Raw genomic sequence first — 47980 nt, 5'->3', positions numbered from 1 at the left:
CATCAACCTCAATCGGGGTCGTTATGGTCAAGGCATTCGGTGCTGCGTTATCTAAAATCACTGAGGTGCTGGCTGCACTTGAAGTATTGCCCGCTGTATCCGATTGTGTGGCGCTGACGGTGAGCGTGCCATCGTTAAAGCTGCTGACATCAAACTCACTACCACTGATAGTCCATGCCCCAGAGCCATCAGCCGTCACAGTACGCGATTGGTTATTCGAACCATCGCTGATAGTCACACTGACGCTGGCAGTGGCTTCCGCCCCAGAGCCGGTGATCAATACACTGTCATCTTCTACGGCATTGATCCGGCCATCAACCTCAATCGGGGTGGCGATCGTCAAGGCACTTGGTGCTGCGTTATCTAAAATCACCGCGGTGCTGGCTGCGCTTGAAGTATTACCCGCCGAATCACTTTGTGTGGCGCTGACGGTGAGCGTGCCATCATTAAAGCTGCTGACATCAAACTCACTACCACTGATAGTCCATGCCCCAGAGCCATCGGCCGTCACAGTCCGTGATAAGTTATTCGAACCATCGCTAATGGTCACATTAACCGTAGCGCCAGAGTCAGCGCCGCTACCTTGTATAAGCACATGCGCATCTTCCACAGCATTGATCCGACCATCTACTTCAATCGGGGTGGTAATACTCGGTGCACTCACGTTAGTATCAATGGTTATTGTAGTACTCGTTCCATTGGTAATATTACCAGCAGAGTCCGTCGCGCGTGCCACAATAGTATGCGAGCCACTCGTCATTGCTGAGCCCACGGTGATACTCCACACCCCACCACTAACAACAGTACTGCCTATTGAGCCATCAATACTTGAAATAAGAGTAATAGTGTCGCCTGTGGTGCCTGTACCTGTAAAAGTGGGTGTTGTATTATTGGTTATATTATCTGTACTCGAAGAACCACTATCACTGGCTGCTGTTAGATCGGCTGCGCTCGGTGCGCTCGGCGCGGTTGTGTCAATTGTCACTGTAAGTGCGCTTGAGCTACTACTTACATTACTTGCTGAGTCTGTTGCTTTTGCTGAAATAGCATGGTCTAAACCGGCAGTTAAAGTGCTAGTGGTAATTTGCCAATTGCCATCGGTCGCTATGCCAGACCCGATTACAGTTGCTCCAGCACCAACTTGGTCGCTGTAAAGACTAACTGTTGAACCACTCTCAGCAGTGCCACTAAATGTTGGCGTGGTATCGTTGGTAATATTATCCGTAGTAGATAACCCTGAATCAGCAGCCGCATTTAAATCAGGGGTAGATGGCGCACTTGGCGCAACATTATCATTTACCGTTATAGTAAACGTTTTTTGAAAAGTTGTTGTTGCATCGTTACTTTGTACGCACACAATGTAACTTCCTGCACTAAGTGCAGCTTGCGTCTGAATTAAGGTGCCACTAATCTGAAAACTGCTATTGTTTGTGTCAGCGCTACATGTACCGTTTACACTTGCGCCTGAGCTTACAAACGTATAACTATGACTGTCGGTGGTATCTACATCTGAGGTAGTAAGCGCCCCTATATTAGCACCAGGTCCAGTTGATGATTGATTTATACTTGCCGATGAAAGTGAAATATCCGTTGGGGCATCATTTTGCCCAGTAATATTCACTATCGCTTGATTTGTACCCGCGCTGTTTGCTATCCCATCATTAAAGACATAATCCAAAGTCACTGATGATGATGGAGATTCGGAACTATTTTGATAGGTAATGCTTTGTAAAACTGAGTCAACAATTGCAGATGTAGCATTAGCATTAAAGGTCAGTACCAAGGTACCTGAGGAGTTAGTCGTTACCGTTCCGACTGTGGTCGAATTATAAGTAAACGTATTACCCTCAATTAGCGCGCCCAATAAGTTATTGTTCGCAAAAACATCTTCAGTACTTGCCCCACCGTTTCGACTAATAGTTAAACTGGCATTATTATAATTACCAATTGCGCCATTAAGGGCATCGAGCTCAGTATCAGCGATAGTCACATCAGAGTCGATAACAATTGCAGAGCCATTTTCAATGAAGGTTGCACCGCCATTCAAACTACTAAATACGGGGGCGCTATTTGGCTCAACAAAAGTTATTATGGTATCGCTACCACTTTCAGCAACGCTAAAAGCTAAACTTGAGCCTGGTGAATTACTTAATGAGAGCGTAAGCTCAGAAATATTAAAATCGGTGGCATCTGTATCAACTTCTAATGTACTCGTGCCATTAAATCGCACATTTGCACTTGAAAGCCCTGTCACGCCAGTAATCGTTAAGGTATCACCTACGGCTAGATCGGTGATGGTATCCCCTGATAATTGTGATGCACTGCCGACAAAATTATCGTTACCTGCATTGCCCGTCATCGAATCAGTACCACCGCCAGGGCGGATGGTATCTGCGCCGCTACCGCCAACAATAGTATCATCACCATTAAAATTGCTGGCTGTAATTGTCAATATGTCACTGGTAAAGGCTGAAGCATTTATTGATAGGGCAGCTGTAATTTCACCGCCACTGACATTTGACACTGATACTGCTTGACCATTGGCATTAAAGTTGTCAGTCAAGGTTATCGTGGCATTATTGTCAGTTCCTATTGCCACGCCTTCAACAGCAGACACTGAGGTACTGGTAAAATCAAACGCCCCACCATCCATCAGTTTCAGTGTTTCAGTCCCCGCACTACCCGTTATAGCAGTATTAAAATTACCAATATTAGCCGCATCAATAGCCACTGTTGCGCCACTAGCTAACGAAAGAGTGCCTATATTTAAAAATCCACCGCCGCTAATGTCTGCACCATCAGTTACTTGTACTTGGTCGGCAACACTATTTTCGCCAATTAACGTGCCCGTGTATGCACTATTACCAATTGCAAAAATTATGGCGTCGGTTGACGAACCAGCCGTAACATTAGTGGTCCCTGTTGATACGGTGATCGTTCTGGTATTTGTACTGTCATCAGCTACATCGTAGCTTTCAATGCCAGTTAAAGTTGTGAAATCACCATCACCGGTGATAGTAATAGTTTCTGAACCTGGCGCTGTTATGGTGCCCGTAAAACTACTATGCTGGCTGGCCGTCATCGACACTGACGCGCCCGAAGCGAGAGTTAAATTAGTCACATTACTAATCGTGGCATTACTAATGTTTGCGCCGCTACTCATAGACAATGTATCAGCAACACTATTTTCGCCGGTAATTGTTCCCGTATAAGCTAGTGTGCCAATATCAAACGTAATGGCATCAGTTACGGAGCTAGCTGTTACTGAGTGCCCCGCGGCACTAATAGATACTGTACGCGCGTTCGTGCTATCGTCATTTAATGTGTAGCTTTCAATTGCTGATACTGTAGCGAAATTACCATCACCTAAAATATCTAGCGTCTCATTACCACTGCCTGAGACAGTGCCTGAGAACAATGCTAGCTGTGATGCAGCAATACTTGCTGAACCGCCACTTGCTACCGTCAAGTTTTCAAAGCCGCTAACCGTGGCGCCAGAAATACTGCCACCACTACTAATAGATAACGTATCAGTGCCGGTGTTGCCCGCTAAAATACCGGTAGCGCTAAGCGAGCCAACATTGAGAGTATCGTCGCCGGTGCTACCCGTAAAATTTTGCCCCGCAGCGCCAAGGGTGAATGTATTTGGTGCAGATAAAACATACGTTTCAATCGCACTGTTGCCTGTTAGTCCATCCGTTGCTGAGCTAATAGTTATCGTTTCTGCGCCTGGAGCTGTAAACGTTGTAAAACCATCGTGCTGTGCTTCAGTCATGGTCACACTAGCACCACTGGCAAGTGTTAATGACTCAAAGGCAGATATTGTTGCACCACTAAGATCAGCACCAGTGCCAGCCTGCAATATATCGGTACCCGCAGCGCCATTCAATGTACCTGTTACCGTGAAGGCATTAATATTAACGGTATCATCTGCGCTGCTGCCAGTTACATTTTGCGCTGCGCTACCAAGCGTAAAGGTCATTGCAGCGCCAAGCACATAGGTTTCAATATCAGTGTCGCCAGTGAGCGTTTGATCGCCATTGGCACTAGCGATAGTAAATTGATTTGTACCTGTACCATTTATAGTAGTGAAACTGTCATGCTGCGTTTCACTTAATGTCAATGAACCATTGTTATAAGGCGTTAAGGTTTCAAAACCCGTTAAGCTTGTGAGCCCAGTTAAGTCTACACCCGACACTACAGACAGTGTATCAGTGCCGCCACCGCCATCGGCTGTTGACCCAGTTACGTGGCTAGTATTAGCAATTGTGAGTGTTTCATTCTCGCTAGTAAAAGTAATGCCTGGAGATAAATTTGTGCCGTTTAAGGTACTAAATCCAGCTGCGGTAGAACTCGCAGAAGTAATATTAGCAACCGAAATAGTCGCTGTACGACTTACACTATTTACAGTGCCATCATTAATAACCACCGTCACCGTTCTAGCAGTTTCATCGGGCATATTTGAAGTATTATCGTAAGTGATATTCTGCAAAAAGGTGGCCACTTCAGCGGCTGATGCTGTTGCACCGGTGATTGAGATGGTATCTTGCAGAGTAATGTCTGAGGCACCGGATATACCACCAAGTGCATTTTGTACAGTCGCTGAAACATTAAGCCCTTCTGAGGCGCCATTTTGATCGTTGGTTAATGCAACGGTTATTGTTGTTATTGTATCGCCATCACTATCCTCTGCACTAGCATCGGGCGCAATATTTACAGCACCACTACCTTCGGTAAATGACACTGAACTCCCTGTACCTGGAATCCCACCATTTAAATCAACAACAGGCGCTGAATTTGTAGAAGTACCTGTGGCACTCAAAGACACATTATACATACTCTCATTTGCATCAGTGTTGCTAATTCTTAAATTACCTGATATCCCACCAACTGTTGTCGTTTGTACAGTTACAAGTATCGTACATTGCATACCTGAGCTTAATGTTTGACCATTCGTAGCACATGTACCGCCTGTAATTGAAAAGTCGCTACTTCCACTTGTTATAGAAACAGCCGTAGTCGTTAAATTACCAGTGCCTTCATTTTTTACCGTAAAGGTTTTTGTTGTAGTTGCTACACCATCCGCTGCAACACTGCCAAAGTCTTCGCTTACAGTTGTCGATCCACTTTCTTCAACATCTATTTCTGGCGATGACCCACAAGCGCCAACACTACCACCTCTCAAAGTACAGCTAGAAGAGCTTACAGTGGTGCACGCCCCGCCTGGTAGGGTGCAGTTTGCACTTGCAAACACCTTTCTTATTAGTAAATCACTTTTTACTTGTGTATTATCGCCCTTAACAATACTTACTTTTTGTTCATTCGTTTCAAGTAATCCCTGCTCTTTTAAAAAGCTTAATGTATTATTTATATCTGGGTTTACTAAGTGTGATTGGGCTTTTTGCCCTCGACTAAATGTCGAAAATGGGCTTTTTGACTCTATACCAACTATTTCATCTTCAGTTTCTAGCGCTAACTTTTTTGAAAATTGTTTTAAATCTACAGCTTCATTTACTGTTTCTGCGTAAGCCCCGCTAGCTATTACTGCAGAAATCGCAACCCCTAAAAAAGTTTTATTTAAGCTTAAACGTTCCATGATACTCATCCTCGACAAAATTCAAAAATATGGCTAGACAACGCGTCTGAGCTTTGAAATAGCTCTGGTTTCCTGCAGTTCGGTACAACAGCAATATCGTAAATCTGTTTTACATCACCCGTAAAAGTCAAATTACCTACCACCTCACCTGTATTTACATTCACTAACCATATTGCGCACACACTTTTCCCATCTAATAATCTTGGGTTTGCTTTAAAGCGAATATGCTCTTCTGATTTACGTAATGTACTCGTACCGACAAGCATCAAGTCACCAAAGAACGTCATTCCCCTTGTAAAACCTTGCAACTCACATAAAACTCTATTAGTACCTGACTTTGGATCGTATACATGAATATCGCCATCTCCAGATGCACAATAATACACCTTGCCTGCGTGGCATCTTGGCGAATGTGGCATTGAAATACCTGATTTGATGACCTTATTTTCAACGACATCAATAAGCACCCCTTTATTCCCTAGCTCTTCACGCCAACCTTGTGCTGTATCTGATTCACTAAAGGCTGTAGCATAACGAGGCACACCATCTAACAACGCCATGCCATTTAAATGGCATCTATTTTCCGGCTTCAGTTCTGAAATAAACGACGGCACCCAAGCAGCGACAAAACTATGGTCAGGACTTAACTTACTTAAACAAGAGAACATCGAGTTAACTACCCACAAACCATCATTACCCCAACAAATATCATGGATGTTGATCATACCTGTTGATAAAGTCGCTCTTTCTATAAACAAACTGTCGGCTGCCTTTACACTTTTGACTTGTTCATCCCACTCTTCACGAAATTTGGGGCTATCTCTGAGTTCATTATCTTGTAATTTTTTTGGCAACTCTTCATAACGATCAAGGTTCCCATTAATAACATCAGCATAACCACTTGGTGTTTTTTGAAAGTCGATTACTTGATTTAGTGTTCCAAGCGTGACCCTATTTTCGTCGGCATAAAGTCCCATTGGTCTTGGAAATGCCTTTAATTTTGTTTCTAGCTTGCCATTATTGGAACGCACTAAAATAACACGTTGTGATTGATAACTTGTCGCAATCAACGATACGCCCAACTGAGCCAATATTTTTGGGAAGTTGTCACTGTGGGTGCTACTAAAATCTAACGGTTCCATTTCAGTGCTCATTAATTTCACTACCTTTTGATCTAATCAAAGTTACACTCTTTATATTATTTTTATTAACTACATGTGCAGGCAAAATATTTTCAACCATCGTTAATTTTGTTAACGGGTATTCAACTCCGCATGCTTTTAGCTGTGCCACAACGCCTGAAACAATAGCGGCTGATGATGAGGTGCCACCAAAATTTACATACCCATTAAGTGACGTTGATGCAATTGAAGAAGGGGCGTAATAATCAACACATTGCCCATAATTAGAAAACTCAGCAACATTCCCATTTTTATTTATTGCCCCTATAACAACCACTGAACTTAATGCCGATAGATGATTGACTTCACAAGCTTTCTTACCCGAATTTCCTGCTGAAACAACGATAATAGGTGCATTTGATGCAGATGCAACATTCTCAATTACCAGTGACGTAATACCCGATAATAACGGTAAAACCCAACTACAGTTGATAACATCCGCTTTCATCAACTTAGCGACCTGAAATGCCAATATTATAGAAGATGACCATGTTGAAACTTGCCTGATAGCTATTATTTCACTAGTCGGTGCGAAACCCTCAACCCCTATATTATCTTGCTTTGCAGCAATAACTCCAACAACACGTGTACCATGGTAATCAGTTGGGTTTTTAGCACTGGTTGCCAGTGTTTTTTCATCAGGATCATATTCAAACAATACTGTTAAATCATCAAACTCTGGGTGAGTAAAATCAAAGCCGTCATCAATAATTGCAACCCGCACAGTATTCTCTGGTTTATCGCATAAAGGAGCATTTTGTGACACAAGCACGCTGCTAGTCTGCCTGCTTGTTCCTGACGTAACTAACTTTGTGACAGGTGCAATATCTGGTTCGATCTCTAGCACATCTTGATGTTTGCTTAACGCTAAATAAACATCAAAAAAATATTCGGGTCTAGGTGTTACCCAGTAAACCAATTCACTTTCTATATTAGCGATTACTTGAACTTGTTTTATTTCATCATGTAGCTGTGAGATCTCATCGACTGATAGCAAAGAGAGTATTATTATTTTTTTGTTAAAAGCGTACATCTTCCCTGCATCATCAATCAAAAAATTACTGTCATGCTTGGCAAATACAACACTACCTTTAGAGCTTTTAAATTGCAGCTTGTCTAAACTCGCCTGAGCAGATACATCTCTTGCAAATAAGCACACAACTATAATTAAACAGCTGAAAACAATATGCCAATTAAGGTATTTCAACATAAGTAAATAACAACCAACAGAGCTCTTTCAAACAACATATAACTTACTTCCTGCACAAACATAATGGTTTTTCATCATATGTAGAATACAGATTTCAAACTAAAATCTGTATTCTCACACATCAATTTCTTGGTGGATAAATTCCATCTAGTGCAATGCAAAAGTTTAACGCTAAGCTAGGTTGCATATTTTCATGCCGCTGACTCTTACCTGACGATGCTAAACTGCTGCTACTCATAGCACTTGTATTACTATCCAGTGGCGCAGTATATCGCAGTGCACCACCTGAGGAGGCAACGTCTATTGCAAGTTGATTATCACTTGGTTGGTCAGTATTACCAGCTTGAAATACACCTGAAATAACATGGTCATGCTTAGGTAGCTGTATGGGGGCCAACGCTACTTGGCTAACACCACCAAAGGTAGAAAATGGCCGAGTCGTTAGTCCTATCCCTGATCCCGCATGCATTGGTGCTCTGCCTTGTAAATCAGGGACTCCAAATGTTGTTCGTCCATCACCACCGAAATTAGTTCCCAGCAAACTAAATAGCGCTGTAGATTGTGAAATACTGAGTATTTGCCCTGCGCATTTAGCCCAAGCTCTAGGACTATACGTAAGACCAAATATTCTAATTTCAGCCATAAATGGTTCAGCCATAATATTTCTCCTTTAATTTCTTGATGGGAAGAGGCCGTTGAGGCAAATAATAAAATGTATAGCCAAATAAGGCATCATATTAGTATGCGGCTCATTAGCACCCACAGTTTCAACTGCAGCGTCATTTAGTTGCTGACTTTCTCCCGTGACAGCGCCTGATATATAAGTTGACTCAGTTGCAGGGCTTCTCGCCAAAACATTACCAATGGCTGTAGATGTAGTTGCACGATTATTATTTGCCTGCAAGCTATGGGTGTGTGCTGGCATCTGCTGTGGTAGAAGCGTCACTTTTTCTACGCCAGCCTGACGCGCTATAGGGTAAGGTTGTAATCCTGGGCCTTGCCCAAAATGTACGGGTACACGCCCTCTTAAATCAGGCAGCATAAATGACGAGCGCCCATCACCGCCATATTGTGCGCCAATCAATGCAAATAACACTTGGTTTTGACTTATTGAAAAAGTAGACCCGCTACAAAATGCCCACTGCCTAGGTGAGAATGTAGTAGCAATCATTTTTATTTCACCGACAAATGACTCAGACATGCTAGTTTCCTTTTTTAATTTCTAGCTGGAAAGGTACCTTCCAGTGCAATACAAAAATTAAGTACGAGTAAAGGTTGAAGATTAGTATGTGGCGACCCACTCCCGCTACTACTAACAACATCCTGAGCAAGTTCTGTCAAATCTAACGATGAACCGTATACGAAAGGTTCAGCTGAGGTACCCTTATTATCCTTTGATTCAGAAAATATACGATCTGTAAACGCGGGGCTATTAGCGGCTATGCTAGCCGTAGCTTTTACTGCATGCGTATGCGCTGGCATTTCATCTAACGTTAACCTAACCGTTTCCTCCCCTGAACTATCTCCAGCATAAAAGGGACGGTTTTCAGTGCTCAAAAACCCACTACCGATAGGCGTGCGCCCCCGTAAGTCCGGTAACTTAAAATCACTTGTTCCGTTACCACCAAACTGAGTCCCTAATAGAGCATACAGTGCCCCATTCTGTGTAATTGCGATCACTCCACCATTACAGAATGCCCAATTTTTTGGGGCAAAATCAAACGCAAATGGTCGTATTTCAGATATAAACGGATCAGCCATATAAATCTCCCTACTCACTTTTATTAAACGAATAATTTAGTCTATTAAACACGAAGTACTATTTTTGTGTCGTGATGTATATCTCATACTCAGTTTCGCTATTTGGTGATAGAAACAGCTCTGCATCATTAAATGCATCGTGTGTGAGTCTATATGTGCCTTGTTCTAAAGGTTCATTTGCAGAGCCTTTAAGCAAAACACGAAATGCATCCCATTGTTCCCCATTCAGTTTTGTTCTATCAACTGATGATACCTTTAACTCTACTTCACCATCTTGACCAGCAACCTTAACAATTGACCCTTGTGCTCTTTCAACATTTTCAAACGTAAACTTTTCCATATTCAACTCCTGTGTTTAACTTCGCTTAGTCACACACCACTCATTAATTTCACTGGGTGTGGGTACCACGCCATAAATTCATATGGCGGGCTAATTGATTCAACTTGAAACCCTAAACGCGCATACAACTGCTTAGCAGCAAAATTATATTGCTCAACGGTCAGTGTTAAAGGTGCACCAGATTGTAATGCAGCACTTTGAAACGATTGGATTATCGCTGAGCCAAAACCATGCCCTCTCGCACTTGGTAAAAAGCCAATATCGACGATGCGAATTTCATTTGGGCCAAAATCAATGGTTGCCTTACCGATTGCTTCATGATGTTTTTCAATAATAAAGTACATTGCATTGGGGAACTTATCTCCATACCCTTGGGTTTGAGCTTTAAACTGCATTTCCACAATTGACTCTACAAAATCTTTTTCGCCATCAATTAACTGTAAGTCTTGTCGCATTAAACTATGCAGCTTTTCTAAAAAAGGCTTATCGTTTGCATTTGACGGTCTTATATTTAAGCCCTTAGGAATATTAAGTTTCATTACCTCTTTAGCTCCTTAGCTTACTTTTTTTACTACAATATGTTTTATCTTTAGAGTTCATAATTAAATCCAACAACCACTCATTAACATTACAGTCTATGACAAGGTTGATTCTTGGTGTATCACCAGTATTTATTACAGAATGTTCCGCATCGGCATTTATATACCAACAGCTGCTCTGACTTATTGGAACTTTTAAATCATCCACTAAAAATTCAACATGTTCAGATGTCTCTAAAGAAATATGAATACGTGCCTGGGCTGATAGCTCAATACTCAATCCAAGGTCACGGTGGGGTTTAATCAAAGAGTTGGGGGAAAGGCGCATAAGCCGTGCAGATAAAATATTACATTTAAATTCTGACAATAACTCACTAATAGAAGGTAAATATTGAAGGTGATCGCCATCAATAAAACTTGAGCTAGACTCAATTGCGAAAGATTGCAGAATCACATGCTTATCAGCATGTTCAACAGGCACTCTTAAAGGCAATACATCCCAACCGCCCTGATAACACTGGGTATTAACATGTCTAACCCATTCTAATTTTTTTGCTACAAGCAAATCGGCAGACATCTTTTTTACATTATAAAAAATTTCAAGTTTGGCAAACGAAATGACTGGAGAGACTATATTCTCACCAGCATTAACAACTTCAGGAATAAGTATGTCATCATTCATTATTTGTTCTCAAACGAAGAGAATGAATGAGCAAGTATTTAATCTTAAAACAAAGTGTATACAGGATGGGGGTGAAATCGATTTCTGTATGTATATTGTTGCGGTATGTTGAGCTACTTTCACTCACTATAACGGCTTTAGCACATGACTCTAATTGCATTTTAAGTAAAGACTTTAAATAACAAATTATTGGTTTTGCGCGCCGTAAACGCTTTGTAAGCTGTGAACTTTGTGCTTCCATACTGAAGTATTCCTTTGATATCCAATTATCGCGCTAAATTCTATTAGGGAATTAATACTACATTCAGTTAAGAGCTTAGTTTAAAAGCTATAGGGTACAACTTTAATTTTCATTTATTTTATATAGCTTTAATTTATTTGACTTATATCAAACATCATAAAAAACCATAAAAAAAATAAAAGGCTTAGTAAATGCAGCTTAATTTAAATTATCTTGAGCATGGCACAGGAGTGTTATAAAAAACATTACACGTTATTACATGGCATCATTTTTATTCTTATAAATAACTGCAGGCTTGATTTGCTTAGCTTTATAATGAGCTCATATTTATATATTGCACAATTCGAGGACTATTCGTCCTATTTGGACAACTACCATGCGGCAGTGTATGTTGCCAAACAATTAAACTGCCCGCTTTTGCAGGCAAAGGCGTACTGTGCCATTGTTGGCAATTAAAATGATGTGGATTGGTGTTTTTAGGTAAGCTAGCAAGCCAGCCGTCTATTTTTTTATGAAAACCAGGAACACAACTAAACGCACCTTGATCAGCGGTAACGTCAGTAAGGTACAGTAACCCTTGCGTTGCAAAGGTGAGCGGTTTATTAAAATTAATATCCCAGTGCAGATTTGGCCCGGGAAACTGCCAACTCAATGTCTCTGGCGGGTTAAAACCAACCCTATCAGTACTTACAGTTAAATTACTTTTACCCCACAGTTGCTCAAAAACATCCCGCACCTGAGGCTGCTTCCGAATAGCTTGCATTGTTATATCATTAAAAATTTGTACCATAACTCCTTGTTTAAGATCATGATTTCGGTACCATGAAGCAGGATTGTGTTTATCCATATTCAAACGTTCATAAATCATATTACAAACGTTTTCACATAGCGTTTTTTCCACCAACTCAGGAATAATAACGTAACCATTATCATCCCAGCTTTGCCACTGCTGTGACGTTAAAACATAATGACGAGGCTGATTTAGTAATATTTTTTGTTGTTTTGGGTCTTTTTGCTGAAAAAATGCTGCTACCTTTTCATTTAACTTACTTTTAACTGTATTTGAAATAGCTATGCCATAACGCTGTTCTACCCAGTTTTCGAACGTTAAAAAACTATCCGATGAAAAAATGAATTCTATCGTCGGTGTGAGCCCTAAGCCTAAAGTATCCATGATCATGACATCAAGCGACCATTCGCCTTCTATTATTTTTTTATCCGCACAGCCTTGTTTTTGTAATTGCGCTTTGTGCCACATTCGTTTTAATTGAAATAGACCTAAGCGCCCAGTTTCTTTATAACAAGGTAGTATGCTCTGCGCTGTTGTGTGCAGAGATGGCACTTTTGCTATCAATTCATTTTGCATAATAACTCCTTTTTCTTGCCTGATTTTAGACAAGCAAAACACCTTAAATTGATTTATTAACGCTAACTAAACTTAGTTAGAATAGAGTGCTATATTACTGTAAGCAACAATTGTAATTGCTAAATACAGGGAGTGGTATGAACACTGAGATTGAAAAAATTCTCGCCTTTGTTACTCATATTGGAATAAAGCACAGGTATCAAACGTTAAACGAAAAGGCTTTTTTGCCGGGAATTAAAGTAGCCCAGGGAACTTTACTACTTGATTTAGAAAAATGCCTCTACCCTGGTGACATCCTTCATGAAGCAGGGCATATTGCAGTAACCTCAGAGACAAACAGAACCTGTTTAACCGGCGATATGAAAAACCATGATCACCAAGCCGCTGAAGAAATGACCGCGATTGCATGGTCATGGGCCGCAGCCTGTTACTTAAATATTGCACCCGATGTTTTATTTCATAAACACGGTTATAGAGGCAGTTCAGCTAGCTTAATAACCGCTTTTAGCAATAATACTGGCTTTGGCTATCCGCTGTTGTATTCATGGTTTATGTGCGAACAACCTGATCACCCCAACGGTTATCCAAACATGTTAAGGTGGCTTAGAGATGACGCCTACACACAAGCTCAACTAAAAAAATTACAATAAATACGATAAGGAATATACGTGCTTGATAATAACTTTTCCTCAGAGCAGCTTACTTTACTATGTGCTGACTTAGCTCAACTAAGATTAATAGCCGATTTAACACTTGCACCTACGATGCCTTACTTTGCTGAAAAACCTTATCCAATTGGCCGCTGTAGAGAAATAAGAGACGAGGTATTTACATTACTACAAGCACAACTGCCGCACACAAACAAACCAGGGCTTAGCTTATTAAAAGGTCTTATTGCACAGGGCAATCCTTTACAAAAAGCATGGGGTTCACTGCGGGATGAGTATTTTCAAAACGCATTTATTATTGGCCCTTGGTATATTGATGTTTCTAACGACACCGTGAATGCCAATAAACCCAGAGTAGAGATTTTGCCTTTAGCGACATCAAACTTTACCCCAATTAAAGATTTTACTCAGTTTGTAAAAATAGCCCGTAACTATTGGAAAGTTGAGGTGTATAGAAATGATGTATGCCCAGCTCTTGCGCCTTATATGCCACTTTTATGTGTTGGCGATAACGGTACTAGCTGGCTAGGAGCTGCAAACGACGACATGCTAAACATCGCAATAAACAGCCAATTTACCCAATCAAAAGCAATATTAAAAGTTCTGCCAAGCCCACCAAAAGAAATAATACAGCGCTGGCAATCGCTGTTATTAAACTTCACTCACGACCCTTTATTGATAACAAAAGGAGATGCAATCATCTTTTGTGATGAATACAGTAAAAAGTTACAGCACCCCGATCTAGCACACAGGGATGCCGCTGTGATTGCCTATTCATCGTTACCAAAGTCAGTGTGATTTAGAATATCAGTGCAACACTCATTGTAATGATGTGTAATAGAAAAGCCTGCCCTTGTCCCTGTACTCCTTAGAATTTATAAAGCGCTATGACACCTAGACTTATAGCGCTTTAACAAATTGTTAGCTAGAACGCTTGTAACCCCTGCCATGCCAATTGCAGCGCAAGTAAGGTTAAAACAACCCGAAAAATACGTTTAAACTTAGCCGCAGAAATCCGCTGTAATAACTGTAAACCAAGCCACGTGCCAAGCGCACCACTGATGATCATTGCCGCAACTAAAGGCAACCACTGCCAAAACGAAAAACCTACAAAGCCATACAAAATAGCTTTAAAAGTATGTTGCACACTCATACAAGCGGAAAAAGTAGCGGTATATCTTAGCTTTTCATAATTATTAACATACAAACAACTGCCCACTAACGGGCCACTTGCGCCAACAAACATCGATAAAAATGTTGTCACAGCACCAGCTGTACTGCGCCATAAAGCTGAGGTTTCACGCAACTTTGGCGTCACTCCCCATAATAAATAAAGTACAAACCCTGCCACGACAATTTTCATCAGTTCAAGTGGAATACGGGTCACAATAGACGACGCAGCAAACGCACCAATAAGCCCACCGAGTGAAAAGTACGCAAACATACTTTTATCAAGGTGTTTAAAAGTCAGCATAAACCTATTGGCATTTGAGCCCAGCTGCACTAACCCATGCACCGGAATAACAATACTCATAGGCAATAACGATGCCATCACCACCAACAACATCAACCCGCCACCAGCACCAAAAGCCGCCGAAATCATCGACGTTACAGCCGACAAAATAATAAGCCCAATCACGCTGAGCGGCGTTAATAAATCGCCAGCTAAAAATTCCATGTAAGATCACTTGGCAAGTAAAACAGAATAATGACGTTAACATGAGTAAAAATAAGATGCGAGTACCTAAAGCACCAGCAAAATGAAGCGCTTATTTCAATAAAATAAAAATAAGCGATGAGCTATTAAAACAATAAAACACCTCGCCTTAAACATAAAAAAACCCACCAACCTGATTGCTCAAATTGGTGGGTTTTTTAGGGTTTTTAAATCAACGAATTTAAAAACCGATATTGGTGGAGCTGGGGGGATTTGAACCCCCGTCCGAAAAGCCTCAATTGTTACTTACCACCAATAAAAACAACAACTTACATAAAAATCAATCCGTTAAGGTCTTATTCAGTCTTGAAGTATCTTGTGTAATCTAGTGTATTTGGGCACAATGTGGACAAAGAATAATACTAAGATAGGGACTTCAATGATTTCTGAACTACACAATGTAATAATATCTTCAATAAAACGGAATGATAGAAATGGCAATGCAGAAGCAATAACAAAAAATGAAACCGATATTGCAACTTTATCAGACAACGTTGAGGAAAAGCTAACATCTATATTTAAAGGTTCAGGTATTTTGGTCGGTGATTTTTCTGTTGACGATGAAAATGGAAAGCCTTTAAGCTTTGAAAAGAATTTGAATAAATTTATACACTTAGACGGAGATTTCTCCATCAAAACACCAAATTTATTTGCGGAAAAAGTTTCAAAGTTACTTGCAGCTAAATTAAATTCTAAACAGGGTAAAATTGCAAATGATGGCTTTTTAGTAACCTATCTTTATTCAGAGACAGATATTGATGAAGATGAAGATGAAGATGAAGATAATTTAGAGCAGAAGTTCTACTTATGTCTGATTTTTCTACATCGGATATCTGGAACCGATATAGATGAAGATGAGTTAATATTTGAAGAAATCGAAAGGGTTAATTTAGATTCTCTTAATTTAGGTGCGAAAATTTCTTTAAATGACTGGGCTGAAGACGAAGACAGGGTTCTATCATTTAAACTAGGTAAAGGTACAGGTGCTGTTAGAGAGTATTTTAAAGAGTTTTTGGGTTGTTCAGAAACTAAAGACCATGTCGAGGATACGAATGCTTTAAAAGCAGCAATTGAAGAAATTTGTAAAGAGAAAGGAATTACCACAGAGCAGTCTAATGAAATGCTTCATCAGGTTCGTTTATACTGCTTAGATAGAATAAATAATCATTCTGATCAAAAAGTTAGTTTAGACGTAATTTCTAAAATGCTTTTCCCTAAAGCCGAGAACGCAGATACTGCAGACCGTTTTATGCAAATAGCACTAGACAACTATAGATTGGGAGATGAAATTACTCTTGATAAAACCACTCTAAGATCATTTGCTAAATTCTACGGTGAAACAAAAGATTACCGAGTTAGCTTCAAAAGAGAGGCATTAACTAATGGTAATGTAGAGTTTAATAAAAAAAGTAAAACTTTAACGTTTAAAAATCTTCCTGATGATCTGATTCAAGAGCTTAATAAAAGATGACAGCTCACTCAATTGAAAGCTCTATTTTAAATATTTTCCAAAAATACACCTTCGAATGGTGTGCAGAAAATGAGCGCTTCAATTTTACATTTTTTTATGACAATCAAGACTTCGACTCTTTTGATTTACTTCAAAAAAGTGGCCTTATGGAAAGTTCATTTAGCCAGCTTAGTTCCAAAACAAGAAAGAGGCCAACAACTTTAGACCAATTAAAACATGGAAATAAATATTCAGTCATTGTAAGTAGCTCAGAGGATATTCGATTATATCCATCATTTAAAGAGTTAATATTATCTAATCCAGTTGAATCTCCTGATCACTTTTTTATATTTGAGAACCCAAAAAAACCAATCATTTATAAGAATGGAGATGAAGTAATCATTTCATCTCCTTTAAAGCATTACTTAGAGATTTGTAAAATATGGAAATTATTAAGTAATAAAGCTGATGATTCCGATAACAACTCCATGCTTTTCTTGTATAGAAAAAAGCTGACAATAACATCACGTTACAATGAAGAAATGCTAGAAAGAGAGTTTGATGGGTTAACTAACTTCTGCGACACAATGGAAAATGACGACACAGATAAAACTGAAAAAAATCATATACTACAAAATGTTTTATTTAAATTTTTGTTTTGTGAAAAAGAAGAAGATCGGTTTTCATATCTACTAAGTAACTTTAGTAAGTTCGAAAATAGATTTGACGATGATTACCAAGCCTATATAGTTGGCTTTTCATTTAAAGAGCTTAGAGTTGAATATGAAGAAAAGTATAGGGAGTACATACAGTCAATTAATGAATCTATAAGTTCAGGTATTACAAAAACCTTTGCAATTCCAGCTTCTATTTACTTAACTTCAACAAGAGTACAATCTATCCAAACAGCAAGTGAAAAGAAAGCTGATGAGATATTTGCCGCCAACATAGGTATAGGCTTTATTTCTTTAGCAGTAACTGTATTTATTTTTTTGATGGTAATTAATGAATTGCATTCATTGAAGGCTTTACAATTTGAGTATAAAAGTTTGATGGAACGGTTAGAGGAAAAAAGTACACCAGCTTATAAAAAAGTAGAGCAATTATCTATCGCAATCAAAAACAGAATTACATTTGCAAGAAATGTGTTTCTTTTTATCGGTTCAATAACTGTGCTTCACAGCATAATTTCGATTGCTTGGGTATACAGCCGTAGTACCATTCACTATTCACCCAACTTACATTCCAACCCCATTCAGTGTATTACTAATTTTCTGACAGCTATAATTAAAGCTATTAGTTGGGCTATAAATTAAATTTAGACTTTGAACCAGTAAGTTAATTAAACTACTTAATTAACCTATTCTTGGCCCTAATCTAATTGCATCTTCTAAATGGCTTGGTGCAAAGTGTGCGTAAACCATCGTTTGCTCAATCTTTGCATGACCAAGTATCTGCTGTAGTACCAAAATATTACCTCCGTTCATCATAAAATGACTTGCGAAAGTATGCCTTAAAACATGGCTACACTGCCCTTTGGGTAAATTAATATCGGTTTTATTTACCGCCCTTTCAAAAGCTTTCCGACAATCAGCAAACAGTGGCCCTGACTTTTTAGGAATCTCATTAAACAGCTTTTCACTAATTGGCACAGTTCGGTTCTTTTTACCTTTGGTATTAATAAAGGTGATGCGGTAGCTATCGCCACGCTTAACATCTACTTTAGAGAATCATGAACTTGCCAATACCCCGTTTTTTTAGCGCCAATTCGTCTAATCAACCCTGCTTCTTTTAGAATTTTAATGCGCCTTTCAATTGTTCTTACTGATTTACTAAGCTCATCTGACAATTGCATATGTGTAATATGCGTATTGTTAGTTATTAGCTTAATAATTTTCTTGTCTAGAGCTGTGAGTTTTAAACCGTCATTTAAACCGTCATTTAAACCGTCATTTAATGGAGTGTTATTCGCTTCTAAGATTGCGTCATAAATCATCTGCAGCATAAACTCTATAAAAGGAGCACTATCGGTTTGGTGAGTACTTTGGCGAATCGCTAAATAGTAATTATCTTGATGTTGATACACCATGCTTTCTACAGGAATATTCACAAACACCTCATGCCACTTAGACAAAATTAGTGTTTGCCATAAACGCCCCATTCGCCCGTTACCATCAGAGAACGGGTGAATAAACTCAAATTCATAATGAAATACACAACTAGCAATGAGTGGGTGCACATCACTGTGTTTTAGCCATTGCAGTAAATCTGCCATTAGTTTTGGTACGCGCTCAGCTTGCGGTGCCATGTGTACAACTTGCTCACCGGACATCCCCCCTACGCCTTCTTGACGATACATACCCGCATCTTTAACTAAACCTTTCATCATCAACTGATGTGCTGCTAGTAGGTGTTTACTATTTGCTGGTTGCCATTTTGCAAGTGCATCGTAGGTACTGATTGCATTATGTGCTTCTTGTACTTCTTTAGGTGGTGCAATTATCCGTTTGCCATCAAGTATCGCGGTAATTTGCTGTTGTGTTAAGGTGCTGCCTTCAATTGCCAGTGACCCCTGTACAGTGCGCATACGATTAACTTTACGCAACCGCAGCAGTTTCTCTTGCTTTTGTTGTATGGTTAACCTTCCTATTTGCTCACTGATTTGCGCAACTAGGGTCAGTATTTTGTTGCTGAGGGTAAAAGGCGGTGTGTATTTAGGCATTATTTATATTCATTACTTAGGTAGTTAAATTGACTTGCGGTTATTAAAATAGCACTTTAAAACTTTATTTGTACAGAAAACCCGCTGTTTTATATAAATGAAATCCATAAAAAAACCCACCAACCTGATTGCTCAAATTGGTGGGTTTTTTAGGGTTTTTAAATCAACGAATTTAAAAACCGATATTGGTGGAGCTGGGGGGATTTGAACCCCCGTCCGAAAAGCCTCGACCGTCGGTACTACATGTTTAGTATTGTCATTTAATTAACCTTTAAGTCCCGGACAAACACGGTAAGTAAAGGCGAGGCCGCTTAGTTTTAGCGCTTCAACCCCGGCCAGGGTTTCCGTCGCGATCAGGTGTTAGGGTGACACTCCAAAATCCAGTCCACAAGAATACATGGAAGGAGCGCTAGCCAGCCTAAGCTGCTAGAGAGTAGTTATCGTCGTTTGCGATTACTTTAAATTGCGGCTTTTTAACGAGGCAAACCGCACCTCGACATGCACCTTGGGCTTCTTGAATTCCGTCGAATCCTAATCAGCCCCTGAATTAGTAAACTCATTCAGAGCGTGCAGCCAGTATAACCGAGTAACGCGCTGATACTCAAGGCCCTTTTATGCTTTATTTTATATTGCTATGGCGTTGCTGATTAAATATGCAAATATATGTTAATCCTCTTCATTGCACCAAACAATAAAATAACATTTACTTAACATTGCTTAGGGGTTATGCTCAGCAGCGTGTTAGTTTGAAAATACCCAAAAACGGTTTAGTCGAGCAGCATGTAAATTAAAGCATCTAAATAAAAATAATAAAAACAGGCATATTACATAGGAAATCGATAAATGTCGTTGTTTATACATAACCCTGTAACGGGTTTTGTGTCACTGCTTGAGCACCCTAAAAATAGTGGTTTCCCAGTGACTAGCGCGCAACTTATTGAGTTAATCGAACAGTCCCCGTTCGCTGATTTCGATATAGTCAGTGCAAATATTGGTAAGTTATTCTCACCGAGCAAAAACTATCAGGATGATTCTTTAATTGTTGCTCGTGCACTCGATGCGTCGATATTCATTCAGGTTGATGAAAAAAATATGGTCGCTGAAGCCACATTAACCACTGCTAAAGGTGGGGCCTTAATGTCGATTGACAAGGCTCGCGAAGTACTCGTTGATGCTGGCGTATTACATGGCATTAGCACTCGTGCACTGGACAATTTTTTAGGTCAGCAATTTGACAAGCCTGCGGGTGTTTCCTATAGAGCGATTGTTGCTCATGGTCGTAGACCAAAAGAAGGCAGCGACGCTAAATTTGTACGTTTGTGCGCTACAGCACAAGATCGTGTATTGAGTCCACAAGCAAAAGAAGGTGGTAAGGTCGATATGCGCAATTTAGGCGCGATCATCACTGTAAAACCGGGCACTCCTCTAATGCAGCGTGTTGCTGCAACTCCTGGGGAAGATGGTTATACGGTATTTGGTGATGTGCTGCCCGCCATACCAGGTAAAGATCTACCATTACAACCATTTGAAGGCACTAAACTCGATCCAACTAATCCCAATGTACTGATTGCAGATTGTAAAGGTGTGCCTGTCGCCCTCCCTCGTGGCATGCGCGTTGATGACGTGTTGTGTTTTGATAATGTTGATATTGGCACCGGTCATGTTGATTTTGACGGCAGCGTAATTATCAGTGGCGATATAAAAGATGGTATGCACGTGCGTGCCAGTGGTGATATCACGGTATTGGGATTTGTTGAATCAGGCCAGATCGAAAGTGCCAGTGCGGTCACAATTATGCTCGGTGCAATTGGTCGTAAGCGTGAAAATGACGAAGCGTTTACTTGCAAAATTAAAGCCGCTCGGACTATTTCAATTGGCTATGCCCAGTATTGCCATATTCATAGCGAACAAGATCTCTTTATTGAACGACAAGCATTACATTGTGACTTGAGTGCTCGGCGGTTGATCCGCGTTGGTAAAGCAAATAATCCGCGCGGTAAAATTATTGGCGGCAATATTTTAGATGCCATGCGAATTGAAACCGGAGAGCTAGGTGCCCCATCGGGCACAAAAACCCGAGTTTTCATCGCGCAGTATTGGCATGACTTGAGACAAAAACAATTGCAAATTGCCGATTTTGAAAAACTGTTAGCCACTAAATCCGCAGCATTAAAGCAAGCACGTAAAAAAGCAGTTAAAATTCCAGCACCAGCAAAACGACAATTATTTTTAGACAAAATTAGTGCCAGCGAGCAACAAATTAATATTCGTATTGCCAACACCAAACGTAAAAAACATCTAGTAAAACAAAAAATAGCACAGCTTTTAGCTACTAGCCGTTTAAAAATTAATGAGTTAATGCATCCCGGTGTGGAGCTAAAAATCGCAAAAGATTCAAAACACTTTTCGCGTATTTATCCGCCCCACTTAGTTAAAATGAGCGAAGGTAAAATTACTCAGTCGTTTTAACGGCTGAGTCTTCGTTGTCACCAGCTTGCTCTGCATCTTCCGGCACTTCTGCAGCTAAAGGCCAGCCACCCAGCTGTTGCCAACGATTAACTATCAAACAATATAGCTCTGCCGTACGTTCGGTGTCATATAATGCTGAATGAGCCTGTTTGTTGTCAAATTCAATGCCAGCTGCACGACATGCTTTAGCAAGTACCGTTTGACCAAGTGCCAAACCCGCTAATGAGGTTGTGTCAAAACTAACAAACGGATGAAATGGCGTACGCTTAATATTATTACGTTCTATTGCTGCATTTAAAAAACCATGGTCGAACGCCGCATTATGAGCCACTATGACTGAACGTTGACAACCCGCAGCTTTTTGAGCTTTACGTACCACTTTACAAATTTCTTTGATCGCTTCCTCTTCAGATACTGCGCCACGTAATGGCGAGAAAGGATCAATACCATTAAAATCAATAGCGGCTTGTTCAATGTTTGCGCCTTCAAATGGCTCAACATGAAAATGCACAGTATGATCAATACTGAGTAGGCCTTCATCATCCATTTTTAATACTGACACCGCAATTTCTAACAGTGCATCGGTTACTTTATTAAAGCCTGCAGTTTCAACATCAATAACCACCGGGAAAAAGCCACGAAAGCGTTTTGCGAAAAGAGTTTGTTCAGTATTTGCCATAGTATTCTTGGTTTGCCAGAGTAAGCTGGCTATTATGTCAAAAATCATAGTGGCTAGGCTAGCGCTTTACAGATTAAATTAACACTTACATTTAGGCATATAACTTGCTTTACTTAACTAGAACTAGAGCTAGCTAACGACACCTTGATGACTGTTAGCCTCTGTAAATGCAGCTTTTGCCAAGATATTGGCGTAATAAATTGTTGGAGATCCCGTAATGAAGCTTTCAATGCTGTTTATCAGTCTAAGCATTGCAACTGCATGCCTTTCAGATACGGCCAGCGCTGCAATGCGCCAGTACACAGCCACGGCAGATAACTCACAATGGGAAGTTGTAAAAACAACTCGCTTACAATGCCAATTAAATCATGAAGTTCCATATTATGGCGAAGCTATTTTCAGCGCTACCGCGAGCAAAAATAAAGACCTGCTATTTAACTTGGATATGGTTGTCCGTCCTGACAATTACAGTATTGCTGGTTTAAAAGCAGTCCCGCCAATCTGGCGAGCAGGTTTACCAGCACGTGATATTGCTGACATGAAATTACTACGAAAATTTGACGGCGAACTGGGTAACAAAACGGCATGGGAAATGTTGACCGAGCTTGAAAAAGGCTACCAACCTACTTTTTATTACCAAGACTGGCAAAATAGTGCCGATAAAATTGCCGTTGGCTTATCGAACATTAATTTTAAACAAGCCTATTGGGCATTTTTACAATGCCGCGATGAATTACTGCCATACAGCTTTGAAGATATTTCCTTCACGATTATGAATTATCAACCAAATACCAGTAAACTTACTAAATCATCAAAACAACGTTTAGATAAAATTGCTGAGTATTTAAAGTACGATACGACGATTGCGGCTATTTCGATTGACTCATACACAGATAGCTACGGTGGTCGTTGGAACAACTTAGAGCTGTCTAAAAAACGAGCTCAAGCGATCAAAGAATATATGGTGAGCCTAGGAATTGATGAAACTAAAGTTGAAACGCAAGGCTTTGGTGAAAAACGTCACGTAGCGACTAACGATAATATTTTGGGCCGCGATAAAAACCGCCGCTTAGTGATACAAATTGAGAAAATGTAGCTAAAAGAAGTAATGCCTTTTAGCTACATGACGACTGTTGTTAAGGGTTAAGCTTTTTAAACGTGGCTCTTTTTTTCAACCAACCATCACCAAACTGAAACACCGCTAAGCTCAGTAATATGATGGCAGCGCCAATAAGTAATTGTTGATCAATTGCTTCATTATTTAACCAGCCCCCTAAGCCAATCGCAAAGCTTGGTGTGATCAAGGTGGTTAGCGCCACGGTACTAGCTGGTAATTTTTGTAACACATGAAAATAAGCAAGCGAACCAACCAATGAGCCAAACACGCCCAAATACACAATTGACCACAGTGATTTTACTGTCCACGTACTCGTATTGAGCTCACCATCGAACAACCACCAAGTAATAAAAAATAAGGGCGTAACAAATACTAATGCACCAAATGTGGTCGCCATTGGATGAATAGCAATTTTTATTCGCTTGATCATCACCCCACTTAAACTAAAAAAGCACACAGCCATAAATACGTAAGCTAAACCCTGCATTTGCATCAATGAGCCTTGCATGTGTTTTTCACTTACCAAAAATAACCCCAATAGCGCAAATGCTAACGCAATTAGTTTAACAACGCTGAATTTTGGCTCGTTGAGTAATCGCTGTGCTAATAAACCAGATAAAATTGGTGCCAGACCAAACATTAATGATATCAGCCCTGATGGAACTGTTTTAGCTGCCATATAACTCAACAGCATGCCACCATATATGCCGATACTCGAATAACCATACAAAAAACACGCACGACGGTGCCAAGGGACACGAATATTAGCAATCGCCACAACTAATGCAGCCAGCACTAATCCTATCGACATCCGTAACAATACCGCGAGCGTTGGTGTAACAGACTCACTGCTCCAAACAATTCCCAAAGGCGTTGTTGACCAAATTAAGACCATTAAAAAATATGATGCTTTAACGCTCACAAGCGGATCCTTTTAGCAAAGTGGCGATAACAAAGAGGAAGGAGATACAGCACTAACCGCTTTGAAATCGCGGTTAGTAAAAAACAACTTAACCGCAGCGCAGCAATGGGCGCACAACTGATAGATTCAGCCATGGGCGCATGGTTAGGGCTCGGTTAACTTGTTGCATGTAAATAGTATTCTAAATAATAAATTGAATTTATAGAAATAGCAGAACTGGTTAATAAGTCAACTGCTAGAGTGGTTTTTATACCAAAAACTGACTTCACAATGATGGCTTGTAAATCATAAGTTACATTTAATTTCTTTGATTTGTAACAAAACTATTTAAGTTTGTGCCAACTAGTTATATCTTGCCTGCCTCTCACGATGTTTTAGGGGCAAAAAGTGCTTAAAAATAAAACAATAGGCAGCATGTTAATTGTTGCAGGTACCACTATCGGCGCAGGGATGTTGGCGCTACCAATCGCTTCTGCGGGACTTGGCTTTACAACCGCATTAGCATTAATTATTTCAATATGGGCGTTAATGACTTATACCGCATTATTAATGCTCGAATTACATCAACATGCTGATCGCGATGCCACGCTAAATACGTTAGCAAAATCATGGTTAGGTAAACGCGGCCAATATCTGGCTAATTTTTCGGTGATGTTTTTATTCTATGCGCTTTGCTCAGCTTACATTGCAGGTGGTGGTGCGCAACTACAAGAAAAAATAAATAACGGCTTTAGCCTCGATATTGCTCCGCAAGTAGGTTCAATCATTCTAGCGATTGTAATAGGCACAGTTGTTACCTTAGGCACCAGTAAGGTCGATAAGCTAAACCGAGTGTTATTTAGCATCAAAATTGTGGTACTGGCGAGCTTATTTTATATGTTAACCCCGTATGTTCATGGCCAACATTTACTCGAAATGCCCATTGAACAAGGCCTTATTTTATCAGCTATTCCTGTGGTATTTACCTCTTTTGGTTTTCATGGTTCGATCCCATCGATCGTTAAATATGTTGGTTTAGATATTAAAACCTTACGCCGTGTCATGATTGCCGGAGCAGCTTTACCGCTGGTTATTTACATTTTTTGGCAGTTGATCAGCCAAGGTATGATGAGTCAAGCTGAATTACTAAAAAGCTCTGGCTTACCAGGCTTTGTGGCAAGTATTGCCAGTATCGCTAATAACGCAGCTGTTGCCACTGCAGTTAACCTATTTGCAGACTTAGCACTGGCAACATCATTTTTAGGGGTGAGCCTAGGATTATTTGATTTCTTTGCTGATGCCTTTAAAAAAGGAGATGGTAATAAAGATCGGATAAAAACAGCCCTCATTACTTTTATCCCGCCATTAGGATTTGCATTGTTTTACCCACAAGGTTTTATTATGGCGCTTGGCTATGCAGCTATCGCTTTAGTCGTACTAGCAGTGTTTTTACCCGTAGCAATGGTTTATAAGCAGCGTAGCAGCGATAAAGGCGGCTATACAGTGCGTGGTGGTAATTTTGGTCTGGCAGTAGCGGCGCTTTGCGGCGTGCTTATTATCAGCGCCCAAGGGCTGCAGATGGCAGGTTTAATCCCCGCGATAGGTTAATGCAAAAAGGCACCTAAATGGTGCCTTTTGGTATTTTAACTAACTTGAGTTAGATTAAACATGTGTTTAACTCAATCATCAAGCTTTGCAAATAGCTTTGGCAAATCTTGCTCTGCTATAGGCGGGCTGTAGTAATAACCTTGCACTATAAAGCAGTTATTGTTTTGTAAAAACTCCACTTGCTCTATAGTCTCAACGCCTTCGGCTACCACATTCAATTTTAGCTTTTGTGCCATCGCTATAATTGCCGCAGTGATCTCCATGTCATTTGGATCATCCGGTATATCTTTAACAAACGAGCGATCAACTTTTAAAATATCAACCGGAAAACGTTTTAAGTAGCTCAATGACGAATAACCCGTGCCAAAGTCATCTATCGATATTGACACCCCAAGCGCTTTTAACTGATGTAATTGCGAAATTGCCGCTTCCACATTCCCCATTAGCATGCTTTCGGTTAATTCCAGGTGTAACTGCTTAGCCGGCACCTTGGTTTTCTTAATAATCGATGCCAACAACGGCACTAACTTAGCATCTTTAAACTGACGAGCAGAGAGGTTAATCGAAATATTATTTTCTCGCCCTTGCGCTGCTAATCTTGCTGCAAATTCACACGCTTCTTGTAGCACCCAAGCACCTAACTCAACTATTAAACCTGTTGCCTCAGCTATTGGGATAAACTTGGTAGGCGGGATCATCCCTTCAGTTGGGTGGAACCAGCGGATCAAGGCTTCATAACCGACCACATGCTGCGTGCGACTATCAACTTGTGGTTGATAAAAAATCACAAATTGCCGAGCTTTGATTGCTAAGCGCAGTTCATTTTCAATAAACAGCCGCTCATTCGCAGCGGCATCAAGTTCTTGACTATAAAAGTGATAAGTATTGCGCCCTTTAGCTTTGGCCTCATACATAGCTAAATCAGCGTGTTTTAATAACTGGTCTTCTTCTTGGCTATCATATGGTGCCATTGTGATGCCAATACTAGCACTAATAATGACCTCGTTATTGCCAAGCATAATTGGCACATTCAATGTTTTTTGAATAGTGTTAGCGACATCCATTGCATGCTCTTGACGCTCAATACCACTAAGTAAAACTGCAAACTCATCGCCACCTAAACGGGCAATTGTATCTTCCGCACGCAGTCGTTTTTTCAAACGGTTAGCAACTTCAACTAATAGCTGATCACCGGCATCATGACCAAGTGTGTCGTTAATACGCTTAAACTCATCTAAATCAAAATAGAATAAAGCAAACGCATAATGGCCACGCTCTGCAAGCGCCATTGACTTACGTAATTGCATTCTAAAGAAAGTACGGTTAGCCAGCCCTGTTAAGGTGTCGAAATAAGCCAATTGCTCCATTTTTCGCTGGCTTTCTTTAACAAACGAAATATCCTGTGCTGAGGCAACATAACTGGTGATGCTGCCACCGTCTTCGCGAATTGGTGAGATACTGAGCGATACCCAGATTGGCTTTTTATCTAAACCTTGGATCAAAGTATCGCCACGCCAATAATTTCGGCTGCGTAAATCGATATCAATGTCATCAACCAAAATAGCCATTTCTTTGGCGATAATGCTTAATAACGGTGACTGCATAAAATGGTTTTCTTCAAACCCAGTCATTTCTAACATTTTTGGATTGACGTATTCAATCACGAAGTTTTGATCGGTGATCACTACGCCTGTGCCTGAGAAAGCAACTGCTTTAGATAATCGGTTAGCGGCTTTTTCGGCAATTTCTTTTTCTGTAATACGCTGATTCAGACCATCAATAAGCTTACGAATTTCAATCGCCATATCGCGAAAAGAACCATTTAAAGTACCAATTTCATCTTTGTTTTCTTTTGGAAATTCAATTTGTAAGTGCCCTTTGCCAAAACTGGTTACCGCATAAACTAAAGAATGAATACGGCGTAAAACGAGTTGGTAAAGTGCTTGATGTAATAACAGTGCGACTAAAATGGCATATAAAATAAACAATCCAAAAAACTTCACCTTTAGCTCTTCAAGCGCTGAAAGTGCTGATGAACGTTTTTTGTAAATACCAATATACCAGTCTAAATTATCAACTTTACGAATATTAATGATGTGCGTTTCACCATCTTGTACAAAAGAGTCTGCGTATTCTGGTAAATGCATTTTGATAGTCTGATTGATCAGCTCTTGTAGATCGCCATTAACAAAATCATGAGTACGTAATGGTTTGCCTGCTTTACCGTAGGTTTCGTAAAGGTTTTTATTCAGATCAGGATGAGCAAGTAATTGCCCTTGGCTATCAAAAACAAATAAGTGCTGCTCCTTGTCACCGATCGGTAATTGCGAAATAAGCGTATCGAGTGCTAAATCGCTGCCAGTAACACCTAAAAATTCATTTTCAAGATAAACTGGCACCAGTAAACTCACCACCCATTTATGCCAAATTTTATCGTAGTAAACTTTAGACCACACAGCCGAACGGGTTGGATTAAGCGCTTCTTTAGCGTAATTAAAACTTTGATTATCAATAAACTGATGAGAGCCTGGAACATTCAGAGCCCAATTAGGTGGCGCAATACGGATAAAATTATCTTTGGTGATTAAATAAAAGTTAAAGAAATCTTGGATCAAGGTAGGCGCTACGATTTTCCATAACGATTCAGAATCATTAATGAGTTTTTTATAAAAAGGTGAGTACTTATCTTGTGGCATAAAAGCCGCAGATAAACCATCATCAGAGGCGCTGCGAATACTGCCATCGGGGTCAAAGCTGAGCTGCGCACTTTGGCTACTGAGCAATTGCGAGGAATTATAGAATAATTGGCTAGAGACGACGTTATTCGCTTGCTCCGCAATATTAATTTTGGTTTTCACCAGAGTATTAAATTGACGGATCAGACGTTCGCTGGAATGCTTGAGAACTTCATGTTCTTCAAATACCAATTGTTTTTCTTCTGATTTTAGCATCAACACCGCCGCACAGATCCCAGCAATTAAACAAATTGCCGAAATTAACAGCGAAAGCTTCATACTCAACGAATTTACACCAAAGCGTGATGGTGGGCGTCTATACACCACAGGACAACCTTATTTTTAATAATTATTTTTATTTAAATTCACCTAAATAAATATACCAGATCCCTATTTAGATTTATAAATTTTTCGTTGAAATTACTGAAAAAATCCCATATCAAAAATAAACTATCCTTTGGCGGCGATAAAACCCGCTAGAGTGTTGACTTTATAGCCCACTCTCCATACATTAAGAGTATGAATATAATATTTTCGCAATTACATTTTTCGTTTTTTAGCTTCTTTAGATAGAAGAGGCTTACCTGTTTGCGAGATTAAATCAACCGAATAGCAAAGCCTCCCAATTGGGAGGCTTTTTTGTTTTTATTACCCAAAAGGTAATTTTTTGGAATGAGGAACCCAAAAATGACTAATGATGTACTTAATTCACTTAGACACGATATCAATGAAATTGATTCTGACCTATTAGTGCTATTAGCAAAACGTCGCCGTATTAGCCACGGCGTTGTAGAATATAAGATTGCTAATAATAAACCGATACGTGATGAGGCCCGTGAACTTGCCTTGTTAGAGAAACTCATCGGTTATGGTAAGTCTCTTGGTTTGGACGCTTATTATGTGAATAACGTTTTCCAAACAATTTTAGAAGATTCAGTACTTAATCAACAAGCCATGTTACAGAAGAACTTAAACCCAGATGCTATGAGTGAAACACACCGTGTTGCTTATTTAGGTGGTCAGGGTTCATACAGCCAACTTGCTTGTCATAAATATTTTAGCCGTCGCCCAGGTAAACTTGTTGAAATGGGCTGCTCTAGCTTTGAGCAGATCACTGGTAAAGTTGAAAATGGTCAAGCAGATTTTGGCTTATTACCCATTGAAAACACCAGCTCAGGCAGTATTAACGAAGTGTTTGATTTACTGCAACACGCACAAGTCTCCATCGTTGGTGAAGTAACCCACAGTGTTGAACATTGTTTACTGGTCACACCGGGTACTGAGCTTAGTCAGATCAGTAAGATTTTTGCTCACCCGCAACCATTCGCTCAATGTAGTCGCTTTTTACAAGGCTTAGGTGATATTCAACATGAAACCTGCGATTCAACCTCAAGCGCTCTGCAATTAGCATTAGATACCCCTAATAGCGCAGCAATTGGTTCAGCTCAAGCGGGTAAAAATGTGGGTTTAGAAGTAATTAAATCAGGCCTTGCGAATCAACGTGAAAATCATAGCCGTTTTATTGTGGTTGCCCGTAAGCCTCTTTATGTATCAAAACAGATCCCGACTAAAACCAGTTTAATTATGGCAACCAAGCAACAAGCAGGTTCTTTGGCTGATGCATTGATGATTTTCAAAGAACACAATATCAACTTAGTAAAACTAGAATCACGCCCAGTCCCAGGCAACCCGTGGGAAGAAGTATTTTATGTGGATTTAGAAGCAAACCTGGTTGATAACCATGTTAAACAAGCCTTAGAAGAGCTAAAAGAGCACACCCAATATGTACGCGTACTGGGCTGTTACCAAAGTGAATCGCTGCAAGCTGTGAATATAGAAAGTTAAGCGCTAAGTAAAATATAAAAAAGGGCTAAAATTAGCCCTTTTTCATTATCTACTTTTCACACAGCGGTTATCAATCAAGTACTTTCGCATCGTTAGCTTTGTTTAACAGGCTGCGACTTTGCGTTAAGAAATGCGCAGTAGCATCTGAAAAATATGCTTTTGCATCCGCAAATGAATCAATTAAAGCGGCCTTATCACCCGCTTTTAATTTGGCCAAGGTACTTGCAAACGTGTCTTGGTATTGTGCAAGTAATGGCTCTACGTTATCAAATTGCGCTAGCATGATGTCAGAATAAAGCTCTGGTGATTGTGCGAATAAGCGCCCTACCATCATCAACTCTAATTGGTAAATCGGTGACGAACAACTGCGGAGCTCTTCGAGGGTATGACCTTGTTTTGCTAAAAACTGGCCGTATACAAAAGTGGTTAAATGGCGCATAACCTGAATAATTTGCATAGCTTCATCGTGCTTTTGCGCATCGAGTTCAACAAGTTGACAGCCCCACACTTGCAGTTGCGATAATAAACCTTGGGCAATCTCATGGTTACGGCCTTCGCAAACCACCACTGTTTGCTTTACCCAATGAGAAATATCAGGACCAAACATTGGATGTAAACCGACTACAGGACCGCTATGCACTGCTTTTAATACTTTTAACGGTGCTTGCTTAACTGAAGTAATATCAACTAATAAACAATCATCATCGAGCTTAGGTAAGGCAGTGACCACTGTTTCTAAGGCATTAATTGGCACACTGATCATCACCAGTTTTGCACCTGCTAATATTTCTTGCGCGTTACTTTGCTGTTCTTTGTCGAGTATTCTAACTTCATACCCTGAGCGGATAAATTGCTGAGCAAACAATTGCCCCATAGCGCCTTGACCACCAACAATCACAATAGGTGATAACTGTGGCGCGCTACATGCTAATTTAGCCTGTTGATTTTGGTAAGCTTCGCGCATCATACGGCGTAGGATATCTTCCACCAATTCAGGATTAACACCTTGGTTAATCGCTTCTTGGCGACGGGCAGCTAATAAAGTAGCTTCACGGTCAGGCGCATGCAGTGGCGCACCCGTTTGTTGTTTGATTGCGCCGATCTGCTCGGTAATACTATTACGTCTAGCCAGCAGTGCAACCAACTGGGCATCACATTCATCGATCCCCTCTCTTAACTTATCTAACTCTTTTATATCCGCCACGCGACTACCACCTTAGAAACTGCAATTTCGTACATTTAAATTTACATAAAAGTAAACTAATCAATACGATAAATACTAACAGGATCGCTTAGTTGTTAAAAGGCTAAATAAGCAAAAGAATGGGATTTGGGATTTGGGATTTGAGTTTTAAGTACTAAGCCATAAGTTATAAGTTGGCCGAGTTGTATTTGATTTATGAGTAATTCTTGGATGGGTATTTTTTTACTGGACTTCTCTGTGCTCTAATCAAGTTATGGTGATCACTTTAACGTTGAGCAATCTTAATCTTTTAACTTTACCCTTTAACCTCACTAGCCTTCTAATTCGATAACTTTACCCTAACTAACTTACTATCTCTAAAAACCAAAACGGGTTGCAGCCCGAAGGTTGCAACCCGTTTTTTTGCGTTGATAAACAGCGCGTATTAGTTAAGTTTTTCTCTAATACGTGCAGATTTACCAGAACGCTCACGTAGATAGTAAAGTTTCGCACGGCGAACTGCACCGCGACGCTTAACTGCTACGCTATCGATAAGAGGGCTGTGCGTTTGGAATACACGCTCAACACCTTCACCGTTCGAAATTTTACGAACTGTGAATGCTGAGTGAAGACCACGGTTACGCTTAGCGATTACAACACCTTCAAAGGCCTGTAGACGCTCTTTAGCACCTTCTTTTACTTTTACCTGTACAACCACTGTATCACCAGGGCCAAATGCAGGTACGTCTGTTTTAAGCTGCTCATCTTCAAGCGCTTTAATAATATTTTGGTTTACTTTTGCCATTATGTTTCTCACTTTCCTAGGTGTAACTGTCTTCTAGCCACAAGCTTTTTGGTACTCTTGCTGAAATTTCGCGAGTAATACCGCTTGCTCCTCAGTCAGAGCTAGGTTATGCAACAAGTCAGGACGGCGTAACCAAGTTCTGCCTAATGACTGCATCAGCCGCCATTTTGCTATCTCTTGGTGGTTTCCGCTGAGTAATACAGCAGGCACCTGTTTGTCGTCCAATGTTTCTGGCCGTGTATAGTGAGGACAATCCAGCAAGCCATCCGAAAATGAGTCTTGCTCTGCTGACTGGTTGTGTCCTAATACGCCCGGCACTAATCGCGCTACTGCGTCAATTAATGTCATGGCTGGTAGTTCACCACCACTCAAAATAAAATCACCAATTGACCATTCTTCGTCAACGTATGATTCTATTATTCTCTCGTCTATACCTTCATAGCGACCGGCAATTAAAATCAGTTTTTTAGAGCTTGCGAGTTCGCTTGCCCCTTGCTGATCTAATTTGCGCCCTTGCGGGGACATATAAATTACTTTTGCACCATCGCCTGCCGCCTGTTTGGCGTCAAGAATGGCTTGCTTTAGTGGTTCAACCATCATTAACATACCTGGACCGCCCCCGTAAGGACGATCATCCACGGTCCTATGCTTATCAATAGCATAATCTCGTGGGTTCCAGCAGTTAAAGTCGATCAGACCATTTTTTACTGCTCGACCAGTTACACCTTGCGTTGTAATGGCATCAAACATGTCCGGGAAAAGGCTGATAACCCCTACCCACAACGAACTCGTTTGACTCATTAAAAGCCAGGATCCCAGTCTACTGTAATTTCTTTTACATCGTGCTTAATCTCTTTGATAACTGAATCAGTTAAAAACGGAATTAAACGCTCTGCTTGGCCAAATGCATCTTTATTGTTTGCTTTCACAACCAATACGTCATTTGAGCCTGTCTCCATCAGGTCATCAACTATGCCTAAGTCATAACCTTTATCGGTTACAACAGACATGCCAATGAGATCTCGCCAATAGAACTCACCTTGCGGGAGTTCTGGTAATTGCGCTGCATCCATTGAGATTTCTGCATGGGTATAAGCCATTGCTTCGTCTCGATCGTTTACTTGCGCAAATTTAGCGATAAAGCCTTTGTTGTGGCGACGCCAGTCGACCACTTCTAAGGTCTGCCATTTACCTTGCTGCCCTATCAACCACGGGCTGAAATCGAAGATCCCTATGGGATCATCAGTAAATGAATGTACCTTAAGCCAGCCCTTTATACCATATGGGGCACCGAGCTTTCCTACGACAATTATTGATGAGGTGTTCTCTTGACTCATGGTTACACTTACGCCTATTAAGCCGCTTTACGAGCGTCTTTAACTAACTTATTTACGCGATCTGAAAGAGATGCGCCCTGACCTACCCAGTGTTCTACACGAGATAAATCTAAACGTACTTTTTCTTCTTGACCACTAGCAATTGGGTTAAAAAAGCCTACTTTCTCGATGAAGCGACCGTCACGCGAGAAACGGCTATCCGCAACCACAATTTGATAGAAAGGGCGTTTTTTAGCGCCACCACGTTGCAAACGAATAGTTACCATACCGTCCTCTAAATAGATTGACTGTTTTCATTAATAAGATTTACTCCCCAGTATGGGGAGCTGGGGAATTGTACGAGTTTTTAGCAACAATGCAAGTAAGAAGTGACTCGAAATGACTGTTAAGTTGATTAAACTATGATCTACGCGTTAAATCAGGCTATATAGAACTTTCAACGCATAATTTATCTACAAAAAAAGAGGCTATTTGCCTCTCTTTTTAGTTAACTGACTCGCTACATCAGCATGGCGTCAGTTAAAACATTAAAATTTAGGGCCACCGCCACCCATCATTCCTGGTGGTAACATGCCTTTCATGCCGCGCATCATTTTCATCATGCCGCCTTTACCTTTCATTTTTTTCATCATTTTTTGCATCTGCGTAAACTGTTTTAACAGCTTATTGATCTCTTGTACTTGCGTACCAGAGCCCGCTGCAATACGCTTTTTACGAGAGCCTTTAATGATCTCTGGACGTGCACGCTCTTTTTTCGTCATTGAGCTGATGATCGCTTCCATCTGAATAAAGGTTTTATCACCCATCTGACCTTTCACTGCATCAGGCAGGTTTTGCATACCAGGTAATTTATCAAGCATTGACATCATGCCGCCCATGCTTTTCATTTGCTTTAATTGATCAGCAAAATCATCAAGAGTAAATCCATCACCTTTAAATACTTTTTCAGCAACTTTTGCAGCTTGCTCTTTATCGACTTTCATTTCGACTTCTTCGATCAATGAAAGTACATCCCCCATACCAAGTATACGCGATGCGATACGATCTGGATGGAAAGGCTCAAGCGCATCAGTGCGCTCACCAACACCCATAAACTTAATAGGTTTGCCGGTAATATGACGGATTGATAGTGCAGCACCACCGCGCGCATCACCATCAGTCTTGGTTAGTATCACACCGGTCAGAGGTAATGCTTCATCAAACGCTTTGGCAGTATTGGCAGCATCTTGACCTGTCATGGCATCAACCACAAACAAGGTTTCGATTGGGTTAATAGCATGATGAAGATTTTTAATCTCGTCCATCATGTCATTATCAACATGCAAACGACCTGCGGTATCAACTAATACAACATCGATAAATTTCTTTTTCGCATGAGAAATAGCAGCCTTTGCAATATCAACCGGCTGTTGTGAAATATCACTTGGGAAAAACTCAACACCTACTTCATCGGCCAGTGTTTCCAACTGTTTAATAGCCGCAGGACGATAAACGTCGGCACTGACTACTAATACTGATTTCTTTTTACGTTCTTTTAAAAATTTGGCAAGCTTAGCAACACTGGTCGTTTTACCCGCACCTTGCAGACCCGCCATCATTACAACGGCTGGCGGTTGTGCGTTTAGGCTCAACTCTTCGTTTGCTTCACCCATGGCTTTTTCAAGCTCTTCGCGAACGATTTTAATGAACACTTGCCCAGGACTTAGGCTCTTAGTTACTTCAATACCTACCGCGCGCTCTTTAACTTGTTTAACAAACTCACGAACAACGGGTAAAGCGACGTCGGCTTCTAAAAAAGCCATACGCACTTCGCGTAGTGTATCTTTTATATTGTCTTCAGTAAGGCGTCCACGGCCGCTGATATTCTTTAAGGTTTTACCTAATCGTTCTTGGAGGTTCTCAAACATGTAAAGGTTCCGATCAAACGTGATATACCAATTTCCCAAACAACGTTATTGCCGCAAGTTTAGCACTTACTATTAATAGCGCTGATTTCATATAATCAGTATTAATAAAATTTTAATTAAAAACAGTATACCGTAAATGGTGGCGCACAATACAGTGTTCAAGTGAGCTGTTTGAGTTTCTTTTTACAAACTCTATGCATTTGCCTCACTATAAAATACAATGCCCTTACTCTAACAAGGAATATTTGACTCAAATTGAGTGGCCCAAGCACTATGCTGATTATTAGTTTAACTATTATTGCCAGTTTATTTTATATCTTCGCGACGTCTCACGTGCTGTCTCGGTTATTTCACCAACAAGGTCCGAGCCAAAAGCTGACGGTTATCCTCAGCACGGTGGCAATTTTAGCGCACATGTTATTACTGGTGAATTCAGTGTTTCGCGCCGATGGCCAAGATTTAAGTATTGTTAATGTATCACTATTAACCTGCTGGGTGATTGTGGTCTCTGTCACTACGGTGTCATTAAAATTCCCTGCCACATTATTACTGCCTGTTGTCTATGGCTTTGCTGCTTTGCTAACAATTGCCAGCTTATTTATCCCGCATCATATTTTATTGCAAAGTATTGATGTTGAAATAGGTTTAGTCACTCATATTTCGCTTTCCCTGCTTGCATACTGTGTGTTAATTATTGCCACTTTATATGGCGTACAGTTTTACTTTATTGATAAACGTTTAAAACGAAAAGACTTAGCGATTGTGCATAGCCATTTACCGCCATTAATGGTGGTTGAACGCCAACTCTATCACTTATTAACGCTAGGCACGGTTTTGTTAACCTTAGCGTTATTATCTGGTTTTATTTTTCTTGATGGCATGTTTGCTAGTGAATTTATTCATAAAACTGTTTTATCATTAATTGCTTGGGCTATGTTTGCAACGGTGACAATTGGTCACTTAAAGCAAGGCTGGCGTGGGAAACCGGTCGTACTAGCTATCATGGCTGCTGCTTTTGTTTTAACGCTGGCTTATTTTGGCAGTCGTTTTGTGCAAGAGGTGATCCTGAATAAGTTTTAACTTGACTCAGGCAGCTCACTCCCGCTTAATACGCATTGGTTAAATAAAAAAGGATCCTTCTTTGGACGACATCTCTACAAGTGTTTTGTTTATAATACTTGGAATACTCATACTTTGTTCTGCATATTTTTCTGGTTCTGAAACGGGCATTATGTCAATTAACAGAATCCGCTTACGCCACCTTGCTAAAGAAAATCACCGCGCAGCAAAGCGTGTCAACAAACTTTTGAGCCGTCCTGATAGACTTATTGGCCTTATCCTCATCGGTAATAACTTGGTGAATATTGCTGCCGCGCAGGTTGCAACCATTATCGGTATTCGTTTATATGGTGATTTAGGTATCGCTATTGCCACTGGCGCACTAACTTTAGTAGTGCTTATATTTGCAGAAGTAACGCCTAAAACGCTAGCTGCGCTTTACCCTGAAAAAGTTGCCTTTCCTAGTTCGGTGATACTCAAAGGGTTACTAAAAATTCTCTTTCCATTTGTCGTCGTCGTTAACTGGATGACCAATGGCATATTACGCCTATTTGGTATTAGTGCTGCACAAATAGATGAGCACAGCATGAGTAAAGAAGAATTAAAAACGGTGCTGAATGAATCGGGTGCGCTGATCCCCGCGCGTCACCAAAGTATGTTGACCTCCATTTTAGATTTAGAGCAAGTCACTGTCGAAGATATTATGATCCCGCGCAACGAAATTGTTGCCATTGATATCAATGATGACTGGAAACTAATTAGTAAACAGCTTACCCATGCACAACACACGCGAGTACTTTTATATCGTGACCAAATTGATGATGCGGTAGGCTTTATTCACTCACGGGATGCACTGCGGTTATTAACGAAAGAGCAATTTGATAAACCATCATTGCTTCGCGCAGTTCGTGAGATTTATTTTATTCCTGAAGGTACGTCGCTCAATACTCAGCTATTTAAATTTCAGCAATCAAAAGAGCGTATCGGTTTAGTAGTTGATGAATATGGTGATATTCAAGGATTAGTTACCCTCGAAGATATTCTTGAAGAAGTGGTCGGTGACTTTACCACTACGCAAACACGTACTCCAAGTGAAGAAGTTGTGTCACAAGATGATGGCTCATTTTTAGTTGATGGCGGTGCTAACGTACGCGATCTAAACAAAGAAATGGATTGGGAGTTCCCTCTTGATGGCCCGAAAACATTAAGTGGCTTAATTGTCGAATACTTAGAAGACATTCCTGATGCCAACTTGAGTTTGCGTATTGCAGGCTATCCGATTGAAGTTGTTGAAGTAAAAGAGAACATGATCAAACTGGTGCGCATTCAAGCGAACAAGCGCAAAATATAAGCAATATCTGTAGAGTAACCTATGGTTACTCTACTCCCTCAGCTCATCCCCGCAACAAATTTTTTGTTCATTATTCTCTATAAAGTGTTAATTATTAGGCTATTATATTTGTAACTTTATAGATGTGGAAAATGCAATGGAAGATATCTCTATCGAGACCCTGTACACCAAAGCGATTGAAATGCTAATGACCTATGGCCCTCGATTTTTATTGGCAATCTTTGTTTTAATTGTTGGTTGGTGGTTTGTTGGCCGTATTGCCAGTATGGCTGAAAAATCAATGGCAAAGGTAAAATTTGAAGCCGGATTAAGTCATTTTTTGGTCTCCTTCTTATCGGTTATTTTAAAGTTGCTATTACTGATCTCAGTCGCATCAATGATTGGTATAGAAACAACCTCGTTCATTGCTATGCTCGGTGCTGCAGGCTTAGCGGTCGGTATGGCATTACAAGGCAGCCTAGCGAATTTCGCCGGTGGTGTGCTGATCTTATTTTTTAAACCATTTAAAATTGGTGATGTCATTGAAGCCCAAGGCTATATGGGTAAAGTGGTTGAAATTCAAATATTTGTTACCGTACTACTCACTTATGATAATGAAAAAATTATTATCCCAAATGGTGCACTTTCTAATGGCTGTGTAAAAAACAAGTTTGCAGAACCAACTCGCCGCGTCGATATTGAGTTTGGTATTAGCTACAGTGATGATGTGCTTAAAGCGCGAGAAGTACTAATGGGCGTGTTAAATAGCTACGAGTTAGTACTCAAAGATGAAGCAAAACAACCGGTTGTGCATGTAAGTCAGCATGGCGATAGCCATATCGGCATGTTAGTCTGGGCATGGGTTGATTCTGAAAATTACTGGCCAGTGTATTTTGGTTTATACGAACGCGTTAAAATTGCCTTCGATAAAGAAAATATTACCATTCCATTCCCACAGCGCGATGTACATATTCATCAATTCCCAGGGAAATAAACTAATACTAAAAAGCCCGCTGTGCGGGCTTTTTAAAATCATGAATCTTGTCAGATCAGCTAAATAACCTTTCTAACCACCCTTTATCTAAATCGTCTTCACAACGTTTAAGCTGAGCCGCATAGCGACTTGCACGATTTTTTACTTTATTAGCCACTGCCATTAACCACTTTTTATTTTTATAGGTGCCGCGTTTATAACCGCCCCAGCCTTCGTGGTAATTTAGGTATTGCGCGTAGGCATCCCATTTCGAGATGCCATTAACTTTATGAGTCTTATAAACAAACCAGCCCATAAAGTCGATAGCGTCATCAAAATCATCGCGATCGGCGCCGCTATTACCCGTTTCACGAATATAATCAGACCAGGTGGGAGTTTTTGCTTGTGAGTAGCCGTAAGCTGAACTTGCTCGCCCTGTGGGAATGACCCACAAAAAGTATTCCATTGGCGGTGCAGCATCGTGTTTAAAGGAGCTTTCTTGATACATCATGCTCATTAGTACATGCTTAGGTGAGCCCCATTTTTCTTGGGCATCTTTTGCGTCATAGTACCAATCGCTTTTTTCTTCAAAAATTTTACATATATCATTAGGTTGCTTTGGAGGGGCTGTTGCGCAACCAGTTAACAGAGCCCCCAGCGATAAAATAATTAAACTATTTTTCATTTTTTTTGTTGCTCGCTGAACTTTTTATAAAAATATAAGTCATATTTTATGAATGCGCAGTTTAGCATTGTTTATCCCTGAAGAATCTTTACGCAGCCAACTTGGGCTGCGTTTTTTTGCCTGCTTACTTAGCTACAAACTTACTTAGTGGCAAAATAATCATCTAAAAATGCATTAAATGTTTGATTATCAGCGGCTTTCAACTCGCGTTCAGCAATAACTGACTGATCTGCTTGTTGTTTTAAATAGCTGTCTGAATACACTTTATATGGCGTATCTTGATGTTGTTGCTGGTAACTTTTTGCCAACGATAAGGCAAAATAACCATTATCAATACCAGACCCTTTCAGTTGACTAACGTAGCGCCCTGAGTATGTTAATTCAGGATCTGCTATCCATTGGCTTAATCGAGTAATCGTTTCGCTGTAATAGCTAACGCCGTAAGCATTATCCATATAGGCTGCAACTTGTTGTAACTGTGCGAAGATCTCTGCTCCCCACGTTGCTAGACTGCATGAATTACCAGAGCGGTTTAACATCACTTCTAAAGCGCGACCTTGGCTTACAACCGTATCTAAATTTTCGGTGCTACGCTGTTGCGAATCCCAATCCATTGTTGGAGAATCTTTCAATAAGCAATAAGTCAGAAAAACATCTAGGAAATGAATTTGCTCAATATCAATTCCCGTTGCTGCAAATGGATTTACATCTAGAGCTCGGATTTCAATATACTCAATACCGCCACGTAACAGTGCGTCGGTCGGTGTTTCGCCACTTTTAGCATTGCGCTTAGGACGAATTGGCGAATAAAATTCGTTTTCAATCTGCAATACATTTTTATTCAATTGTTTAGGCTGGGCATCTTTATAATCAGCAAGCTGACCATAAATATCTGACGGTGAATGAATCGCACTTTTTAATCCTGCTACATATTCATCTAGTGAGTTATACAGTACTTTTAGTGATGACTGAGCACTGTTGGTATAACCCAAATTACCTAAGCGCAAAGCTGTACCCACTTCAAGATAAAGCGTACCTTTACCTAATTTTTTAAAAGGAAGATCCGTACTGCGCCCTTGTAAAAATGAATTACACAGCGCTGGCGATGCTCCAAATAAATAACTGATCAGCCATAGTTCTCGCTTGAAGTTACGGATCAGTCCTAAATAACCGGCCGAAATAAACTCTTGTAATGAGCCAGTATCGCCTTTAATCGTTTGTAAGCTCAGCCAAAATGACTCTGGAAACGATATATTAAAGTGAACACCGGCAATCGCTTGCATCATGCTGCCATAACGATTTTTAAGACCTTCGCGGTACAAGGTTTTCATGCGTCCAATATTAGAATCACCAAATTGAGCTAATACAATGTCATCTTGGTGTTCTATAAAACACGGCATACTGATAGGCCATAATAATTCATCGCCCATCTGCGATAGGGTAAACTTTTGTAAGTCTTGTAGCTGATTTAACGTTTCTTCAGCAGATTCACTAACGGGTGTTATAAACTCCAGTAAAGACTCAGAAAAATCAGTGGTGATATGCCCGTTAGTTAACGCACAACCAACCCCTTTTGGATGACCTTGATGTGAAATTACACCATTTGGCTTGATCCGCAACGCTTCTCTTTCAATACCGCGTTGAATGCCTTTAATTGCGTATTTATGCTGTTCTGGGGCTAGCGCTGCTAACGCTTTAGTTAAATCATGTGTAGTCAAAAATGCTTCCTCGAGCCACGTGGCCTAATCCTAAGTCAATGGGGGCAAATTGATAATACTCAAGGTTTAATAATGGCATAACTCTAATTTCCACTATTTACCAAGAAGGTCACCGTATGTTTGTAAAGCAAACTTGCTGCGGGCCGTTAAGCTAACACCCAAATTTTTACTAATCTTGCCATTGTAAGAGCTAATATACAATTGCTTTAATGACACCACTGTTATGCGAGATGCTGACTAATTAATTGTTTACTATCTGCAATCCATCTCTGAGACTTACCGACTTATCAAACTAGAACCATAATATCTATGTATATATTCAGCAATTACACGATTACGAATACAGCTTTTACAAGTTTCTTTGTTCTAGATCACTAAAAAGTTATTTAAGATCAATTTTGCACCTGTGAACACTGAACCTGCTATCATTACGTTTGTATGAACTTTATAATCATCACTAATAATAAAGCATGTTTAAGGACTACCTATGCGTCGGGGTCAGCAGTTAATAAACGAAGAAGTCACCTTTTCAGATCACCAGCAGCTCGTCTCTACTACAGATGTACGTGGAGTGATAACCTATGCGAATAAAGAATTTTGCAATATCGCTGGCTTCAACCTTGAAGAACTCATTGGCAAAAATCATAATATTGTTCGCCACCCAGATATGCCCAAAGCGGCATTTAAAGAAATGTGGGAAAAACTTAAACAAGGCCATTCATGGCGCGGGATGGTAAAGAATCGCTGCAAGGATGGCCGCTATTATTGGGTTGATGCATTTGTTACTCCTATTTTTGAACATGGTCAACTCGTTGGCTATCAATCAGTACGAACAAAACCGAGCGAACAACTAAAACGACGAGCACAAAGCCTATACACTAAAATAAATGCCGGTAAATCGTTGTCTTCTTGGCGTGAATGGGTCGGTGTTCGCCAAAGTGCAGCCCTACTTATTGGCTTAATTGGTTTAGTACTATTAGCAGCTTTTGTATCTATTTCTGTTGCACTGATAACCGCGCTATTTAGTTTACTAATTATGCTATTAAATTATGATGAATTAGTTTTCACACCAGCAGCACTGAAACGGCTCAAGGTAGATAATGATTCTGTATCCCGCTATGTCTATGTCGGCCATTATCCATTTAGTATTAGTGAATATAACCAGCAAATGCTTAATGCTAAATTACGTACCGTATTAGGACGAGTAAAAGATACGACTGTCACGTTTACCGGTATTGCGGCTAATCTAGACCAACAATCAGCATTAACTGAAAAAGGCATTGCCGCACAAGGACAACGCCTTGGCCAAATGGCCACCGCAATGTCACAAATGAGCGCAACCATAGGTGAAATATCGGGCAACACTCATCATACCGCTGAAAAAGTAAATATTACTTACCAAAGCTGCACTGATATAAAACTACACATTGCAGACAATAGTGCCATGGTGTCTGATCTTGCTTTACAAGTTGAACAAGCGGCAAGTACCGCAAATTCCCTTGCAACCGAGGCGGATAAAATAGGTCAAGTAATGACTGAAATCGAAGGCATTGCAGAGCAAACCAATTTGCTGGCATTAAATGCTGCAATTGAAGCCGCGCGTGCTGGTGAACATGGCCGAGGCTTTGCGGTAGTTGCCGATGAAGTGCGTGCATTATCTTCTCGTACTCAACGTGCTACTGCACAAATTCATAGCTCTATTAAAGAAATTCAAGATACCCTGTTTAGCTGGTCCACGGTCATGAAAAACACCAAGGCGCAAGCCGATGAATGTGTAAATACCACCGGACATACCCAAGTTGAACTGGATAGCATCTTCGCGCAAATAAGTGAAATATCGCAACTAGCGACACAAATATCTGCTGCCGCCGAGCAACAACAAACTGTCAGCCTCGATATTAGCGACAACATTACACAAATAAAAGGTTACAGTGACGAGAACTTAACGTTGAGCTTTAATGTCGCTAAAGGTGCTGCACAGCTTGTCGAAGGCTCACGTAAAGTTAACGATATTTTACTGACTTTTAAGGTTTAATTAAGCGCGGCTAAATGATAGGGGTTTATCTTTAATATTTACTTTATAACTTTTTATTCGCAGCGAGTTTAAGGCCAGCATATTCACTGGCCTTAAAACTCAGTTAATCAGTTAGCGTGATGAGAACACTAAACCATTTTCGTCAGCATCAATTACTATCATGTCACCACTTTGATATTCACCTGCGAGTAACTTCTGCGATAATGGGTTTTCAATGGTATGTTGAATAGCCCGTTTGAGTGGTCGTGCACCATAAACCGGGTCAAAACCACTGGCTGCAATTCGATCAAGAGCTGCATCACTTATTTGTAACAAGTAACCCATTCCTGTTAGGCGCTCACGTAACTTGCTTAACTGAATATCTGCAATCTCTTTGATATGTTCATTAGCAAGTGGGTGGAATACTACGGTTTCATCAATACGGTTAATAAATTCAGGTCTAAACTCATTAACCAAAACCCCCATCACTTTTTCTTTTAACGCTGCATAATCGTTGTTACCGGTTTGATCTTGAATAATATCTGAGCCTAAATTTGAGGTCATGATGATCACCGTATTTTTAAAATCAACAGTACGACCTTGGCCATCCGTTAAACGACCATCATCTAACACTTGCAGCAGAATATTAAATACATCAGGATGTGCCTTTTCGATTTCATCAAGCAAAATTACAGAATATGGACGACGACGAACAGCTTCTGTTAAGTAGCCACCTTCTTCATAACCAACATAGCCCGGAGGCGCGCCAACTAAGCGAGCAACTGAGTGCTTTTCCATAAACTCAGACATATCAATTCGCACCATCGCGCTTTCAGTATCAAACATATATCCAGCTAACGCTTTAGTCAGCTCAGTTTTACCGACCCCGGTTGGGCCTAAAAATAAAAACGAACCGATTGGCCTATTTGGATCTGCAAGCCCTGCCCGTGAACGACGAATCGCATTCGCCACTGCCACTACCGCTTCGTCTTGACCGATCACTTTATGGTGTAAATGTTCTTCCATTTGCAGCAGTTTTTCACGCTCACCTTGAAGCATGCGCGATACAGGAATACCAGTCCAACGTGAAAGTATCTCAGCAATTTCATCTTCACCCACTTGGTTTTTAAGTAAGCTCATTTCTTGCATTTCAGCTTGTGAAGCTAAGTCGAGTTTACGTTCCAATTCTGGAATGCGGCCGTATTGCAGCTCTGACATACGTTGTAGATCAGTGGCACGGCGGGCAACATCTAAGTCTAATCGCGCTTGTTCAAGTTCAGCCTTAATTACTTGAGTACCTTGCAAAGAGGCTTTCTCAGCTGTCCATACTTCATCAAGTTCACGGTACTGGGCTTCAAGATCGGTGATCAGCTCCTGCATCTCAGAACGACGCTTTTGGCTGGCGTCATCTTTCTCTTTAGCAAGTGCATTATCTTCGAGTTTTAGCTGGATGATACGGCGCTCTAATTTATCTAATGATTCTGGTTTTGAATCGATTTGTAGGCGAATAGACGAACCCGCTTCATCAATTAAATCAATGGCTTTATCCGGTAGCTGGCGATCGCTAATGTAGCGGTGCGATAAATGCGCTGCGGCAACAATGGCTGGATCGGTAATTTCAACACAGTGATGTAACTCGTAACGCTCTTTCAAGCCTCGAAGAATCGCTATGGTATCTTCTACTGATGGTTCTTCAACAAGCACCTTTTGAAAACGACGTTCTAAAGCGGCATCTTTTTCAATATATTTACGATACTCATCAAGGGTTGTAGCACCGACACAATGCAGTTCACCTCGAGCCAATGCAGGTTTGAGCATATTACCCGCATCCATTGCACCATCAGATTTACCGGCGCCCACCATAGTATGAATTTCGTCAATAAACAAAATCACTTGGCCTTCTTCTTTAGCCAATTCATTAAGCACTGACTTTAAACGTTCTTCAAACTCACCACGGTATTTTGCACCGGCCACCAAGGCTCCTAAATCAAGCGATAACACACGTTTGTTTTTCAAGCCTTCAGGCACTTCGCCATTTATAATACGCTGCGCGAGCCCTTCAGCTATAGCGGTTTTACCGACACCGGGTTCGCCAATCAACACGGGGTTATTTTTAGTACGCCGTTGTAATACTTGAATGGTGCGGCGAATTTCATCATCGCGGCCAATAACAGGATCAAGTTTACCTTGCTCTGCACGCTCAGTTAAATCGATAGTAAACTTTTTCAGCGCTTGACGGGTATCTTCAGCATTCGGATCATCAACTTTTTGACCACCGCGAATAGCTTGTATTGCTGCTTCTATTTTAGTGCTGGTCATATTTAAAGCGCGAAAGATATCACCCAATGGCCCTTTATCATCACACGCTGCTAATACAAATAACTCACTGGAGATGTATTTATCTTTACGCTTTTGCGCGTACTTATCGCATAAGTTGATCAGTGAAACCATGTTATTTGACAACTGCACGTCGCCGCCAACACCTTCCACTTTAAATAGCTTTTCTATCTCTTGTGATAACTTGGTATTAAGTTCATCGGCACTCACACTGGCTTGGGCTAATAACGCACGCACACTTGAGCCACTTTGCTGCAAGAGTGAATACATTAAATGTACTGGTTCAATAAATTGATGATCACGACCAAGCGCTAATGACTGAGCGTCAGAGAGCGCAGATTGAAATTTACTGGTAAATCGATCTAAACGCATAAGGGGTTACCTATTAAAAAAACTAATTACTTAATTAATGGGTATGCTCGGCACTTTGATCAAGGCTTAGGAGAAAATATACTCACTGAATAGACTATTACTTGCGCCAGATCAAAGAAGCCATACGGCCTGTTTGACCATCTCGACGGTATGAGAAGAATTGTTCGCTATTGCTAACTGTACAGTACTCACCACCACTAATATTTCTTATGCCTAGATTAATAAGCTGTGTGGTTGCGAGCAGATAAATATCCGCTAAATATTTACCATCCGCCTGCGCCACAAATGCAGTGTGATGAGATGCTGATTGTTCACAGAAAAGCGCTTTTACTTCACTGCCAACCTCAAACTTTGCAGCACCTATGGCAGGACCTAACCACGCTATAATTTGTTCTGCAGGGCTGCTAAAGTGACGCAAAGTATTAGCGATAATACCCGCATGCAAACCGCGCCAGCCACCATGAATAGCAGCCACCTCATCACCACTTTCACTGGTAAGTAAAACCGGCAAGCAATCTGCTGTCATAATTGCCAGTGGTTGATTTTTTAATCGGGTATACAGCGCATCCGCATCATAATTAGCCTGTGGGTCAAAATACTCATCCACAACAACGACTTCACTGCTATGGATCTGATTAAGCCACACCGGTGCTTTAGGAAGCTGAGCAGCTAAAAGTGCGCGATTCGTCAATACCGCTTGCTGATCATCGCCCACATGTAGGCCTAAGTTTAAACTCATAAAAGGCGCATGCGATACACCGCCCTGACGAGTTGTACTGAGAGCACCTACATTGGTTGGCGCTGTCCAATTAGGATAAAGCATTAAAGCAGCTTAAAAATCGATATTTGGATTAGCTTTGGTGTCTTCACGAAGTACGTGCGTCATGGCAACCATGTCATCAGGAATTGGCGCCTGCCAAGTCATCATTTCACCCGTAATTGGGTGTGCGATACTTAGCTTTACCGCGTGCAATGCTTGACGATTAAATTCACGTAACATTTGGAACAATTCCGGTGTTGCGCCTTTTGGTGGACGTGGACGACCGCCATAGGCTTTATCACCAATCAATGGATGATTAATAAATGCCATATGCACACGAATTTGGTGAGTTCGGCCAGTTTCTAAACGAAGACGTAATCGCGTATGCGCACGGAATTTTTCAGCAACACGAAAATGCGTAATTGCTGGTTTACCCTGCTCATGCACAGCCATGTGTGTACGCTGCGTAGGATGGCGACCAATTGGTTTTTCAACCATACCACCTGCGGTCATGGTGCCATTACAAATTGCTTCATACTCACGCGTGAAGTTTTCACGCTTCTGTAATGCTTTAACTAAATGTGTTTGCGCCTGAATTGTTTTAGCTACCACCATCAAACCGGTAGTATCTTTATCTAGACGATGCACAATACCTGCGCGCGGAACATTAATG

Annotated in this window: 38 protein-coding genes, 1 other RNA gene and 1 pseudogene (1 of these 40 only partly in view); 12 read left to right on the top strand and 28 right to left on the bottom strand. The window is 40.6% G+C overall.

The features are described from left to right. The 10 genes from H5182_RS08460 to H5182_RS08415 form a co-directional block, all read right to left on the bottom strand. Positions 1–5596 (bottom strand): Ig-like domain-containing protein (locus tag H5182_RS08460; protein ID WP_259398261.1); only part of this gene is annotated, 5596 nt, incomplete at its 3' end. Between the two features lie 5 nt (positions 5597–5601). Then, on the bottom strand, positions 5602–6750 hold the full coding sequence (locus tag H5182_RS08455) for a TIGR03032 family protein (RefSeq protein WP_259398260.1): 1149 nt from the start codon (positions 6748–6750) through the stop codon (positions 5602–5604). Continuing rightward, on the bottom strand, positions 6740–7987 hold the full coding sequence (locus H5182_RS08450) for a S8/S53 family peptidase (RefSeq protein WP_182759880.1): 1248 nt from the start codon (positions 7985–7987) through the stop codon (positions 6740–6742). Before H5182_RS08450 ends, H5182_RS08455 begins: the two co-directional genes overlap by 11 nt. Before the next feature lie 121 nt (positions 7988–8108). After that, a complete protein-coding gene (locus H5182_RS08445; protein WP_054205193.1) occupies positions 8109–8645 on the bottom strand; it encodes a phage tail protein in 537 nt (178 codons plus the stop codon). A gap of 12 nt (positions 8646–8657) precedes the next feature. Further along, on the bottom strand, positions 8658–9188 hold the full coding sequence (locus tag H5182_RS08440; protein ID WP_054205192.1) for a phage tail protein: 531 nt from the start codon (positions 9186–9188) through the stop codon (positions 8658–8660). Between the two features lie 14 nt (positions 9189–9202). Next, positions 9203–9748 (bottom strand): phage tail protein, encoded by a 546-nt coding sequence (locus H5182_RS08435; protein ID WP_145242941.1) that lies wholly within the window; start codon positions 9746–9748, stop codon positions 9203–9205. A gap of 58 nt (positions 9749–9806) precedes the next feature. After that, complete coding sequence (locus tag H5182_RS08430) at positions 9807–10088, bottom strand: DUF6916 family protein (protein WP_054205190.1); 282 nt, start codon at positions 10086–10088, stop codon at positions 9807–9809. A gap of 29 nt (positions 10089–10117) precedes the next feature. Continuing rightward, entirely contained in the window at positions 10118–10627 is a 510-nt protein-coding gene (locus tag H5182_RS08425) for a GNAT family N-acetyltransferase (protein ID WP_182759879.1), read from the bottom strand. A gap of 7 nt (positions 10628–10634) precedes the next feature. Continuing rightward, positions 10635–11309: an aspartyl/asparaginyl beta-hydroxylase domain-containing protein gene (locus H5182_RS08420; RefSeq protein ID WP_182759878.1), complete on the bottom strand. Its 675-nt coding sequence runs from the start codon at positions 11307–11309 to the stop codon at positions 10635–10637. Positions 11310–11860: 551 nt separating this feature from the next. Beyond that, positions 11861–12916, bottom strand: coding sequence for a phytanoyl-CoA dioxygenase family protein (locus tag H5182_RS08415; protein WP_145242935.1), 1056 nt, complete (start codon positions 12914–12916; stop codon positions 11861–11863). A 137-nt stretch (positions 12917–13053) separates the two neighbouring features. Here H5182_RS08415 and H5182_RS08410 point away from each other — a divergent pair, with 137 nt between their 5' ends. Together H5182_RS08410 and H5182_RS08405 are read left to right on the top strand one after the other, a co-directional pair. Beyond that, a complete protein-coding gene (locus H5182_RS08410) occupies positions 13054–13566 on the top strand; it encodes a hypothetical protein (protein ID WP_182759877.1) in 513 nt (170 codons plus the stop codon). A gap of 18 nt (positions 13567–13584) precedes the next feature. Beyond that, a complete protein-coding gene (locus tag H5182_RS08405) occupies positions 13585–14382 on the top strand; it encodes a hypothetical protein (RefSeq protein WP_145242932.1) in 798 nt (265 codons plus the stop codon). Between the two features lie 127 nt (positions 14383–14509). Here the strand turns inward: H5182_RS08405 and H5182_RS08400 are convergent, their stop codons facing one another. Beyond that, positions 14510–15262 (bottom strand): sulfite exporter TauE/SafE family protein, encoded by a 753-nt coding sequence (locus H5182_RS08400; protein WP_182734375.1) that lies wholly within the window; start codon positions 15260–15262, stop codon positions 14510–14512. A gap of 418 nt (positions 15263–15680) precedes the next feature. Between H5182_RS08400 and H5182_RS08395 the strand changes: the two genes are divergently transcribed. Both H5182_RS08395 and H5182_RS08390 read left to right on the top strand, forming a co-directional pair. After that, positions 15681–16772 (top strand): nucleoid-associated protein, encoded by a 1092-nt coding sequence (locus H5182_RS08395; protein WP_182759876.1) that lies wholly within the window; start codon positions 15681–15683, stop codon positions 16770–16772. Further along, entirely contained in the window at positions 16769–18067 is a 1299-nt protein-coding gene (locus tag H5182_RS08390) for a hypothetical protein (protein ID WP_182759875.1), read from the top strand. The genes H5182_RS08395 and H5182_RS08390 overlap by 4 nt, the downstream gene beginning before the upstream one ends. Before the next feature lie 39 nt (positions 18068–18106). On the opposite strand, the pseudogene H5182_RS08385 reads toward H5182_RS08390, so the two are convergent. From H5182_RS08385 to ssrA, 3 genes and pseudogenes are all read right to left on the bottom strand, one after another. Then, a pseudogene (locus H5182_RS08385) lies at positions 18107–18448 on the bottom strand (tyrosine-type recombinase/integrase); the annotation flags it as partial. Between the two features lie 20 nt (positions 18449–18468). Continuing rightward, complete coding sequence (locus H5182_RS08380) at positions 18469–19473, bottom strand: Fic family protein (protein ID WP_182759874.1); 1005 nt, start codon at positions 19471–19473, stop codon at positions 18469–18471. Positions 19474–19659: 186 nt separating this feature from the next. Further along, positions 19660–20016: a transfer-messenger RNA gene (ssrA, locus tag H5182_RS08375) on the bottom strand. A 300-nt stretch (positions 20017–20316) separates the two neighbouring features. Between ssrA and H5182_RS08370 the strand changes: the two genes are divergently transcribed. Further along, positions 20317–21942: a DUF342 domain-containing protein gene (locus H5182_RS08370; protein WP_182759873.1), complete on the top strand. Its 1626-nt coding sequence runs from the start codon at positions 20317–20319 to the stop codon at positions 21940–21942. Here the strand turns inward: H5182_RS08370 and rnt are convergent. Beyond that, positions 21926–22621, bottom strand: coding sequence for a ribonuclease T (gene rnt, locus H5182_RS08365; protein WP_145237162.1), 696 nt, complete (start codon positions 22619–22621; stop codon positions 21926–21928). The two genes, H5182_RS08370 and rnt, sit on opposite strands and share 17 nt — an antisense overlap. 217 nt (positions 22622–22838) lie before the next feature. Here rnt and H5182_RS08360 point away from each other — a divergent pair, with 217 nt between their 5' ends. Beyond that, positions 22839–23717 carry an OmpA family protein gene (locus H5182_RS08360; protein ID WP_145237165.1) on the top strand — a complete coding sequence of 293 codons (879 nt, stop codon included), beginning with the start codon at positions 22839–22841 and terminating at the stop codon, positions 23715–23717. A gap of 40 nt (positions 23718–23757) precedes the next feature. On the opposite strand, the gene H5182_RS08355 is transcribed toward H5182_RS08360, so the two are convergent. After that, positions 23758–24660 carry a DMT family transporter gene (locus tag H5182_RS08355; protein ID WP_145237168.1) on the bottom strand — a complete coding sequence of 301 codons (903 nt, stop codon included), beginning with the start codon at positions 24658–24660 and terminating at the stop codon, positions 23758–23760. A gap of 387 nt (positions 24661–25047) precedes the next feature. Here H5182_RS08355 and H5182_RS08350 point away from each other — a divergent pair, with 387 nt between their 5' ends. Further along, on the top strand, positions 25048–26247 hold the full coding sequence (locus H5182_RS08350; protein ID WP_145237171.1) for an aromatic amino acid transport family protein: 1200 nt from the start codon (positions 25048–25050) through the stop codon (positions 26245–26247). Between the two features lie 71 nt (positions 26248–26318). Here the strand turns inward: H5182_RS08350 and H5182_RS08345 are convergent, their stop codons facing one another. Beyond that, positions 26319–29309, bottom strand: coding sequence for an EAL domain-containing protein (locus tag H5182_RS08345; protein WP_145237174.1), 2991 nt, complete (start codon positions 29307–29309; stop codon positions 26319–26321). Between the two features lie 360 nt (positions 29310–29669). Here H5182_RS08345 and H5182_RS08340 point away from each other — a divergent pair, with 360 nt between their 5' ends. Then, positions 29670–30827: a chorismate mutase gene (locus H5182_RS08340; RefSeq protein ID WP_145237178.1), complete on the top strand. Its 1158-nt coding sequence runs from the start codon at positions 29670–29672 to the stop codon at positions 30825–30827. A 70-nt stretch (positions 30828–30897) separates the two neighbouring features. Here H5182_RS08340 and tyrA read toward each other — a convergent pair whose 3' ends face one another. The 6 genes from tyrA to ffh all read right to left on the bottom strand — a co-directional run bounded on the left by tyrA (position 30898) and on the right by ffh (position 36059). Next, positions 30898–32031, bottom strand: a complete 1134-nt coding sequence (gene tyrA, locus H5182_RS08335) for a bifunctional chorismate mutase/prephenate dehydrogenase (RefSeq protein WP_145237181.1) — start codon at positions 32029–32031, stop codon at positions 30898–30900. Between the two features lie 424 nt (positions 32032–32455). Then, positions 32456–32815, bottom strand: a complete 360-nt coding sequence (gene rplS / locus H5182_RS08330) for a 50S ribosomal protein L19 (RefSeq protein WP_002962189.1) — start codon at positions 32813–32815, stop codon at positions 32456–32458. A gap of 33 nt (positions 32816–32848) precedes the next feature. Next, a complete protein-coding gene (gene trmD, locus H5182_RS08325; RefSeq protein WP_145237185.1) occupies positions 32849–33616 on the bottom strand; it encodes a tRNA (guanosine(37)-N1)-methyltransferase TrmD in 768 nt (255 codons plus the stop codon). Beyond that, the gene (gene rimM, locus H5182_RS08320) at positions 33616–34152 is read right to left on the bottom strand and encodes a ribosome maturation factor RimM (RefSeq protein WP_145237188.1); all 537 of its coding nucleotides are present in this window, start codon (positions 34150–34152) and stop codon (positions 33616–33618) included. Before rimM ends, trmD begins: the two co-directional genes overlap by 1 nt. Positions 34153–34169: 17 nt before the next feature. Then, the gene (gene rpsP / locus H5182_RS08315; RefSeq protein WP_145237191.1) at positions 34170–34418 is read right to left on the bottom strand and encodes a 30S ribosomal protein S16; all 249 of its coding nucleotides are present in this window, start codon (positions 34416–34418) and stop codon (positions 34170–34172) included. A gap of 261 nt (positions 34419–34679) precedes the next feature. After that, entirely contained in the window at positions 34680–36059 is a 1380-nt protein-coding gene (gene ffh, locus H5182_RS08310; protein WP_145237194.1) for a signal recognition particle protein, read from the bottom strand. 273 nt (positions 36060–36332) lie between these two features. Here ffh and H5182_RS08305 point away from each other — a divergent pair, with 273 nt between their 5' ends. The 3 genes from H5182_RS08305 (at position 36333) to H5182_RS08295 (ending at position 39442) form a co-directional block, all read left to right on the top strand. After that, positions 36333–37139, top strand: a complete 807-nt coding sequence (locus tag H5182_RS08305) for an inner membrane protein YpjD (RefSeq protein ID WP_145237197.1) — start codon at positions 36333–36335, stop codon at positions 37137–37139. A 61-nt stretch (positions 37140–37200) separates the two neighbouring features. Further along, entirely contained in the window at positions 37201–38469 is a 1269-nt protein-coding gene (locus H5182_RS08300; RefSeq protein ID WP_145237200.1) for an HlyC/CorC family transporter, read from the top strand. A 136-nt stretch (positions 38470–38605) separates the two neighbouring features. Continuing rightward, positions 38606–39442 (top strand): mechanosensitive ion channel family protein, encoded by an 837-nt coding sequence (locus H5182_RS08295; RefSeq protein ID WP_145237203.1) that lies wholly within the window; start codon positions 38606–38608, stop codon positions 39440–39442. A gap of 55 nt (positions 39443–39497) precedes the next feature. On the opposite strand, the gene H5182_RS08290 is transcribed toward H5182_RS08295, so the two are convergent. Then, positions 39498–40106: a hypothetical protein gene (locus H5182_RS08290; RefSeq protein WP_145237206.1), complete on the bottom strand. Its 609-nt coding sequence runs from the start codon at positions 40104–40106 to the stop codon at positions 39498–39500. 140 nt (positions 40107–40246) lie between these two features. Beyond that, entirely contained in the window at positions 40247–41824 is a 1578-nt protein-coding gene (gshA, locus tag H5182_RS08285; RefSeq protein ID WP_182759872.1) for a glutamate--cysteine ligase, read from the bottom strand. Between the two features lie 487 nt (positions 41825–42311). Here gshA and H5182_RS08280 point away from each other — a divergent pair, with 487 nt between their 5' ends. After that, complete coding sequence (locus H5182_RS08280) at positions 42312–43859, top strand: PAS domain-containing methyl-accepting chemotaxis protein (protein WP_182759871.1); 1548 nt, start codon at positions 42312–42314, stop codon at positions 43857–43859. Positions 43860–43970: 111 nt separating this feature from the next. Here H5182_RS08280 and clpB read toward each other — a convergent pair whose 3' ends face one another. The 3 genes from clpB to rluD form a co-directional block, all read right to left on the bottom strand. Then, positions 43971–46547: an ATP-dependent chaperone ClpB gene (gene clpB / locus H5182_RS08275; protein ID WP_145237215.1), complete on the bottom strand. Its 2577-nt coding sequence runs from the start codon at positions 46545–46547 to the stop codon at positions 43971–43973. 97 nt (positions 46548–46644) lie between these two features. Further along, a complete protein-coding gene (pgeF, locus tag H5182_RS08270; RefSeq protein ID WP_145237218.1) occupies positions 46645–47370 on the bottom strand; it encodes a peptidoglycan editing factor PgeF in 726 nt (241 codons plus the stop codon). Positions 47371–47379: 9 nt separating this feature from the next. Then, positions 47380–47980 carry the 3' portion of a 23S rRNA pseudouridine(1911/1915/1917) synthase RluD gene (rluD, locus tag H5182_RS08265; RefSeq protein ID WP_145237221.1) on the bottom strand. It continues 377 nt past the right edge of the window, so 601 of the gene's 978 nt are visible here — the last part of the coding sequence; its start codon lies off the right edge, out of view; the stop codon is at positions 47380–47382.

The organism is Pseudoalteromonas sp. SG44-17 (assembly GCF_014164235.1).
Taxonomy (GTDB): domain Bacteria; phylum Pseudomonadota; class Gammaproteobacteria; order Enterobacterales; family Alteromonadaceae; genus Pseudoalteromonas; species Pseudoalteromonas rhizosphaerae.
Note: the sequence above shows the minus strand (reverse complement) of the source record. Positions and strands in the feature narration are given on the sequence as shown.

Excerpts from the sequence above, each read along its gene's own strand:
- H5182_RS08455 (WP_259398260.1), bottom strand. The coding sequence starts at position 6,750 with ATGAGCACTGAAATGGAACCGTTAGATTTTAGTAGCACCCACAGTGAC.
- H5182_RS08450 (WP_182759880.1), bottom strand. The coding sequence starts at position 7,987 with ATGTTGAAATACCTTAATTGGCATATTGTTTTCAGCTGTTTAATTATA.
- H5182_RS08445 (WP_054205193.1), bottom strand. The coding sequence starts at position 8,645 with ATGGCTGAACCATTTATGGCTGAAATTAGAATATTTGGTCTTACGTAT.
- H5182_RS08440 (WP_054205192.1), bottom strand. The coding sequence starts at position 9,188 with ATGTCTGAGTCATTTGTCGGTGAAATAAAAATGATTGCTACTACATTC.
- H5182_RS08435 (WP_145242941.1), bottom strand. The coding sequence starts at position 9,748 with ATGGCTGATCCGTTTATATCTGAAATACGACCATTTGCGTTTGATTTT.
- H5182_RS08430 (WP_054205190.1), bottom strand. The coding sequence starts at position 10,088 with ATGGAAAAGTTTACGTTTGAAAATGTTGAAAGAGCACAAGGGTCAATT.
- H5182_RS08425 (WP_182759879.1), bottom strand. The coding sequence starts at position 10,627 with ATGAAACTTAATATTCCTAAGGGCTTAAATATAAGACCGTCAAATGCA.
- H5182_RS08420 (WP_182759878.1), bottom strand. The coding sequence starts at position 11,309 with ATGAATGATGACATACTTATTCCTGAAGTTGTTAATGCTGGTGAGAAT.
- H5182_RS08415 (WP_145242935.1), bottom strand. The coding sequence starts at position 12,916 with ATGCAAAATGAATTGATAGCAAAAGTGCCATCTCTGCACACAACAGCG.
- H5182_RS08410 (WP_182759877.1), top strand. The coding sequence starts at position 13,054 with ATGAACACTGAGATTGAAAAAATTCTCGCCTTTGTTACTCATATTGGA.
- H5182_RS08400 (WP_182734375.1), bottom strand. The coding sequence starts at position 15,262 with ATGGAATTTTTAGCTGGCGATTTATTAACGCCGCTCAGCGTGATTGGG.
- H5182_RS08395 (WP_182759876.1), top strand. The coding sequence starts at position 15,681 with ATGATTTCTGAACTACACAATGTAATAATATCTTCAATAAAACGGAAT.
- H5182_RS08390 (WP_182759875.1), top strand. The coding sequence starts at position 16,769 with ATGACAGCTCACTCAATTGAAAGCTCTATTTTAAATATTTTCCAAAAA.
- H5182_RS08380 (WP_182759874.1), bottom strand. The coding sequence starts at position 19,473 with ATGCCTAAATACACACCGCCTTTTACCCTCAGCAACAAAATACTGACC.
- H5182_RS08370 (WP_182759873.1), top strand. The coding sequence starts at position 20,317 with ATGTCGTTGTTTATACATAACCCTGTAACGGGTTTTGTGTCACTGCTT.
- rnt (WP_145237162.1), bottom strand. The coding sequence starts at position 22,621 with ATGGCAAATACTGAACAAACTCTTTTCGCAAAACGCTTTCGTGGCTTT.
- H5182_RS08360 (WP_145237165.1), top strand. The coding sequence starts at position 22,839 with ATGAAGCTTTCAATGCTGTTTATCAGTCTAAGCATTGCAACTGCATGC.
- H5182_RS08340 (WP_145237178.1), top strand. The coding sequence starts at position 29,670 with ATGACTAATGATGTACTTAATTCACTTAGACACGATATCAATGAAATT.
- rplS (WP_002962189.1), bottom strand. The coding sequence starts at position 32,815 with ATGGCAAAAGTAAACCAAAATATTATTAAAGCGCTTGAAGATGAGCAG.
- trmD (WP_145237185.1), bottom strand. The coding sequence starts at position 33,616 with ATGAGTCAAACGAGTTCGTTGTGGGTAGGGGTTATCAGCCTTTTCCCG.
- rimM (WP_145237188.1), bottom strand. The coding sequence starts at position 34,152 with ATGAGTCAAGAGAACACCTCATCAATAATTGTCGTAGGAAAGCTCGGT.
- rpsP (WP_145237191.1), bottom strand. The coding sequence starts at position 34,418 with ATGGTAACTATTCGTTTGCAACGTGGTGGCGCTAAAAAACGCCCTTTC.
- ffh (WP_145237194.1), bottom strand. The coding sequence starts at position 36,059 with ATGTTTGAGAACCTCCAAGAACGATTAGGTAAAACCTTAAAGAATATC.
- H5182_RS08305 (WP_145237197.1), top strand. The coding sequence starts at position 36,333 with ATGCTGATTATTAGTTTAACTATTATTGCCAGTTTATTTTATATCTTC.
- H5182_RS08295 (WP_145237203.1), top strand. The coding sequence starts at position 38,606 with ATGGAAGATATCTCTATCGAGACCCTGTACACCAAAGCGATTGAAATG.
- H5182_RS08290 (WP_145237206.1), bottom strand. The coding sequence starts at position 40,106 with ATGAAAAATAGTTTAATTATTTTATCGCTGGGGGCTCTGTTAACTGGT.
- H5182_RS08280 (WP_182759871.1), top strand. The coding sequence starts at position 42,312 with ATGCGTCGGGGTCAGCAGTTAATAAACGAAGAAGTCACCTTTTCAGAT.
- clpB (WP_145237215.1), bottom strand. The coding sequence starts at position 46,547 with ATGCGTTTAGATCGATTTACCAGTAAATTTCAATCTGCGCTCTCTGAC.
- pgeF (WP_145237218.1), bottom strand. The coding sequence starts at position 47,370 with ATGCTTTATCCTAATTGGACAGCGCCAACCAATGTAGGTGCTCTCAGT.